Raw genomic sequence first — 55,310 nt, 5'->3', positions numbered from 1 at the left:
GCGTGCAGGCGGCGCAGGCGGCCGACCGCTTCCGCTTGCGTCGTGGCGCCGAAGCGGTCGAGCACCCGGATCCACCCCTCCGCCGGCACGTCGCCGGCCTCCAGGCACAGCATCCAGGGCCGCCGCGCCGGCCCGGCCGCCGCCGCCCACGGGTTGCGCCCGCACGCCACCAGGGCCGCCCCGGTGCTCTCCGCCATGGTGGCGACCTCCGGGTCGTCCGGATGCACCGCCGCGATCACCGCATCGCCCACCACGCCCGCCGCCACGCCGGCCACCAGGGCCGCGAGGGTGTCGGCGAGCGCGTCGATGCGCTCCGGGTCGATCGCACCGGGGAGATGGATGGCAGCCGTGAACATGGTTGCGCCATAGCGGATGGGAAGCGTCCCGTCCTGCCTCGATGGTTGGCATTTTCACGGGCTCTCATGGGCCCTTGTGATTGTTCATGTTTTGTTCCAGTCTCGGCCGCGATCATGCGGAGGCCGGAATGGAAGCGGGATGCGGGCGGGGAGAGGGGCGGCGCCTCGCCGGATCGACCCCGGCGGCGGAGAGCCGCCGCGGACGCGGCGCCACCGCCAACCCGACCGGCCGGTTCGAGGCCGCCGACCGCGAGGCCTTCGCCGACGGCTGGGAGATCGAGGAGGATCTGCCGCCGCTGCGCACCGAGGTGACGCTGGAGCGGGCGCGCAAGCTCATCACCCGCAACGATTCGCCCGATATCGGCTTCGACCGCTCGATCAACCCGTATCGCGGCTGCGAGCATGGCTGCGTCTACTGCTTCGCCCGGCCGAACCACGCCTATGTCGGCCTCTCGCCGGGGCTCGACTTCGAGACCCGGCTCTTCGCCAAGCCCGACGCCGCCGCCCTGCTCGACCGGGAGCTCTCGGCCCGGGGATACACTCCGCGCACCATCGCCCTCGGCACCGCCACCGACCCCTACCAGCCGATCGAGCGGCGCCATCGCCTGACGCGGCAGGTGCTGGAGGTGCTGGCCCGCTTCCGCCACCCGGTCGGCCTCGTCACCAAGTCCGACCTCGTGCTGCGCGACCTCGACGTCCTGGTGCCGATGGCCCGCGACGGGTTGGTGAAGGTCGCGCTCTCGGTCACCACCCTCGACCCCGACCTCGCCCGCCGGATGGAGCCCCGCGCCCCGCGCCCCGAGAAGCGCCTCGCGGCGATCCGGGCGCTGGCCGAAGCCGGCGTGCCCGTGATGGTCCTGGTGGCGCCGCTGATCCCGGGCCTCAACGACCACGAGATCGAAGCCGTGCTCTCCCGCGCCCGCGAGGCCGGGGCGAGCGAGGCCGGCGGCGTCCTCCTGCGCCTGCCGCACGAACTCGCCGACCTCATGCGCGACTGGTTCGCCGAGCATTATCCCGATCGGGCCGGGCGGACCTTCTCGCTGCTCGCCCAAGCCCGGGGCGGCAAGGTCTACGATGCGACCTACGGCCGGCGCTTCACCGGGACGGGGCCCTACGCGGATCTCCTGGACCAGCGGATGCGCGTGGCGATGACGCGGCTGGGTTATCCGGCGGAGAGGGTGCGGTTGCGGACGGACCTGTTCGCGGCGCCGGTGCGGGTGGGTGGGCAATACACTCTGTTCTGAGGGGCGGACCGTGCCGGATGAACATGGATTCCCCCTCTTCCTCGCGAGCGGGGAGAGGAGAGATCCCGCGCCTTTTCGCGGAGCCGAGAATGGCCGGGACTGCCCTGTCACCCATCGACGAGGGCTCCCCGCATTTCCCCGACGGACATCCCTGCTACCCTGCCGCCATGACCGGCGCTCCCCCACCCACCCTCGACACCCCCCGTCTTCACCTCCGCCTCGTCGCCCACGAGGACGCGGCGGCGACCAGCGCCCTGATGAGTCCGGCAGTGAGCCGGTGGCTCGCCTCCTGGCCGCTGCCCTTCACCGTCGCGATGGCACGGGAGCGGATCGCGGCGGCGCGCGCCCTGGCCGAAGCCGGGCAGGCGCTCTCCCTCGCGGTGACCGCCCGGGGCGATGGCGAACTCCTCGGCTGGATCATGCTGCACCGGACCCGCGACGATCCACGGACGGCCAGCCTCGGCTACTGGCTCGGCGAAGCGCATCACCGTCGCGGATACCTGAGCGAGGCGGCCGCGGCCCTGCTGCCGGCCGCCTTCGCGTGGCTCGACCTCGACCGGATCGAGGCGAGCGCCCAGCCGGACAATGCCGGCTCCTTCGCCGTCATGCGGGCGCTCGGCATGACGTTCCGCCGCGAGGACACGGTGCACGCCCCCGCCCGTCGCCGCGACGAGCGCGTGCACGTCTACGGCATCGAGCGCGCCGGCCTCACTCCGCCGTCAGGCACAGCTCGAACGTGATGCAGGCGGCGTTGGCGCCGCGGCGCAGGACGCCTTCGTGGATGCCGCCGTCGACATCCACCACCGCGATGTCGAGATGCGCGACCAACCCACCGTCCGGCCCCGGCCGCACGGTCCCGTCGCGGATCAGCACCTCGCTCGCATCGGTCGGGATCACCCGCCCGTCGGCGAAGGCCGGGCGCACGATGCTGCCGATGCCGCGCACCCGCGCTGCCGCGAGGCCGTGCGCCCGGGCCGCCGCCTCGATCGCCGCGTGGATCTCCTCGTTCGGCTGGATCTTCAGCAGCAGGCAGGCCGGCGCGCCCGCCCCCGGGCCTGCCGGCGTGAACAGCGGGAAGTTCGTCTCGGCATCCGGCTCGACCCGCCAGGCGGCGTCTGCCGTTCCCCAGGCTTCCGCACGGACCGGCGCGGCGACGACCACCTCCACCGGCAGCAGGTGGCCGGCGCGGCGGCGTCCGTCGGCCTCGATCCAGGTGCCGTGGACGTGCAGGAAGGGCGCGCCGTCGCGCTCGCCGAAGGTGATGCTCGCCCGCTCCAGCCGGGTCTCGCCCCCGGGCCGGAAGGTCTCGCTGTAATAGGCGGCGTAACGCGGCTCGGCCGAGAGGGCCGGCATCACGTAGGCGAAGGGCGAGAAGCGCCCGCCCGAGAGATGGACCACGGCACCGCGCATCCCGGCCTCGGCGAGGGGGGCCGCGACGGCGTCGAGGAGCGTGCGCCCCGGCGCGAGGTCGAGGGTGCGGTGGATCAGGTCGCCGCCGGCGGCGAGCCAGCGTTCCACCCGCGGGGGGCCCGGCTGCGCCAGGGTGGCGAGGGGCGGCGTCCCGGTCCGCATCGGCGACGCGCTCACCCGCGTGCCCCCGATCCCTGCACCCTCTCGCCGAGGAGGCCGGCGGCTTCCAGCTCCTCCCGCACCATCTTCTTGGTGATCTTGCCGTAGCCGGATTTCGGCAGCGACTCGCGCAGGATGACCCGGCGGGGTAGCTTGTAGCGGGCGACCTTGTCGAACAGGAACGTCATCACGTCCTCCTCGGACAGAGCCATGCCCTCACGCGGCACGCAGACCGCGATGCCGATCTCGCCCCAGGTCGGGTCGGGCACGCCGAGCACCGCGGTCTCGGCCACCGCCGGATGCGCCAGGATCTTCTCCTCGATCTCGCGCGGGTAGATGTTCGAGCCGCCGGAGATGTACATGTCGGAGGCGCGGCCGGTGATATAGAGAAAGCGCTCGGCGTCGAGGGTGCCGAGGTCGCCGGTGCGGAACCAGCCGTCCCGGAACGCGTCGGCATTGGCCTTCGGGTTCTCCCAGTAGCCGGCGAAGACCGCCGGGCCGCAGACGCAGATCTCGCCGGTCTCGCCCGGCCCGACCTCGCGGCCCTCCGGGTCCTGGATCTGCACCTGCATGCCCGTCCGCTCGAAGCCGCAGGTGCCGATCTTCACCTGAGGTCCGTCCTCCGCCTCGTGGAGGGCGGGGGGCAGCACCGTGATGTTGCCGGTGACCTCGCCGAGGCCGAAATACTGGACGATCACCTTGCCCAGCGTGCGCAACGCCCGCTTCTGGTCCTCCCGGTACATCGGCGCGCCGGCATAGATGATATGGCGCAGGGACGAATGGTCGTTGGCGTCGACCGCCGGATGCTCGACCATCATCTTCAGGATGGTCGGCACCGTGAACATGTTGGTGATGCGGTGGCGCGCGACCAGCCCCCAGACTTCCGCCGCGTCGAACCGCTCGGACGCCGGCAGGACCGAGGTCACGGCGCGGGCGACCTGCGCCACCGCGTGCACCCCGGCCCCGTGCGAGAGCGGCGCCACCACCAGCGAGGCGTCGGTCTCCGCGCTCGTGCCCGGCATCAGGTCGCAGAGATGGTTGGTGATGACGAAGGCCATCTGGCCGTGGGTCAGCACCGCGGCCTTCGGCTTGCCGGTGGTGCCGGAGGTGTAGAAGAACCAGCACGGATCGTCGTGCTCGACCGCGACGTTCGCGGCCGGCTTGCCCTCGCCCTCGGCGAGCAGGTCCTCGTAGGCCTCGCCCTCGGCCGGGCCCTCGCCGATGACGACGACGTGGCGCAGGGACGGGCAGGCGGCGCGCACGGCGGCGACGTGGTCGGGGTAATCGGCGTGACACAGGAAGGCGGTCGCGCCCGACTGCCCGGCGAGATAGGCGACATCGTCGGGCATCAGCCGGAAGTTCGTCGGCACGAACACCGCGCCGAGCCGGAACGCCGCGTACATGATCTCCAGGATGGCGTTGCCGTTGCGGGCATGAACCAGCAGGCGGTCCCCTTTTCGCACCCCGCGCGCCGTGAGCGCATGCGCGAGCGCGGAGACGCGGGCGTCGAAGGCGGCCCAACTCCAGCGCCGCTCGCCCCAGAGAAGGGCCGGTCGGTCCGGATGGCGGGCGGCGGCCTGGGTGAGGGCATGGGCGAGGTTCATCACCCGGCGCGACATGGGCGTCATCGCGAGTGTCATCGGGCGCTCTTCCGGCTCTGGGTGCTCACGCGTCGTCCTCCCTGGCGGCGCCGGCCGTTCGGCCCGTGCGCGTCGGGGGGAGCTTACGACGGTCCGGGCGCCGAGCGGAAGCGCGGGATGCGCATGGACCGTGTCACGAGGCGCGCGACTTGAAGCTGAGGCGGTGGTGCCGTGTGAGGCCCTGCCCCGCCATCGCGGCCCGGTGCGCGGCGGTGCCGTAGCCGACATTGCGCTCCCAGGCATAGGCCGGGTGGCGCAAGGACAGCGCCCGCATCAGCCGGTCGCGCACCACCTTGGCGACGATCGAGCTGGCGGCGATCTGCGGCACCAGCCGGTCGCCGCCGACCAGCGCCCGGCAGGGCAGGGGCAGCCCGGGTGGCACGTCGCGCCCGTCCACCGCCACGTCCGCCGTGATGCCGAGCCGCCCGACCGCCCGGCGCATCGCGTCGAGGGTGGCGGCGCGCACGTTGATCCGGTCGATCAGGTCGCGCGAGGCGCCGGCGAGCGCGACGCGGGCGGCGGCCCGGATCCGCGGCGCCAGGCGCTCGCGGGTCGCGGCGTCGAGGCGCTTGCTGTCGTCGAGGGCCTCGAGCAGGTCCGGGGGCAGGGCGGCGGGATCGAAATGCACCGCCGCCACGATCACCGGGCCGCACAGGGCCCCGCGGCCGACCTCGTCGCAGCCGATGACGACGGGATAGCGGGCGGCGTGGCGGGCTTCGAACGGGCGCATCGGGCGGGTCTGCCCCGATTCCGGTCCCGAAATCCATCCCCTGCAATCGGTGAAGTTTCCTTCCGGGTCCCGCGGCGCGATGATCGCCCCTGAAGGCCGAGCCGGACCTGCCGGATCGGGAGAGGGGCCCTCGTGCGACGATGATGCGCCGGGCCGTGGCACGCGGCGTGCCGCTCCCGCTCGTCCGGGCCCGCCCGGCTCAGGCTTCAGCCGCAGGAGGTACGCCGCCCATGAAGGTCGCCCTCGCCGTTGCCGCCCTCTCCTTCGTCCAGCCCATCCATTCCTGGTACCCCTACGAATGCTGCTCGGATCAGGATTGCGAGCCGATCTCCGACGCCGTCGAGGTGCCGGGCGGCTACCGGACGCACGGGATCTTCGTGCCGCTGGACAAGGTGCGGCCGAGCCAGGACGGGCGCTACCACTGGTGTCACCGCGGCGGCATCGTATTCTGCTTCTTCGCGCCGCTGGCGGGCTGATGGCCGCCTGCAAGGCCCCTTGATAGCCCCTTGGCGGATGGCGCCCGGGCTGGCACCAGGAGCGGCCGGGCGCGTTCCGAAACACCGAGCCCGCCACCAGAGGAGGATGCATGACCACGCCGCCGCGGCAGAACCCTTTCCTGGCGCTCGCCCTCCCGGTCGCGCTTCTGGCCGGGGCCCTGGTGATCGGTTTCTCGACGCTCGACCACATCCGGGTCGCCCGGACCCGGGCGCTCGCGGCGCAGATGTGGATGCAGCCGTAACCACCGGTTCAAAAAAGGACCGCGCTCCACGGGGAGGCGGCCCTGAAGTGGTTTGGGTCTCGAAACCTCGGAGGTGGCCCGGACCGCCGGCCTCCCGGAGGCTGGGGGGCTGGGTACCGGAGCGACCGGCGGGACGGGCCATGAGGTCGGTCCCTTCATGCGCGCGCATCAAGGCCGGCGCGCGGCGCGATTGTGGCATTTTGTGGGCGAGCCCGCCCTTTCCCGTGAGTTTCCGTTTCGTGTCGAGACGATAACCGGGCGCTGTCGCTCCGGCGCAACCCTTGCGAGGCCGTATTCCGGATCCCATCATGGTCCGACCGGCCCTTCGCCGGCTCACTGCGCCGCCGTGGCGCGAATCACCCCGACAATCAGGGTGACCCCGCAGGGCCACCCCCGACGGACAGGAGGAGCGATGAGCGAGGGAGAGACGACCGAGAGCTGGAGCGCCGGCACCGGGGCCCACGTGGTGCCCTTCCCGCGCGCCGCACCGCAGGTGTCATTCCATCGCGACGAGCTGCGCGTCATCCTGAACCTCTACGGCCGCATGGTCGCGGACGGCGAGTGGCGGGACTACACGATCGACTTCACCCGCGAGAAGGCCGTGTTCTCCATCCACCGCCGTACCTCCGAGCGGCCGCTCTACCGCATCGAGAAGGATCCCCGCCTCGCCCGCCGCCAGGGCGCCTACGCGGTGATCGCCGAGACCGGCCGCATCCTGAAGCGCGGGCACGATCTCGCGCAGGTGCTGCGGGTGCTGGAAAAGCCGCTCCGGGTGGTGTGAGAGCGGCGTTCGCGGGAGCGCCGCTTCCGAACCCTCCCCTGCGGGGGAGGGTGCCCGGCGGAGTCGGGCGGGCGCGGGACGACGTGTCCGGAAACGGCTCGCGCCCGATGACGGCGCCGCGTCCGCGGGAAGGGTTCGGGCGTGGCGCAAACCTCCCCTTAACGCTCCCGCCCATCCCCCCGTCCTTCACGCCCCGGCAAGCATCTTTGCCAACCGGAACGACAGGTTTCCCGGCGGATTATCGCTTGGCTGAAAAGGTCACGCTCGAGGACCGCAGGGATGCACAAGCAGAGTGGATGGGCCGCGGCGGCGTTCGTCGCGGCGATGCTGGCGGCCGGACCGGCCGCTGCGCGGGAGCTGGTCGCGTTCGACGCGGCGGCGGCGGAGGCCGGCACGGTGGTGGTGCGCACCGCCGAGCGGCGGCTGTACTTCGTGAACGGCGACGGGACGGCGATCCGCTATCCCGTGGCGGTCGGCAAGGCCGGCAAGCAATGGACGGGCTATGCCCGCATCGACGGCAAGTACCTGCGGCCGGCCTGGTCGCCGCCCGACGAGGTGAAGCGGGACAATCCCCGCCTGCCGGACGTGATCGCCGGCGGCTCGCCGAGCAACCCGATGGGCATCGCGGCGCTGACCCTCGACCGGGGCGAGTACGCGATCCACGGCACCAACCGGCCGGGCTCGATCGGCACCTTCGCGTCCTATGGGTGCATCCGGATGTACAACCAGGACGTGGCCGATCTCTACGGCCGCGTCCAGGTCGGGACCACCGTGGTGGTGACGCGCTGACGAGGCCGTCGGGCTCGACCCCCGGTCTCACCACACGACCAAACCCTCCGCGTCGTTCCGCAGCCGCGAGAGCGGAGCCCGGAACGACGCGGAGGATCACGGATCCGGCCGTCGAGGCAGTGCGTCGAGGAACGTTCCTCAGCGCAACGTCGCCGCGATCGCCCGCTGGATCCCGCGGATGTCGGCCCCGCGCTTCAGCGTACGGGTGATCGGGTCGGGCCGGCCCGAGACCCAGATCGACAATTCCGAATCAAGGTCGAAGCTGCCGGCATTCTCGATCGAGAACGAGGTGATCGCCCGGTAGGGCACGGTCAGGTACGACACCTTGCGGCCGGTCACGCCCTGCTTGTCGACCAGGATCATCCGCCGGTCGGTGAAGACCATCAGGTCGCGGATCACCCGGAACGCCACCTGCACGGTCTCGCCCGGAACCAGCATCCCGTCGAGTTCCTGGGCCACCGCCTCCGGTGCCGCGTCGCTGCCATGGCCGAGCAGGCCGTCGAGCAACCCCATCGAACGCCTCCTCAGAAGTCGGTCGCCAGACCCTTCACTTCCCAATCGTCGTAGCGCACCGGCTCGAGACCGCCGCGCCCGTTGATCTCGCGCTCGTGCCGGATCTCCTCGGCCCGGGCGTCGATCTCCGCCCGGCGCGCCTCGGCCTCGGCGAGGGCGCGCTGCGCCGCCGGCGTCAGGGCCTTACGGGCCGGAGTCTCATGGGCCGGAGTCTCATGGGCAGGGGGCTCATGGTGAGGGGCCTCGCTCTCGCTCATCGATCGACTCTCGCTGCCTCGTCCGTCGCGGCGCTTGCATCTCGGGCGGCCGGATGCCACCCCGGCGCAGGGGCCGCCGATCCCTTCGAGGTGGAGGGCGCGGGCGGCAGCGTCAAGGTCGGGCCCGGTGGCGGGCCCATCATCCGCGCAAGGGGCGCGGGGGAGCGGGGATGGACGGACAGAACACCGAGGCCGCCGGATTGCCGGCACGGCGTCTCGCCTGGGGGACCGTGGCGGACCTGCTCGGCAAGAACCGCGGCACGGCGCTCGAGGACGCGATGGAGCCGGCGTTCCAGCGGGCCGTGCTGCCGCCGCAGGATGCGGCCCTCGCCCGCGCCATCGCCACCACGACGTTCCGGCATCTCGGGGTGATCCGCCACGCCCTGCACCAGCGCCTCGCCCAGGGCCTGCCGGAGGACCGTCCGGGCCTCGTCGCGCTGCTCGCCACCGGGGCGGCGCAGATCCTCTACCTCAACGTCCAGGATCACGCCGCCGTCGATCTCGCGGTGCGGCTGGCGAAATCCGAGCCCGGGCTGCAGCACCTCGCCGGCCTCGCCAACGCGGTCCTGCGCCGGGTCGCCCGCGAGCGCGACGACATCCTCCGCGAGGGCGAGGCCGAGCCCCTGCGCCTCAACACGCCGGACTGGCTGGCGCGGCGCTGGATCGCCGCCTACGGCGAGGAGACGGCCCGGGCCATCGCGGCCGCCAATGCCCGGGGCGCCGGGCTCGACCTCACCCTGCGCCCCGGCGCGGCGATTCCCGGCGGCCTCGACGGCCGGCGCCTGCCGGGCGGCCTGAGCCTGCGCCTCGACGATGCCCGCACGCCGGTGCCCGAGCTGCCGGGCTTCGCGGAGGGCACCTGGTGGGTGCAGGACGCCGCCGCCGCCTTCCCGGCCCATCTCCTCGGGGCGCGGCCCGGCGAGCGGGTGGTCGACCTCTGCGCGGCGCCCGGCGGCAAGACCGCCCAGCTCGCCGCCGCGGGCGCCGCGGTGCTGGCGGTCGACCGCTCCGCCCCGCGCCTGCGCCGGCTCGAGGCCAACCTCGCCCGGCTCGGGCTCAACGCCGCGGTGCAGGCGCTCGACGCGCTCGCCCTGCCCGAGGACGAGCCCTTCGACGCCGTGCTGCTCGACGCGCCGTGCAGCGCCACCGGCACGGTCCGGCGCCACCCGGACGTGCCGTGGGCGAAGGGCGAGGGGGACCTGACCCGCCTCGTCGGGCTCCAGCGCCGGCTCCTCGACAAGGCGGCGCGGCTCACCCGCCCGGGCGGGCGCCTCGTCTACTGCACCTGCTCGCTGGAGCCGGAGGAGGGCGAGGGCCAGGCCGAGGCTTTCCTGAAGCGCCACCCGGACTTCGCCCGTCGCCCGATCGCCCCCGACGAGGTCGGCGACGCCGCCCTCGTCACGGCCGCGGGAGACCTGCGCACCCTGCCGTCGCACTGGTCCGACGAGGGCCGCGGCGGCCTCGACGGGTTCTACGCCGTGCGGCTGGAGCGGCGCGAGGCGTGAGGCACGATGCGTGAGCGAGACGCGGAACCTGTTCACGGGCCGGACGGACGGTTTGACCCCGTGATGATCCTTGACCATTCCTTGACGCGGGCGGCCGCCCTCTGACGATGGCGACGAGTGGCGATGGGCGGCCGGGCAGGAGGTGGCGTGGGGTGGGGGCCTGACCGCTGGCGGTTCTACCGGCTCCTCGGGCGCGAGGCGGGGCGCATGGCACGGGGGGCCGCCGTCCGCGCGACCTCGCGCCCCTCGGCGCTGGCGCGCCTGCGCCCGACCGGCCTGGTGATCGCGCCGCAGGACCTGCGCACCAGCGACGCCACCGTCGCGGCCGACATCTATGCCGGCCTGTTCGTGTTCGCCGGCCGGGCGCTCGCCACCGGCGGGCGCTCGCCGTTCGACTTCGCGCCGCCCTCGCCCCAATGGGGCGAGGACCTCTACGGTTTCGGCTGGCTGCGCCACCTGCGCGCCGCCGAGAGCGCGTTGTCGCGCGCCAACGCCCGCGCCTTGGTGCAGGATTTCATGGCCGGCCGCGGCGATCAGGCGCTGGCCCAGCGTCCGGCGGTGGTCGCGCGGCGGCTGATCTCGCTGCTGTGCCAGTCGCCGCTGGTGCTGGAGGGCGCCGATCACGCCTTCTACCAGGCCTTCCTGCGCCAGGTCGGGCGCTGCACCCGGGCTCTCGACCGGGCGCTGCGCCGCGGCGTCCCGCCCCGCGACCGCCTCGTCGCCGCGGTGGCGCTCGCCTATGCCGGCCTGTGCTGCGAGGGGTTCGATCCGGTGCTGCGCCGGGGCACGCGGCTCCTCCACCGCGAGCTGACCCGCCAGATCCTGCCCGATGGCGGCCATCGCAGCCGCGATCCGGGCTTCGCCAAGGACCTGCTCCTCGACCTCCTGCCCTTGCGCCAGAGCTTCCTGAGCCGCGACATCGCCCCCCCGGAGGCCCTGCTCAACGCCATCGACCGGATGCTGCCGCTCCTGCGCCTGCTGCGCCACGGCGACGCCTCGCTCGGGCACCACAACGGCATGGGGGCGACCGCAGCCGACCAGCTCGCCACCCTGCTGATCTACGACGGGGCGTTGGCCAAGCCCCTGATGCACGCGCCGCATTCCGGCTACGCCCGGCTCGAGGGTGCGGGCGGCACCCTGGTGGTGGCCGATATCGGCGCGGCCCCGCCGCCGGCCTACTCGGCGCGGGCCGGGGCCGGCTGCCTGTCGTTCGAACTGTCCTGCGGGCCGCAGCGGCTGGTGGTGAATTGCGGCATGCCGGCCACCGGCGAGGAGATGCGGGCGCTCGCCCGCACCACCGCAGCGCATTCCACCGCCTGCCTCGCCGACACCTCCTCCTGCCGCTTCCTCGGCCTGTCGCAGCCCGGCCTGATCCACCCGCTCGCCGCCTGGCTGACGCGCCGGATGGGGCCGATCATCGTGCGGGGGCCCGCCGAGGTCGCGGTGGAGCGCGGCACCGACGCGGCAGGCGCCAGCGTCCTCGCCGCCCGCCACGACGGCTACGCCCCGACGCTGGGCTTCCGCCACGAGCGGCGCTGGCGCCTGCATCCGGACGGCGCCCTGCTCGAAGGGCATGACGGCTTCGTGCGCGACGAGGCCGGTCCCGGCACGCCGGTCGAGGCGGCGATCCGCTTCCACCTCCACCCGACCGTGCGGGCCAGCCGGGTCGGGCGCGGCGTGCGCCTCGCCGTGGCCGGCGCCCCCTGGCTGTTCGAGGCCGACGAGATCGATCCGGTGATCGAGGAGAGCGTGTACTTCGCCGCCTTCAACGGCGCCCGCCGCACCGAGCAGATCGTGCTCCACCTCACCGCCGGCGACGGCACCCGGGTGGCCTGGCGCTTCCGCCGGCTGGCCGAGTAGGCGCGGTCCGCCGGCGCCGGACGGAGACCCCGCCGGCGCCTGACCGAAAATTTTGCTCGACCGTCCCCCATTCGTGGGTTGTGCCGCGTCGAATGAACATTCTGTGGGCAAACAGCCGTGCTATACCGCGATTCCCCAGTCGGGGCAGGGCGGGAACCACGGGATGAAGCTGGACGCGCCGACCCTGGTGACCGTGACCGTCTTCGTGACGCTGGTCATGGGGGCGCTGTACCTCCTGTCCTGGAGCCAGACGCGGCGGACCCGGGCGCTGGGCTTCCTCGGCACCGCCCAGATCACCGGCGCGGCGGCCGTCACGCTGTTCGGCCTGCGCGGCGTCGCGCCGGATTGGCTGTCGATCGGAGTCGCCAACGCGGCGATGCTCGCGGCCTTCGGGCTGATCTGGGGCGGCGCCTGCTCGTTCGAGGCCCGGCGCGTCTCGGGCCCGGCGATCGCCGCCGGCCCGCTCGTCTGGCTTGCCGCCTGCCTGGTGCCGTCCTTCGCCGCCTCGCTCGGGGCGCGGGTGATCCTGGCCTCCGCGATAGCCGGCCTGTACTGCGCGCTCGCCGCCCGCACCCTCTGGCACCATCGCGGCGAGCGTCTGCCGTCGCGGGCCCCGGCGGCGATCCTGCTCGCCAGCGAGGCCTTGCTGATCTGGGCGCGGATCCCCGCCACCCTGGTCCTGCCGGTTCCGCCCGTCGGCACGCCGACCCAGACCTTCTGGGTCGCGGTCCTGTGCTTCGTCGCGCTGCTCTACTCGGTGGCGGTCTCGGTGCTGTTCATGGCGCTCGCCAAGGAGCGGCTCGAGGCCGAGCAGCGCCGCGTCGCCGAGACCGACCCGCTCACCGGCATCGCCAACCGCCGGGCGCTCGCGGGGCAAGCGCGCCGGATCCTGGCGGAGGGGCCGGCCGCCCTGCTGCTGTTCGATCTCGACCACTTCAAGCGGGTCAACGATACGTTCGGCCACGCCGTCGGCGACGCGGTGCTGGTCGGCTTCTGCGCCGCGGCCGGCCAGGTCCTGCCGGCGGGCACCGTGTTCGGGCGCCTCGGCGGCGAGGAATTCGCCTGCCTCCTCCCGGGCGCCGGCCCGGCCGAGGCAGTCGCCGCCGCCGAGACCGTGCGCCACGCCGTCGCGGCGATGCGCCCGGACCTGGTGCCGGGCCTCGCGGTCACGGTGAGCATCGGGATCGCCCGGGGCTCGGCCGAGTTCGAGACCCTGCTCGGCCTCGCCGACCGGGCGCTCTACCAGGCCAAGGCGCAGGGGCGCGACCGGGTGGTGTTCGCCGGGCCGGGATTGCGGCAGGTGGCGTGATACGACGTCCGGAGGATTCCAGCCGGAAATCGTATCGCACGCCCGCGCGGCGCCCGAGCGAAGCCGGTTTTCCCGTCGCGAAGCGATCCGTCGGAACTCGTACGAGTTTCGACGTGGAAGCGCAGGCGCCGGTCGGACAGGCTCTGAGGCTGCCTCCGGCCGTGCCGCGTCAGTAGCGCTCGGGCACGAAGCGCCGGTCGCGCAGGGTGTCGTCGTAGGCGTGCTTCCTGTCCCGCTTGGGCAGCGTCACCGGCTCCGCCTCGAGCCGCTTGTACGGGATGAGGTGCAGGAGGTGGGCGATGCAGTTGAGCCGCGCCCGCCGCTTGTCGTCCGAAGGCACCACGTACCAGGGCAGGTCGTCGCTGTCGGTGGCCGCCAGCATCGCGTCGCGGGCGCGCGAATACTCGTACCAGCGCCGGTAGGATTCGAGGTCCATCGGGCTCAGCTTCCACTGCCGCAGGGGATCGTCGATGCGCGCCTCGAAGCGCCGCTTCTGCTCAGGCCGGCCCACTTCCAGCCAGAACTTCACGAGCTGGATGCCGCCGCCGGTGATGAAGCGCTCGACCTGCGGGCACAGGGAGAGGAAGCGCCTTTGCTCGGCCTCGCCGCAGAAGCCCATCACGGTCTCGACCCCAGCGCGGTTGTACCAAGAGCGGTCGAAGATCACGACCTCGCCGCCGGCCGGGAAATGCGCGAGGTAGCGCTGCAGGAAGAGCTGGCTCTTCTCCCGGTCGGAGGGCGCGGGGAGCGCCACGACCCGGAACACCCGGGGGCTGACCCGCTCGGTGATCGCCTTGATGGTTCCGCCCTTGCCGGCCGCGTCGCGGCCCTCGAAGACGACGATGATGCGTGCGCCTGTCGCCCGCACCCAGGCCTGCAGGTGGCAGAGTTCGACCTGGAGCTTGCGCAACTCGCGCTCGTAGACCTTGCGCTTGAGCCGGTCGCCCGCGGCGGTCGCGGTCGGGGGGTCGTCGGGTCGGTCTGCCAGCAGGCCTGAGCCGGTCTCGTCCATGGCGCGTCCTCCTCTATTCCGCGGGCAGGTGCTCCGGGGCGCTCTTCGGGGCACTCTTGGGCTCCCTCGGCGGCGCCGGCTCCTGTGTCTGGCCGCCGAGGATGCGCCAGGCCCGCTCGCGCAGGCTCTGGAACACGACGTAGAGCGGCGGGATCACGAAGATGCCGAGGAAGGAAGCGGCGATCATGCCGCCGAAGACCGGCGTGCCGACGTTCTTGCGGGCGAGCTGCGAGGCGCCGGTGGCGACGACGAGCGGCAGCAGGCCCAGGATGAAGGCGAAGGACGTCATCATCACCGGCCGGAACCGCAGCCGCGCCCCCTCGGTGGCGGCCTCGCGCAGGGGCACGCCGTGCTCCCGCTGCTCCTTGGCGAACTCGACGATGAGGATGCCGTTCTTGGCCGCGAGCCCGATCAGCACCACCATGCCGATCTGGGCGTAGAGGTCGAGGGTGAGCCCGCCCCAGACCATCGCCGCGTAGGCCCCGACGATGCCGACCGTCACCGACAGCAGCACCGGCACGGGAATCGTCCAGCTCTCGTAGAGCCCGACCAGGAACAGGAAGGCGAACAGCACCGCGAAGGCGAGGATGATCGCGGTCTTGCCCTCTGCGCGCTTCTCCTGGAAGGCCGTATCGGTCCATTCGCCGCCGAAGCCCGCCGGCAGGGTCCGGGCGGCGACCGCCTCCATGGCGGAAAGCGCCTGGCCCGAGGAGACGCCCGGCGCCGGCCCGCCCTGCACCGTCACCGCGCGCAGGTTGTTGTAGCGGATGAGCGCGGGCGGTCCGACCACGATCCGCACCTCGGCCAGCGAGCGCAGCGGCACCATCCCGCCGTCCCGGTTGCGCACGTTGATGCGGTAGATGTCGTCGATCTTCTGGCGGTCGGCCGCCTCGGCCTGGACCTGGACCTGCCAGGTTCGGCCGAACAGGTTGATGTCGTTGACGTAGTAGCCGCCGAGCGAGGCCTGCAGCGCCTGGAACACGCTGTCGAGCGAGACGCCAAGGATCTGGACCTTGTTGCGGTCGATGTCGAGGAAGACGGACGGATTCGTCGCCGAGAAGGTGGTGAACACGCGGCTGAGCTTCGGTTCCTGGTTGGCCGCGACGATCAGCCCGCGCAGGACCTGGGCGAGTTCCCTCGGCTCGCCGCCGCGCAGGTCCTCCAGCACGTAGGCGAAGCCGCCGCCGGTCCCGAGCCCGATGATCGGCGGGGGGCTGAGCGGCACGACGAGGCCGCCCGGGATCTCGCGGAAGCGCTGGCCGAGCCGGGCGATCAGCGCAGCGGCACCGTCGCCGGCGCCTTTGCGCTCCTCGAAGCCCTTCAGCGTCACCACCATGAAGGCGGCGCTGCTCTGCGAGTAGTTGTCGATGAAGTTGAGGCCGACCACGGTCGTGACGTCGGCCACCGCATGCTCCTCGCGCAGGATCGCCTCGGCCTTCGCCGCGACGGCGGCGGTGCGGGCCACCGCGGCGCCCTCGGGGAGCTGCACCACGACGAAGAAGGCGCCCTGGTCGTCCTCCGGCAGGAACCCCGTCGGGGTGATCCGCGCCAGCTGCACCGTGCCCCAGGCCGCCGCGAGGGTGACCACGAGGCCGAGGACCGACAGCCGCACGATGCGGGCGACCGCCGCGCCGTAGCCGTCGCGCACGGCGTCGATGGAGCGCATGACGACACCCATGATGCCGCGCCGTGGCCCGTGATGGGGCCGCAGCAGCACGCCGCACAGCGCCGGCGAGAGCGTGAGCGCGTTGATCGCCGAGAGCAGCATCGAGACCGCGACCGCGACGGCGAACTGGCGGAAGAGCTCGCCCGAGATGCCCGGGACGAAGGCGACCGGCACGAAGACCGAGAGCAGCACCAGGGTGATGGCGACGATCGGCGCGGTGATCTCCGCCATGGCGCGCTTCGTCGCCTCGCGCGGGGACAGCTCCGGGTGCTCCTCCATCACCCGCTCGACGTTCTCGACCACCACGATGGCGTCGTCGACCACGATGCCGATGGCGAGCACCAGGGCGAGCAGCGAGACCGAGTTCGCCGAATAGCCGATCGCCTTGAGGGCGATGAAGGTGCCGATCAGGCTCACCGGCACGGCGATGGTCGGGATCAGGGTCGCCCGCAGGCTGCCGAGGAACAGGAACACCACGATCACGACGAGCACGAAGGCCTCGACCAGGGTCTTCTGCACCTCGTGCACCGTCTCGGTGATGAAGGCGGTGGGATCGTAGGTGACCTTCCATTCGAGGCCCTCGGGAAAGGCCTTGGCCAGGGCGGCGACCCGCGCCGTGACCTCCTTGAGCGTCGCGATCGCGTTGGCGCCGGGCGACTGGTAGATCGCGATCACGGTGGCCGGGCTGCCGTTGAGCCGGGTCTCGCGGTCGAGGCTCGCCGCGCCGAGCTCGATCCGGGCGACGTCGCCGAGGCGCAGGAGCGAGCCGTCCGGGTTGGTGCGCAGGACGATGTTGCGGAACTGCTCGGGCGAGGTCAGCCGCCCTTGCGTCTGGATGCTGAGCTGGAGCTGCTGCTCGTCCGAGATCGGCCGGGCGCCGATGCGGCCGACCGGCGCCTGGACGTTCTGGGCCTTGATGGCGCCGATGACGTCGCCGGCGGTCAGGTTGAGGCCGGTGAGCTGGTCGCTGCGCAGCCAGGCCCGCATCGCGTAGTCCTGCGGCCCCCACAGGGTCGCGTCGCCCACCCCCGGCGTGCTCCGGATCCGGTCGAGGAGGTTGATGGTGACGTAGTTCGAGATGAACAACGGGTCCTGGATCGCCTTCGGCGAATAGACCGCCAGCACGCCGAGCAGCGCCGAGGACTTCTTCTTGACCGTGACGCCCTGCTTGCGCACGTCCTCGGGCAGCTTGGCGAGCGCGATCTGGACCCGGTTGTTGACGTTGACGGCGTTGATGTCGGGATCGGTGCCGAGTTCGAACGAGGCGGTGAGCGTGTAGCTGCCGTCGTTGCCGCTCACGCTCTTCATGTAGATCATCTTGTCGACGCCGACGACCTGCGACTCGATCGGCTGCGCCACGGTCGATTCGACCACGTCGGCGGCGGCGCCCGGATAGGTCGTCGTCACCGAGACCTGGGGCGGCACGATGTCCGGGTACTGCGCCACCGGGATCGCCAGCAGGGCCAGCCCGCCGGCGATCGCCGTGACGATGGCGATCACCACCGCCAGGCGCGGCCGGTCGACGAAGATCGCGGACAGCATCGGATCGGGTCCTTCCGGTTGCGTTCGTCCAGTTACATTCTTCCGGTGACCGGCCCGGCCGGCACCGACAGCACCGGGATGCCGGGGCGCACGCGCTGCAGCCCCTCGACGATGACGCGCTCGCCGCCCGAGAGGCCGGCCTCGATCACCGCCTCGCCGCCGCTGCCGCCCGAGGCCACGCTGACGCGCCGGACCACCGCGCGGCCGTCCTCGACCACGAAGACGTAGACGCCGCCCTGGTCGGCGATGAGCGCGCCCTGGGGCACCACGACCTTCTCCTCCGGCGCTCCGGTCTGGAGCGCGACCTGGACGAGCTGTCCGTCCCGCAAGGCGCCGGCCGGGTTCGGGAGGCTGGCGCGCACCGGCACCGTGTCGGTGGTGCGATCGACGCTGATGTCGACGAAGTTGATGCGCCCGACCTGATCGTAGGTCGTGCCGTCCTGGAAGCGGATCCGCACGGCGATCCGGCTCCGCTCCGGCAGGGGACCGCCCTGCCGGATCCGCAGGAACTCGCGCTGGCTCACCGGGAAGGTGACGTAGATCGGGTCCTGGCTGACGATGGTCGTCAGCACGCCGCTATCGGGGCCGACCACGTTGCCCTTCGTCACGCTGGTCCGGCCGATCCGGCCGGCGATCGGGGCGGCGATCTTCGTGTAGCCGAGGTTGATCCGCGCGGTCCGCAAGGTGGCGTCGTCACCCGTCACGGCGCCCTTCGCCTGATCGAGGGCGGCGCGGGCCTGGTCGCGGGCGACCACCGTGCCGGAATTGCGGTCGAGGAGGTCCTGGGCCCGCTGGAGCTGGATCACCGCCAGGGTCTCGGCCGCGCGGCTGCGCTCCAGCGCGCCCTCGGCCTGCTTCACCGCGGCCTCGAACAGGTCGGGCTCGATCCGGTAGAGCGGCGTCCCCTCCTTCACGACCTCGCCCTCCTTGAACAGGACGGCATCGAGGTAGCCGACGACCCGGGCCCGGACCTCGACGCGGGCCGGCGCCTCGATCCGGCCGACGAAGTCGAGGGGCTTGTCGATGGCCTTGTGCAGGGCGGCGACGGTGCCGACGGTCAGCGCGGCGGGGTCGGGCTCGCCGCGGGCGGCGGGCGCGGCCGCGAGGGCGAGCGCGAGACCGAGAAGGAGACCGGGAGCCTGATGCATGATCGCCCTCGCCGCAGGGCCGCCCTCGTGCGCGGGGACGGCGGACGGGGACGGCGGATCAGTGTGGCAGGTCGCGCCGGACGAGCTTGATCGGACGGGACGGCCGGGCGCCGGCGACCACCGCGGAACGAGGCCTCGCCGGACGCTTCCAAGGGATCTCTCGAGAGATCTGACGCCGAGATTCTAGCGCCGGCCTCTCATGCCGCCGTAGCCCCGCCCCCCGTAATGGGCGGCCCGGTGGCCGTAGCCGCCGCGGGCTACGACGGCCCGACCGCCATATGCGCGACCGCCGTAGACGCGGCCCGCATAGGCGCGGCCGCCATAGCCCCCCCGGCCGTAGGCGCCGCGATAGGCGTAGCCGCCCCTGTAATAGCCCGGCGCGCCGTAATAGCCGCCGTAATTCCGCCGGCAGTAGCCGTAGACGGTCCGGTGGAAGCCCGGGCCGCACCCTTGGGCGGCCTGCGCCGGCGCGGCACCGAAGCCGAGCAGTGCCCCGAAGAGGATCGCCGCCATCGCGGTCGGGATGGATGCCTTCATGACCGTGCCTCCCTATCTTGGTCGTGCGGCGAATTTACTGCGTTCTCGCCGATCATCCTTGACCGAGATCAAGCCTCCGTCTCTCCGACGGCAGCGCTGCATCGCTCCCGGACAGCAATCCGCGCCGTGTCCATGCGCAATCAGAAGCGGGCATCAGTATCTTGGGCGCATCCTATTGCTCGATTGCAGCATGCGTCATATTGATTTAACAGGAGACGTGTCGAAAAACTGAGATTACACGTTGATATGACGGTTAAACGCCGTCTCTCGATATTCCTCCGTCGACGGAGGCCGGAGCCGGCAGGCTTCGGGTCGGCGCAGCATCGATCGGACCATGGTCGACGACGGATCGTACGAGATCAGGATCACGACGGGGGAAGCGGGGGCGATCCTGCGCGCCGCGACCGAGCGCGCGGCGGCGGCGAAGGCCGAGACCCTGATCCGCCGGGCGCATTCCCGCGGCGCGGCCATCGTGGTCGCGGTGACCGGCAGCGACGGGCAGGCCGTGCGCCGCCTCGAACTCTACCTCGCGGACGTCGTCTCCGATGTGGAGCGGTCCTGAGAACCCTCCTCTTGCCTCCCTCCTCTTGCCTCATCGTGCGGACATCCGGCCTTGCCGCTCCGGGCAGCGCCGGTAGGCGATGCCGGTCGGATCCTGGTCGCTGTAGTACCGCGTCAACGTCCCGTCCTTCGCGGGCGCCATGATGACCGCGACGTCGTTGGAGGCGACGGCGTTCGCGCAGTCCAGCGCGAGATGGTCGCGGCCCTCGACGGTCCGGATCGAGCGGACTCGGCACGAGGCCATCGGCGTCCTGATGCGTTGGCCGGAGACGATGAAGGCGGGAGCGAAGAGGTCGACCGGCTTGCGAAACGACAGCCCACGCCCGGCAGCTGAAAACACCTCTGCGCAGTCGCGCCCGGCCAGCACCCAGGCGCCCTGGTAGCCCGTGAGGCCGGCCGGCGCCGCCACCGCCATGGATCCCAAGAAGGCGGATCCCAAGAAGGCGGATCCCGAGAAAACGGTTCTCAAGAGGGCGGCCCTCAATCCGAGACCCGCGGCACGGATCCTGTTCCTGAAACAGGGCTTCGGCGCAGTCTCGATGCGGCTGGTGGGTTCCATCTGCCCTCGGGCCCCCTCATCCCATCCCTTGTTCCGTGTCCTTCATCCCGTGCGGCGGCTGCGCCTGTCTGTACGGTCCGGATGAAGCGCGCGGACTTGTACCGACGGACCCGCCGGTCTCGGGCTTGCCCGAGAGCGTATCGATGCGTCGGCACCTTGCGCGGTTGTCGTATGACGGGCTCCCGGGCTTGCGCGCCGCGGTGCTACCGGCAGTCCGGAGCGTGCGTCCGACTTGGACGCTGCGCGCCCGCTCGAGCAACCGGGATCGCGAAAACCTCAAATCGTCGAGCGATCGCCGATTGCTTGACGCATCGGCGATGTCCTAATACCAGTAAGATCTTCGATAATACACGCGGGAATATCCCCACCCGTAGCTCGGGCGCCAATAGGCGCGCCTGTAGCCGTAACGGTAAGCGGGGTACGAGTGATATCCGGGCCAGCCGTACCCCCGCCAGTAAACCCGGCGATAGGGACGACCATATCCGGGATAGGCGTAATAGGCCGGATAGTAGGCCGGATACCCATACCAATATGGGTCGATCGGAGCGGTCGCCGCCGCCGCGAGACCCAGGGCCCCGCCGACGATGGCCCCCGCCGCCAAGGCTCCGCCCCAGGCGGGTCCCCAGCCGTACCACTGGGCGGAGTGCGCGATCGACGTGCCGGCGATCTGCTCGCCGGACACGACCGGGAGCGGTCCAGCGCCGGCCGGCACGATGGATCCCAGCGCGATGGCCGACCCGAGCGTCCCGGCGACGACCAATCTTCGCATCTCGAAAATCATGATCCGCCTCCCGGTTTTCGATGACTCCGTCATGTTGTATTCATTAACGACGATTTTTTATGTCCATCAATCATAATTAACATTTAAATTCGGACCAAAATATTTTAAATTTTATTGCCTTTTCACGTAAAAATTGGTCATGCCATCGATTTTCTCTCAAGGACCAATCGAAGCAAAGCACATCTCGTGGGTAGAGGCTTGATCGAACAGGACATTTTGCGCGATGACTCTTCCGTGGCCTGCGCGAGCTTGCCGGATCGCGCCATATGTTCCCGCAGTCCAAATCAGCCCGGCCGGATCAAGCGAGCCACGCCTGCGCGACACCGGGCCCGATCGCCGGGCTCCCTCGCGCTGGCGCCCGACCACGGCTGTCGTTCGGCCGGTCCCGCGGCATCGGGGGCCGCATCGGGACTCCATGGGCCGTGTCCCTTCGGATCAAGTCCGGCCCGCGTTCCCAGGCCACGATGAGGCGTCCGCGCCGGTCCCCGGCCGCCCGCCGAGGGCGTTGTGGCGGCCGCACGCGCCGCGATCGCGGTGCTCGCAGGCCTCGCCGGAGGCCGGGTGGCAGCCGTGCCGCCTCGGGGAGGCGGCGGGCGCGCCCGAGGGGCCGGGAGCGAGGTGATGATGAAGGACCCGACGCCCGATCCCGGCGATCCCGACCCGGCAGAGCCGGAGCGCGCCGTTCCGACCGCGCTGCCGAGGCGAGGATGGGGCCGGGCGGTCGCCGTCGTCGGGGTGCTGCTCGCCGCCGCCGCCGGGTTCGCGCTCGCGCATGCCTGGTCCCCCCACGCCGATCTGCGCATTACCACCGGCCCGCCCGGCAGCACGGCCTACCGCTTCATCACGGCCTTCGCGTCGGTCTCCAAGGTGCAGCATCCCCGCGTCAACCTGCAGCTCGTGCAGGTGGACGGCCTCGCGGGGAGCGCCAAGGCGCTGGAGGAGCGCCGGACCGATCTCGCCATCCTGCGCAGCGACGCGACCCCGCCCGCCAATGCCCAGACCATCGTGATCCTGCGCCGGGACGTCGTCGCCTTCATCCTGCCGCCGCACAGCTCCGTCGACGCGATCGCAAATCTCGCCGGCCGCACGGTCGGCATCCCCGCCGGCCCGCTCCAGGCCGACAACGCCCGGATCCTCGACACCGTGCTGGGCTACTTCAACGTGCCGGCGAAGGAGGTCGGCAGGATGGTCCTGCCGGTCGACGGCCTCGCCGAGGCCGCCAGGCAGAAGAAGCTCGCCGCCATCCTGGCGGTCGGCCCGATCGCCCCGGGCGAGGTCGTCGACATGGTCGCGGCGGTCGCGCGTGCCACCCGCGGGACGCCGAAGCTCCTCGCCCTCGACGAGGCGGAGGCCATCGGCAAGCGCTTCCCGGGCTTCGAGTCGATCGACGTGCCCGCCGGGGCGTTCCGGGCGAGACCCGCCACGCCGGGCGACACCACCACCACGCTCGCGGTCACCTACCGCTTCGCCGCGTCGGAACTGATGCCCAACGTGGTCGCGGCCGCGATCGCGCGCTCGATCCTGACCACGAAGGCCAAGCTCATGGCCGTCACCCCGCTCGCCGCCCAGATCGAGGCGCCCGATCCCGACGACAAGAGCCCGGTCCTGCCGCTCCACCCGGGGGTCGCGGCCTATCTGAGCAACGGCGACGAGAGCTTCTTCGACCAGGCCCAGCAGTATTTCTACGTCGGAGGCCTGGTCGTCAGCCTCGCCGGCTCGCTGTTCGCGGCGGCGTCGAGCTACTGGACGAGGCGACGGTCGGAGCAGGATTGGCGGCCGATCCAGCGGCTGGTCGTGATCGCCGACGAGGCGCCGCGGGCCGCGGCGCCCGAACTGGCGGCATTGGAAAACGAGTATCGGGATCTCGTCTCGCGCGTCCTGGGCCAGTCCCCGGGCGGCACGGATACCGATCGATTGTCGGCCTTCTCGACGGCTCTCGCGCATGCCCGGCACGCCCTGGACGGCCGACGCGCCGCCCTCGGCCCCGACGCCGCCCGGCCCGTGCCACCCCTGATCCGGCCCGAGGAGGCTGCGCTCGACGCCGCCCCGGCCCAGGACTCGTCCCAAGCGCGGCGGCAGTGCCCCGTCCCGACGTCCTCTGCCTCGGGATGAGGTGGGAGGAGGAGGCGCCGTGACATCGAGATCGTCGATGGAACATCTTGCGCGAAGGGCTCTCACGTCGGCGTCGAGGGGGCGTCCGGCCCGGGCGCCGCATCTTCCCGCCGCCCGGCGGGCTCCATGAGGAGCGCGCGCAGCCTCGCACCGCCGGTCGCGCGGTCGATCTCCCGGTAGGTGAAGTAGGGGATCAGGGCCACGAACATCACCCAGGCGAAGGTGGCGAGGCCGTTCGGACCGCCCGCCATCTCCGGCAGGACGGTGCGCGGCGGCTTGCCGTGCCAGGCCCCGACCAGCACTTCCTCCAGCACGTAGGCGGCCACCAGCACCGCCATGAACAGGAGCGAGCGGTACAGGATCGCGTAGACGAGCGGCCCCTCCTCGAGGCGCCGCCCCACGGTGAGGGAGCCAAGCTTCGCCGCCTCGGCGACGAGCATGAACTTGGCCAGCACGAGGGCATTGATCAGGCCGAGCGCATAGAAATGATAGCTCGGGAAATGCGGCACGTCCTGGTCGACCCTGGCGTAGATGTTGACGCTGAACAGGATCAGGGTGCCGAAGATGACGATGAGATAGGCGGCGAAGCTCAGGTATCGCCCGGCCTCGCGGGCGGCCCGCCGCGCCAGGGATGGCGCCGGCGCGCCCGCTCGGGAGCCGGCCCGGTCGCGCGGGTCGAGAGCGGCCTGTCGAGGGGGTGCAGCGGGCATGGCTCGTTCTCCGACAATCCCGTCGCCAGCCGGAGGACCGGTCGGTTCATGCGCATGATCGAAGGCCCCGGGCCGGCGTCGCGGCCCGGGGTTTTGCCGGTCGGGCTCAGGCGGCGAGCTTGACCGCGTGCTTGCTCTCGATGGTGCGGCGGATCAGGCGGCCGGTCCGCTCGATGAAGGCCAGCTTGTCGGCGAGGCAGCTTTCGAGCAGGACGCCGACGCCGAAATGCCCGCTCACGTCGGCCATGGCGACCAGGGCCCGGTACTCGGCGATGCGCAGGTGCATCAGGTGGTTGGCCTTGACCAGGATGAACAGCGCCTTGGCCGCCGGAGTCTGGATCTCGGCCAGCTCGCGCCGGAAGTCTTCGAGGAAGACCTCCTGCAGCCGGCCGTTGGCGGTGATCGGCTTCTCGCCGATGAGCTCGAAGCAGCGGTCGAGCGACTTGATGTTCTTGTCCTGGATGAAGGCGCGCGACTGAAGCGCTTCCTGGATGGCCGGATCCTGTGCGACCTGGCTCAGCTCCTCGTAGGCCTTCGTCGCGCGCTCGGCGTGGTGCCGGGCATCGCTCAGCATCCGTACGAAGAGTTCCCTTGGTGTCTTGACCGGCATGACAACCTCCACAGACGACCTCCACGGTGGCCCGGCCTTCTTCCTGGCCGGACGCCACTGGGAGGCTAGGTCGCTTCACGGGCATCCGCTTGATCGGAGGCGACACCTCCGCCCGGCCGAGAATCGGGTCCCGCACTCCGGACATCCGTCGCGGCCGCCTTGAGGCGGATCAAGGCGGGGCGCCGTGGCACCCACAGAGTGCGCGCGCCGGCCGTGGAGGGCCGGGCGGAGCCGGCCGATGAGGGAAGACCTGCGCTCACCGGGAGAAGGGGGGAACACCGCGCCGGTCCTCGCCGGGCCGTTCCCGTCCGAGGCTCGCGGTCCGGGCCGATCGTGCGACCGGCCCCCCTTCTGGACCTGCACGCCGGAGGCGCTGTGCGACCGCCTCGCCTGCGGGCCGGACGGCCTGTCCGCCGCGGAGGCGGCGCGCCGCCTCGCGCGCCATGGGCCGAACCGCGAGGCGAGGGTCCGGAGCGAGGGCGCCGCGCGGGCGGTCCTGCGCCGGTCGAGCGAGCCCCTCGCCCTCATCCTGATCGCCGCCGGCCTCGTGACGATCCTCACCGGCGACTGGGCCGGCGGGGCGGTCATCATCGCGATCCTGACGCTCTCGATCGGCCTCGACACGATCCAGGAGGGCCAGGCCCTGCGCGCGGCCGAGGCCCTGCGGCGGAGCGTGGCGCTCACGGCAGAGGTCCGGCGGGACGGCGCCTTCCGCGTCGTCCCGGTCGAGGAGCTGGTTCCCGGGGACGTGGTCCGGGTGCGGGCGGGCGACATCGTGCCGGCGGACGCCCTGGTGCTCGCGAGTTCCGGCTTCACCGCGGCGGAGGCCGCGCTCACCGGCGAGCCCTACCCGGTCGAGAAGAGGCCCGGGACCGTCGCGACGGCGAACCCGGCGGACGCCGCGAACGCGCTGTTTCGCGGGGCCGTGGCGCAGAGCGGCGAGGCGGTCGCCCTCGTGGCCGCCACCGGCCGCGACACGGTGTTCGGCGCGGCGGCCGCGTCGCTGGCGGAGGACGCGGCCCCGTCGCCGTTCCAGCGCGACCTGCGCGACCTCGGCCTGCTGATCGCGCGCCTGACCCTCGTCCTGGTCCTCGGCGTCCTCGTCATGCGCGTCGCGTTCGGGCGTCCGGTCGTCGAGTCCCTGCTCTTCGCCGTGGCGCTCGCGGTCGGCCTCACGCCCGAATTGCTGCCGATGATCACCACCGTGACCCTCGCCCGGGGGGCGCTCAGGATGGCCCGGCGCAAGGTCATCGTGAAGCGCCTCGCCGCCATCCACGATCTCGGCGAGATGACGGTCCTGTGCACCGACAAGACCGGAACCCTGACCTCGGCCGAGATCACCCTCACGCAAAGCCTCGATCCGGCGGGCGCGGTCGCGGCGCGGCCGGCGCGGCTCGGCGCCGTGGCGGCGGCGCTCGGCGGCGACAGGGGACCGCTCGACGCGGCCCTGGCGGCGGCTAGCCCAGAGGCGGCGGCGGGCTGGCGGCTGGAGCGCCAGCGCCCCTTCGACTACGCGCAGCGCACCGGCGCGGTCCTGGCGGACGGGCCGGAGGGCCTCACCCTGATCGTCAAGGGCGCCCCCGAGGCCGTGGTCGCCTGCTGTACCGCCCGGCGGGACGGGGCGGGGGTCTCCCCCTTGGGCGCACCGGAGCGCGAGGCGGCCCTGGCGCGCGTCCGCGCGCTCGCCGGCGAGGGACTGCGCGGCATCGCCGTCGCGTCGCGGCCGGCCGCGGGACCGGCCGAGGCCGGCGAGACGGATCTGGTCCTCGAGGGAATCTGCGCCTTCGCCGATCCGCCCAAGGCCGGCGCCGCCGCCGCGCTCGCCGCCCTCACGGCGGCGGGAGTGCGCGTCAAGATCCTGTCGGGCGACGACGCGATCGTGGTGCGCCGCCTCGCCGGGCTCGTGGGCCTCTCCGTCGGCCGGGTCCTATCGGGGCCGGAGGTCGCGGAGATGGACGACGACGCGCTGGCCGCGCAGGTGCGCCGGATCGACGCCTATGGCCGGCTCAGCCCCGACCAGAAGGTCCGGGTCGTGAAGGCGCTCCAGGCGGGCGGCGAGGTGGTCGGGTTCCTGGGCGACGGGATCAACGACGCGCCCGGCCTGCGGCACGCCGATATCGGCCTGTCGGTCTCCGGCGCGAGCGGCGTCGCGCAGGCGGCTGCCGACATGATCCTGCTCGCCCCGGACCTCGCGGTCGCGGCGGCCGGCGTCGCCGAGGGGCGGCGCACCTCGGCCAACATCCTCAAGTACATCCGCATGGGGGCGAGCTCGAATTTCGGCAACATGCTGTCGATGGCGCTCGCAGCCTCGGTTCTGCCGTTCCTGCCGATGCTGCCGATGCAGATCCTGCTCAACAACCTGATCTACGACCTGTCGGAACTGGGCATCCCGTTCGACCGCGTGCGGCCGGAGGCGACGGCGCGGCCCCAGGCCTGGGACCGGCGGGCGCTGCTGCGCTTCGCCGCCGTGATGGGGCCGCTCTCCTCGCTGTTCGACTTCCTCACCTTCGGCGTGCTGCTCCTCGGGTTCGGGGCGGGGCCGGAGGTCTTCCGCACCGCCTGGTTCCTGGAATCGATGGCGACGCAGATCCTGGTGATCGTCGTCATCCGCACCGAGGCGCGGCCCTGGCACGACCGGCCGGGCCCCGCCCTCGCGGTCTCGTCCCTGACGGCCCTGGCGGTGGCGGTGGCGCTGCCGTTCACGCCCCTCGGGGGCTGGCTCGGCTTCGCGGCGCCGTCGCCCGCGATCCTGGTCGCCGTCGCGGCGATCACGGCTCTCTACCTCGCGGCGGCCGAGACGGTGAAGCCTTGGGCGGTGAAGCCTTTGGAGGTGAAGCCTTCGGACGTGAGACCGTGGGCGGTGACGCCCCGGGCGCCCGCGGCGCCGCGGGACCGCACGGAATCGGAGGGAGGACGGCGGTGAGCACGCGCGCCGGAACCCCGATCGAGCCTCCCGCCGAGCCCGGCGCCGACGTCCCGGCCTTCCTCGTGCGCCTCCTGGCCGGGGAGGGATCCGTCGACCGGATCGACACGCACGCCTCGACCGTCCTGCTGGGCGGCGACCGGGTCCTGAAGCTCAAGCGGGCGGTGCGCTTCCCCTATCTCGACTTCTCGACCCCCGAGCGCCGGCTCGCCGCCTGCGCGGCCGAACTCGCCGTCAACCGCCGCACGGCGCCCCGCCTCTATCGCGGCGTGCACCGGATCACCCGCACGCCGGAGGGCGGCCTCGCCCTCGACGGGGGCGGGCCCCTCGTCGATGCCGTGGTGGCGATGCGGCGCTTCCCGGCCGAGAACCTGTTCGACCGCATGGTCGCCGACGGGCGTCTCACGCCGGCGCTGGTGGCCGACCTCGCCCGGCGCCTCGCGGCCTTCCACGCCGCGGCGGCGGTGAGCCGCCGGGAGGGCGGCGCGGCGGCGATGGCCGACCTCATCGCCCTCAACGACCGCAGCCTGCGGGCAAGCGGCCTCGTCGGCGAGCGGGAGGTGGACGCGCTGACGGGCCTCTTCCGGGCGCGGCTCGCCCGCCATGCCGACCGGCTCGACGCGCGGCGCCGGGAGGGGAGGGTCCGGCGCTGCCACGGCGACCTGACGCTGCGCAACATCTGCCTGTTCGAAGGCGTGCCGACGCCGTTCGACGCCCTCGAGTTCGACGAGCGCCTCGCCACGATCGACGTTCTCTACGACCTCGCCTTCGTGCTGATGGACCTGTGGCACCGCGGCCGGCCCGATCTCGCGAACCTGCTGTTCAACCGCTACCTCGACGAGACCGGCGATGCGCCCGATGCCGGGCTGATGCCGTTCCTGATGGCCGTGCGCGCCGTGATTCGCGCCCACGTGACGGCGAGCGAGATCGCGACGGGCCGGCGCACCGTGCAGGAGGCGGTGGCGCTCCGCCGCGAGGCGCTGGCCCGCCTCGCCCTCGCGCGCGACCTGCTCGTCGAGCGGCCCGCCCGCCTGGTGGCGATCGGGGGCCTGAGCGGGGCCGGCAAGTCGACGCTCGCGGCCGCCCTGGCGCCCCGGCTCGGCTCGAGCCCGGGCGCCCGGATCGTCAGCAGCGACCGCACCCGCAAGCGCCTGCACGGGGTCGTGCCCCTGACGCGCCTGCCGCCGGGCGCCTACGCGGCCGCGGTCTCGGAACAGGTCTACGCGGCGATGCGGGACGAGGCGGCGCAGACCCTGGCGGGCGGAGCGTCGGTGGTGCTCGACGCGGTGTTCGCCCGGCCGGCCGAGCGGGAGGCCGCCGGGAGCCTCGCGACCGCTTGCGGCGTGACGTTCCGGGGCCTCTGGCTGGAAGCGCCGCTCGCCACCCTGACCGAGCGCGTGGTCGCCCGGCGGGGCGACCCGTCCGACGCCACGGCCGCCATCCTGGCCGCCCAGGCGCGGCGGGATTGCGGGACGATCACCTGGCACCGTCTTGATGCCGGGCTGGCGCCGGAGACCCTGGCGGGCGAGGCGTTGCGGGCCGAAACCCCGGCTGCGGATGTCAGGGCCGGCGGGCGGCACCCCGCGGCAGCTTCGCTCCCCGGTCACGCATCGGCGTGAAGCGAAGCCCGGCCGGCTCGACGCCCGATCCGCCGCAGCCGGTGGAAGCCGCAGCCTGACCCGGCCCATGCGCGCCTCAAGACGGCGCGCGAGATCGAGGGGAACCGGATCGCTGCCCCCGGGCGAGAGTCAGCCCGCTCCCGGTGCATCGTATTGATCTTGATCAATGCTTCTCAGATTCGTCGGACCAGCCTCAGGTCCGGCGTTCGTGTCGCCGATCATGATGGCTTCGCATGGGGCAGGCGATCCGTCGTCTGCAAGGTGCTCTCATGCCGTCTTCCGGCAGCGACCCGTCCAGTCCGCACGTTCCGCCCGCGAGGCGATGCTATACCCTTGTCATTCTGAGCAGGGCCGGAAATCTTCTTGACATACAAACGATATTTGCATTGAACAACGATGAGGCGATCATTCTGAGCAGGGCTATAACCGGGGACAACGCCTTCGAGCTGTGGCTGGGGTTCCGGCGCGTCACGTATTTCACGGGCACGATACACTGAACGCCGTCGAAGACGGGAGGGCCCGACATCCGCTTCCTTGCCCGTGGCGGGCGGGCCGCCGTCAGGGCACGATGTGCCCGCGCAGCCGCCGGGAACCGGCCGCGGCCGTCGGCCCGAGAGAGTTCGACCCGCGAGTGCGATCCGGGCGCGTCCCGGCGATCCCGGCTTCAGCCCCGGCTCCCGACCTCGGCGAGGCACCGCACCACGGCCCTGGCGATCGGCCATTCCTCGTTCGCCGGCACGACGTAGACCCCGACCCGCGCCCCGACCCGGCTGATGCAGCTCTCGTTGCCCTCGTTGCGGGCCGGATCGAGGGCGACCCCGAACGCCGCGAGGCCGGCCGCGATCGCCGCACGCATCCGCGGCGCATGCTCGCCGATGCCCGCCGTGAACACCAGCGCATCGAGCCCGCCGAGGGCGGCCACGAGGGAGCCGGCCTCCCGCACCGCCCGGTAGGCGAAGAGGTCGAGGGCCTCCGCCGCCCGCGGATCGTCGGAATCCTGCAGCACCCGCACGTCGCCGCTGAGGCCCGAAACGCCGAGCAGTCCCGAGCGCGCGTTGAGGAGGTCCGCCACCGCGCCGGGCGACAATCCCCGCTCGCGGATCAGGTGGAGCACGAGGCCGGGATCGACGGATCCCGAGCGGGTGCCCATCATCAGCCCGTCGAGTGCCGTCAGCCCCATCGTCGAGGCGATGCTGCGCCGGTTGCGCAGGGCGCAGAGGCTGGCGCCATGGCCGAGATGCGCGACGATCACCCGGCCCTCCGCCCGTGCTCCCGCCACCTCCGGCAGGGCCGCGGCGACGTGCTCGTAGGACAGGCCGTGGAAGCCGTAGCGCAGCAGCCCCTCGTCGCTGAGCGCCCGCGGAATCGGGAAGAGCTGGGCGAGGCGCGGCTGCGTACGGTGGAAGGCGGTGTCGAAGCAGGCGATCTGGGGCAGGCCGGGCCAGGCCTCCGCCACCGCCCGGATGGCCGCGAGGTTGAGGGGCTGGTGGCCCGGGGCGAGCGGCACCAGCCGGTCGAGGCGGATCAGGGTCTCGTCGTCGATCCGCACCGGCGCCCAGAAGTCCCGCCCGCCATGCACGACCCGGTGCCCCGCCGCCTGCACGACGAGGCCCGGCACGCATCGGAGCGCGTCGAGAAGCCAGCCGACGGCCCCGGGATGGTCGCAGGCGGGCGGCGGGGCGCCGGGGAGCGTCAGGGGGCCGGAGGTCTCGAGCCTGACGGTGCCGCCGAGACCCGATACCCCGCCGCGGCACAGGGGGGCGAGCGTCCCCGCGACGTAGAGGGCGAATTTCAGGCTCGAGGAGCCGGCATTGATCGCCAGGATCGCATCGGTCATGCGGGATTCTCCGTCGGCGCCTCGTCCGCTTGGACTCTTGTCTTGTTGCGGGGTTTCATCGCAAGACCGGCAACCGCCTTCGCGAAATCCGCTTGGAGTATTGCCCGATCACGCTGCAATCAGGAAATACTCCAGGTCTTCTGACTTTGCCCCATTTTCTGCGACGAACCGGTGTCCACGTCGTCGGAAACTGCTCTAGCCCGACTCGGGTCCGGGCCGGTTGATCCAGATCAGGTCACGCCCGCCCGGAACGTCCCGGCCGCGCCCGGACCCGAGGTCGCCCGGGCGATCAGGCCGTACTTCGTGCGCGTCACGCTCACGTCCCGGAACCAGCTGACGAGGTCGCCCCACGGGTCGTTCATGTGGGCGAGCCCCGACACGAAGGCCACCACGGTTCCGATCTCCGCCTCGCCCGCCGCGACCGCGTAGCCGCCGACCGCCAGGATGCCGGCGACGCCGAGGTGGTAGGACAGGTTCATCAGGAAGTTCATCGAGAACTTGAACCCGAAGATGCCCATGTTGAGCCGAAACACCCCGCCGAGGCGGTCCAGCTCCGCCGGCGTCGGCTCCGGCAGCGCCGCCGGCCGCTCCACCAGCCCGCCGCTGATCCGCCGCAGGAGCCCGACCCGGGCGGCGACGCGACGGTTGATCGCCCGCTGCATCAGCGGCACGAAGACGAGCTGGGGCGAGAAGACCGCGAGCGTGACCAGCGCCATCAGCGGGTTGAGGAAGGCCAGGTAGGCGAGGGTGGAGACGAGCACGCCCGCCTGCAGCAGCGGCTCCGACAGGCAGACCCCCACGAAGCTGCCGACGGGCTCGGCCTCGTCCAGCACCATCGCGATCTCGACCCCCCGCTCCGGGCCGGAGGCGGCGTGGACATCCGCCATGATGGCGGCGCGCAGGCGCCTGACGGCGCGCTCGCCGACGAAGCCGCGGCCGAGATTGAGCGCGAGCTTGAGCCCGCCGAGTCCTGCGGCGGCCAGCACGTAGAGCAGGGCGAGACCGAGGAGCGGACGCGGATCGGCGCCGCGCACGGCAAGTCCCACGGCGCGGCGCTGAAGCTCGATCGGCGCGAGGCCGGCCAGGAACACCGCGATGGCGAGGAGTGCCAGCCCGGCCTGCGCCAGCGCGCTCTCGCGCCAGATGAAGGCGAGGAGGGAGGGAGCCGTACGGGGTGGGGCCTGCGGCCGGGCCCGGGACGGGGCGGCCGTGTCCGTGTGCAGGCTCGTCGGCATGCCGTCGCCCCCGGGGCGAGGACGAGCCCCCGGCGAGAGCCGCCCCCGCGGGGGCTCGCTAACCCGCCCGGCCGGCCGGCGCCTTGAGGCGGATCAAGGCCCGCTTGCGCTGGATCAAGGCGATGGCCGCCGGCCGGGCGGATCCTCGGCGGGCCTCATCAGCGGGAGAACAGCCGTGATCAAGGATCTGACGATCGTCGTCGACGGGGTGGGCCGGCGCGCCGCGCCGTACGGGATCAGGCTCGCGGCGATGCTCGACGCGACCGTCTCCGCCGTGAGCGTCCTGCCGCTCGTGCCGTTCCAGACCTTCGCGCAGTCCGAGATCCGCTACGACCTGGTCGTGGCCGCCGAGCAGGATGCGCGCGAGCAGGCCGCCGCGGCGGTCGAGACCGTGGCCGCCGCGGCCCGGGATGCGGGACTGTCCTGCGAGACGAGCGCGATCTGCACCTCGGCCCCGCTCGCGCCGCAGCGCCTCGCCGGCTTCGTGCACCTGAGCGACCTCGCGGTGATCGAGCAGGCCGACGAGACCGCGCCGAAGCCCGCCGACGCCTACTTGGACACCCTGCTGTTCCAGGGCGCGCGGCCGGTGCTGATGGTGCCCTACATCCAGGAGGCGCCGCCCCGGCTCGCCTGCGCGGTCGCGGCCTGGGACGGCAGCGCGCCCGCGGCGCGGGCGCTGGGCGACGCGCTGCCGCTCCTGCGCCGCGCCGCCCGCGTCGAGCTCGTCAGCGTGACCGACGAGCCGGTGCCGGAGGCGACGCGCGGGCGGGCGATCCGCCACCTCGCCCGGCACGGGATCGACGCCACCTTCCAGGTCGTCCCGGGCGGGGTGGCGCCGGGCGAGGCGCTGCTCTCGCACGTCGCCGATCGCGGCGCCGACCTCCTGGTGATGGGCGCCTACGGCCATTCGCGCCTGCGCGAGGCGATCCTCGGCGGGACCAGCCGGACGATCCTCGCCTCGATGACCGTCCCGGTGCTGATGTCCCGCTGACGGGGCGCCCTTGATGCACCTCAACGCGGGCGCATCCCGGTGGTGGCCTCCTGACGACCCTGCCGGCCGCCCCGGGCCGGCCTCGAACAGGGAGATCGCCATGAACCTCAAATCCCTCCTCGCCTTCGGAAACCGGAGCGACGACGCGGCGGAGCGGTCCCTGCCGGTCGCGTTCCCGTTCCAGCGCGAGATCGACCGGATGCTGGGCGAGGTCTGGTCGGGCAATATCCTGTCGGGCCTGCCGGGCTTCCTCCAGGCCGGGCCGTTCCCGCGGATGGACGTGATCGAGCGGGGCGACCATATCGAGGTGACGGCCGAGCTGCCGGGCCTCGAACGCGGCGACGTCCACGTCGAGCTGGCCGACGACCTGCTCCTGATCCGCGGCGAGAAGCGCCAGGAGAAGGAGGAGACCGACGGCGCCCGCAAGGTGACGGAGCGCAGCTACGGCGCCTTCTCGCGCACCATCGAGCTGCCGCCCGGCACGCAGCCGGACGAGATCGAAGCCCGGATGGACAAGGGTGTCCTGACCCTGAAGCTGCCCAAGCCCAAGACCGCCGCCGTCACCCCGAAGGCGATCGAGATCAAGGCGGCGTGAGGCCGAGACGCGGCGGCGGCGCTCACGGCACGAGCACCGCCGCCCCCTCGATCCCGGCCCGGTGCGCGGCGATGGCCGCCTCGGCCTCGGCGAGGCGGAAGACGCGGGTCCGGGTGACGATCCCCGCCCGCGGCGCCAGGGCGAAGAAGCTCCGCGCATCCTCCCGCGTCAGGTTCGCCACCGACAGGAGCCGCCGCTCGCCCCAGAGCAGTGCGTAGGGAAAGGCCGGGATGTCGCTCATGTGGATCCCGCCGCAGACCACGCTGCCGCCCTTGCGCACCGCGCGAAGCGCCGCCGGGACGAGGGCGCCGTCGGGCGCGAAGATCAGGGCGGCATCGAGCGGGACCGGCGGCGAAACACCCGAATCCCCGGCCCAGGCGGCGCCGAGGTCGCGGGCGAATTCTTGCGCCTCGCGGTCGCCCGGGCGGGTGAGGGCGTAGACCGCGCGGCCCTGGTGGCGGCAGATCTGGGCGACGATGTGCGCCGCCGCGCCGAAGCCGTAGAGCCCGATCGCGGGCGCCTCTCCCGCCATCCGCAGGGTCCGCCAGCCGATCAGACCGGCGCAGAGGAGCGGCGCGGTCGCCACCGGGTCGGCCGCCTCGCCCAGGGGGATCGTGAAGGCGGCCTCGGCGATCACGTGGGTGGAGAAGCCCCCGTCGCGGGTGTAGCCGGTGAAGCCGGCTGCGTCGCACAGGTTCTCGCGGCCCGCCGCGCAATAGCGGCAATGCCCGCAGGTGTGGCCGAGCCAGGGCAGGCCGACCCGGGCGCCGATCGCGGGCCCGGCCACGCCGGCGCCCGCGGCCTCGACCCGGCCGACGATCTCGTGGCCCGGTACGATCGGCAGGCGCAGGTCCGGCAGCTCGCCGTCGATGAGGTGGAGGTCGGTGCGGCACACCGCGCAGGCCTCGACCCGGAGGCGGACCTCTCCCGGGCCCGGCACCGGGTCGGGCCGGGTCTCGCGCACCAGCGGAAAGCCGATCCGGTGCAGGACCATCGCGTCCATCGTTTCGGCCTCCGGCGGTGCGCGGCCCGGCCTCCGGCGTCCCGCGGCTCAAGCCGGCGCGGATCGGACCGCCTTGCCGGACGCGGGCGCGGCGGCGTCCACCATGTCGCGGGAGAGGGTGTCCGCCTCGTGCTGGTAGTCGGTGAAGGTCTTCATCAGGAAGTCCGTCTGGAGCTTGATCGTCTCCACCGGCGAGCCGCAACGGCCGAGCGCCGCGACGTGCTCGGCCTGGGCCTGCAGGCGCCGGCTGCCGAAGCTCAGGATCTCGGCGGTGAGCCGCAGCGGCAGGTCGACGCCGAGGCTGCGCCAGAGCTTGGATTCGGTGGTCAGCAGCGCGGACATGTCGCCGAAGCCGGCGAAGCGGGATGTCTCGGAACCTGTCGTCCTGGAAGGCATGGTCGTCTCCTGCTCGCGTCCGAAGTGGCCGTCATCGATGGCCGGCATGGATGGCCGGCATGGATGGCCAGGATGAGCGGCCGTCATGCCGCGCGGGGTGGACGCATCGCCGCCGCGCGGAAGGCGTCAGGCGCGCCCGCCGCCATCCGGTCCGTCGTCCGGCAGCCGGTGGGCGCCGTCCGTCCGGGGATCGACGCAGGCCAGCCCGTCGCGGACCATCCGCACCCCGGGCACGGCCTCGGCCGCCGCCCGGACAGCGGCGCGCTGGCGCTCGCCGGTCAGGGTGCCGTGCAGGGTGACGTCGCCGTCCGCCACCGCGACGGTGATCCGGCCGGCGGGGAACAGGCCCGCCTCGGCGATGGCCGCCGCGACGGCGGCGCGGATCTCGGCATCGCTGCGGGAGGCCGTTCCGCGGGGTCTCCTCAGGGCCGCCTGCAGGGCGCGCAGGAGATCCGCCCGGGCGACGATCCCGGCGAGCCGCCCGTGCTCGACGACCGGCAGGCGCCGGATGCGGTGCCGCGCCAGGAGCGCGGCGGCCTCGGCGAGCGTTGCGTCGGGCGAGACGGCCACGAGCGTTCGGGTCATCACGTCGGAGACGCGACGTCCGTGCTCCTTCGCGTAGGCCTCCGCCATGCGGTCCGGATCGACGACGAACTGGATCCAGCCGGGCTGCGGCCGGGCGGTGCCGAGCTCGGGGCGCCGGAAGAGGTCGCCCTCGCTGACGATGCCGACGACGGCGCCCCCGTCGTCGAGGACGGGCAGGCCGCTGATCCGCCGTTCCAGCATCAGGGCGATGGCCGCCTCGATCGACGAGTCGGGCCGCACGGAAGCGACCTCGCAGGTCATCACGTCGCGCACGATCATCGCGGCCTCCCGGGATTGCGCCGCTCGGGTCCGGGGACGAACCCGCCGGCGGGCTCAGAGCATGATCGGGTCGGCGCCCCAATAGGCGACGAACGTGTGGTTGCGCACCGCGACGACGCCCGGGATCCCCTCCGCCGCGGTCACCAGCGCCCTCGCCTCGGCCTCGTTCGTCACGCTGCCCCAGAGATGGACGACGCCGTCGAGCACCGTGACGTTGCCCTCGGCCTTGTCGGTCCAGGGCTGGCGGGCGAGCTCGGCCAGCAGCATGTCGCGGATGCGCCGGTCGGTGAGGTCCCGGTCCGCGGTCGGGGCGGGCGCCGCCGGGACCAGGGTCGCGAGCGCCCGCACCAGGTCGCCGCGGGTCACGATCCCGATGAGCCGCTCGCTCCCGTCGGGACCGGCCTCGACGATCGGCACGCGGCGGATGCGCCGCTGCTCCATCAGCTCGACGATCTCGGTGAGCGGCGCGTCGGGGCCGGCGGTCACGACGGAGCGGGCCATCACGTCCCGCGCCAGCTGGCCGTGGGCGCTGCGGTAGCTGTTGGCCAGCGTCTCGATCGACGCGAAGGCGTCGAGCCAGCGGTTGCGCCGCCGCTCGGTGCCGAGCTCCGCGCGGTGGAGCAGGTCGGCCTCGCTCACGATCCCCACGAGGGTGCCGGTCCCGTCCGTGACCGGCACGGCACCGAATCGCTTCTCGACTAGCAGCCCGGCGATCGCGCCCAGCGGCGTCTCGGGCGTCACCGTGACGACGTCGCGGTGCATGATGTCGCGTGCCTGCATGGCATCCCCCCTCCGTTGGGCCAGGCGGGGATCCTGTGCGCCGCGGCGGCGCGCGACATTGATCCTGCTCAAAAGTCGGCTGCCTCCATCGCGCCGTCCCGCGCTTGATCCAGCGCAAGGCCCCGCAGCCGCCTTCGGTGCGTGTCTGGACTCCCGGGCGAGGGAGGCGAGGACGGCGATGCGGCAGTCACCCGCGAAGGGACATGCGGTCGGCAAGGATCCGGTCGGCAAGGATCCGTTTGGCAAGGATCCGTTTGGCAAGGATCCGGTCGACAAGGATCCGGTCCGCAGGGTTCTGCCCGGATGGATGGTGGACCTGCGCGGTGGTCTCGTGGCGCTGCCGCTCCTCGGGCTGTGCGCCGGTCTCGTGGCCCGGTCCCTCGGCCATGCCGACGCCGCCGCCCTGGCCTGGAGCCTCGCCACCCTGGCCGTCCTCGCATTCCTGCTGGTCCAGGTAGCGGCGAGCCTGGTGCGCGGCGATGTCGGGCTCGATCTCGTCGCCCTGTTGTCGATGGGCGGGGCGCTCGCCCTGTCGCAGCCGCTGGCCGGCGCCGTCATCGCGCTGATGTTTGCCGGCGGCCAGTCGCTGGAGGCCTACGCCGCCGGGCGTGCGAGCCGGGCGATGACGGCCCTGATCGCGCGCCAGCCCCGCACCGCCCTCCGTGAAGAGGGGAGCGGCGAGGACGCGCCCCGCATGCGCGAGGTTCCCCTGGCGGACCTGGCCCCGGGCGACCGCATCCTGGTGCGCGCCGGCGACGTGCTGCCGGTCGACGGGCGCGTCGCGGCGGGTCGCGCCGTCCTCGACCTGTCGAGCCTCACCGGCGAGTCGCTGCCCGCCGCCTTCGCGCCGAACGCCGCCGTGCTCAGCGGCAGCCTCAATGTCGGCCAGGCCTTTACCCTCGTGGCCGACCGCCGGGCGGAGGAGAGCACCTATGCGGGCATCGTGCGCCTCGTCGAGGCGGCGCGGGCCGCCAAGGCCCCGATGGCGCGGCTCGCCGACCGGTACGGGCTCGTCTTCCTCGTCGTCACGCTGCTCCTTGCCGGCGGGGCCTGGATCGCCGCGGGCGATCCCCTGCGGGCGCTGGCCGTGCTGGTGGTGGCCACGCCGTGCCCGCTGATCCTGGCGGTTCCGGTCGCGCTGGTCTCCGGCCTGTCGCGGGCGGCGCGGCGGGGCATCCTCGTCAAGGGCGGGGGCGCCCTGGAGGCCCTGGCCAAGGTGGAGATCCTGGTCGTCGACAAGACCGGCACCCTGACCCACGGCCGGGCGCGCCTGAGGGCGGTGACGGCGCTGCCGCCCTTCCGCGAGGCGGAGGCCCTGCGGCTGGCGGCCTCCCTCGATCAGGTCTCCGGCCACCCGATCGCCCGGGCCCTGGTCGAGGAGGCGAGGTCGCGCGGTTCGCGCCTCGCCTCGCCCTCGGCGGTGACCGAGGTGCCCGGCGACGGCGTGATCGGGCTCGTGGAGGGGCGGCGCGTCAGCGCGGGCGGGCCGCGCCTGATGCGCTCGCAAGCCATCGCCTTCCCGTCCTCGGGCTCCGCGGCGGACGGTCCGGCCGCGTCGGCCACGGTCCTGGTGGCGATCGACGGCCGGCCGGCCGCGATCCTGACCTTCGCCGATCCGCTGCGCCGCGACGGCGCCGCCATCCTGGCCGCCCTGCGGGCGTGCGGCATCGCCAGGGTGGTGCTCGCGACGGGGGACCGGCGCGAGGTCGCGGAGGCGCTCACGGCGGGGCTCCCGATCGACGCGATCGCGGCCGATCTCGACCCGGCGGACAAGACGCGGGTCGTCGTCGAGGAGCGGCTGCGCGGGCCGGTGATGATGGTCGGCGACGGGATCAACGACGCGCCCGCGCTCGCGGCGGCGGATCTCGGCGTCGCCCTCGGCGCCCGGGGCGCCGCCGCCGCGGCGGAGGCCGCCGACGTCGTCCTCCTCGTCGACAGTCTGGCGCCGCTGCCGGAGGCCATCCGCATCGCGAAGGCCGCCCGCGCCATCGCGCTCCAGAGCGTGCTCGTCGGGCTCGGGCTCTCGCTCGCCGGGATGGTCGCGGCGGCCCTCGGGGCGCTCACGCCGGTGCAGGGCGCGCTGCTCCAGGAGGCGATCGACGTCGCGGTGATCCTGAACGCGATGCGGGCCCTCTCGGGGCCCGAATCCGGGCCCAAGCCCGATCACGGATCGGGTGCGCGCGCCTGAAGGGCCTTGCACGCGCGCCTGCTCGAATGGCCAGGCCGTACGGACACCCGCTGCGCGGCCCCGGAACGGCGTGTGGGATCTCGACTCCGCGGGATCCGATCGGACAGGTTCTCATCCGAAATCCGCCCGATTGCTTCGCAATGCGGATTTCGGCCTCGCTCGGACGCCGCGCGGGCCGGTGATGCCATTCCCGGAAGTCGTCGTCCGGAAATGGCATCACTCGACGAAGTGCCAGCCGGATCTCAGGGCGCGCAGGTCGTCGACGTCGAACGGTTCGAGCTCTTCCGTCGTGACCGGCGGGATCGGGATCTCGTCCTCGGGCCGCGACCGCTTCGGTGCGGCGGCAGACCTGGGTTTCTGCCGGATGGCCTTGCGCCTGCGCGCTGTCCGGACCGAAGCCGTCCGGGTCGGTCGATGTCGGATCATGACGAGACTCCCTGGTCAATGGGCGAGGAACAGCGGGGCCGGCGCATCCAGCAGGAGCGAGCGGGTCACGCCGCCGAAGACGAATTCCCGCGTGCGGGAATGCCGGTAGGCCCCCATCACCATCAGGTCGGCCCGCACCAGCCCGGCATGGCTGCGCAGCGTGTCGGCGATGCTGCCGACCTGCGGCAGGTCGCTGACCGTGACGGCGACGCCGTGCCGCGCGAGGTGGCGGGCGAACTCGACGCCCGGCACCGTCGTGAGCAGCTCGTCCGCGTCGCCGACCGAGACGATCTCGACCCCGTCCGCGGCGCGCAGGAGCGGCATGGCGTCGTTGGCGGCGCGGGCCGCCTGCGGGCTGCCGTCCCACGCCACGAGGATCCGCCGCCCGGCGAAGGCCGGGCGCGTGGGCGGCACGGCGAGGACCGGGCGGCCGCTGCCCATCAGTGCCGCCTCGATCGTCTCGCGCGAGAGGATCTCGCTGCGCGGATCGAGGTCGAGGACCGTCAGGTCGTGCAGGCGCGCCTCGGCCGCCAGACGGTGGACCACCTCGGGATAGGGCAGGCGCGGGGTCTCGCGGGTGCAGATCAGGCCGGCCTGCGCCGCCGCGCCGGCCGCGTTCTCCGCGAAGGCCCGGGCCAGGGCGTCGAGACGGCGATCGACGGTCCCGATCCCCGGATCGGCGGTCCCCTGGAGCCAGGCATCGCTGTCGATCAGGCACCACGAGGACGACTGGATCGTCACGTGGGCGCCGGCCGCCTCCGCCAGCGAGAGCCCGTACCCGATGGCCGGGGAGACCGGGGTGCGCTCGTCCTCCACGATGGTGCCGATGAGGACGTCGCGGAGGGCGGCGAGCGGGGAGGGAGCGTGCATCGACATGGACCGTCTCCGGGCTGGGCTCGCCACCATGGTGCGCCCCGGGGGGACGCGCCGGCCTTGATCCAGCTCAAGCCGTCCCGCGGGCACGCGGCTTCCCGGCGCGCGGCTACTCGGCGATCATGGGACGGGGCTCGGCCCGGTACGCGTCGGAGACCTTCCGCGGGCGGGCGTCACCCGATTTGGTGCCCGGCATGATCTCGAAGCGCGGATCGAACGCGACCATGGTGGCGGCGAGCCGCGCCAGGACCCCGACATCGCCCCGGACCGTCGCGGTCCCGTCGGCGATCTGCGCCTCCAGGGTCTTCTCGCCGGTCATCGTCCGCTCGAGGTCCGCCCGGTCGATGGTCAGGGTCAGGTCGGGGGTCTCGGCCTGGAATCCCGCGATGTTGGTCAGCGTCGCGTTCTCCATCTCGATCACGAACCGCTCGCCGTTGTCCGGCGTGACGAGGTTGATGGTGAAACGCAGGCCCTCCGCCTTGCGGCTGTCCATGCGGATGCCGAGGAAGTTCAGGAACAGCTCGGTCGTCATCGCCCGCACCACGTCGGGACTGCTCGAACTCGCCGTCTCGCCCTCGGGGATGCCGGAGCGCAGCTCGTAGGCCCCGGCGAGGAAGCTGTTGCGCAGGCCGGGATTCTCCTGCTGGTAGCCGATCTGCTCGAAGATGTCGGCGAGCAGCTCCTTGGCGGCCCGGTTCCGAGGCTCGGCCTGGACCAGTCTGTTCACGATCTCCTGGGCCAGGAGATACCGTCCCTCGTCGTGCAGGCGCCGGCCGCGGGCGAGGATCGCCTCCGCTCCCCCCATCATCTCGACGTAGAGCGGTGCGCTCTCGGACGCCGGCAGCGGGATCAGCGTCGCCGGGTTGCAGTCCCAGAAGCCGAGATAGCGCTGGATCACGCCGCGGCTGTTGTGCTCCGGCGAGCCGTGATAGCCGCGGCAATGCCAGGTCTGCTGCAGGCTCCTCGGCAGTTCGTAGACCGTGTGGATCTCGTTGATCGTCACGCCCTGGTTGGCGAGGTGGAGCACCTGGTTGTTCATGTGGGCGTAGAGGTCGCGCTGCGCCCGCAGCACCTCCTGGATCCGCGCGTTGCCCCAGCGCGGCCAGTGATGGGAGGCGACCATCACCTCGGCCTCGCCGCCGAAGCGGTAGAGCGCCTCGTTGATGTATTTCGACCAGTTGAGCGGGTCGCGCACCGGCGCGCCGCGCAGGGTATAGATGTTGTGCAGCGACGCGATGACGTTCTCCGCCATCCAGAGCGCCTTCATGTCCGGCAGGTAGGTGTTCATCTCGCGCGGCGCTTCGGTGTCCGGCGTGTTCTGGAAGACCATCCGGACGCCGTCGACCTCGAACTCCTCGATGGCTTGCGCGACGTGGCGCGTCGGGGCGATCAGCCCGCTCGCCCCGGCCGAGACGCGCTGGCCGAGCCCCTGCCCGACATAGCCGCGCGGGCCCGACGGCAGGAGCAGCCCGTACTGGTAGAACAGGCGCCGGTTCATGGCGTTGCCGGCATAGACGTTCTCGGCCACGGTGTGGGCCATGAAGCCGGCGGGCGCGATCACCGGCACGCGGCCGGACCGCACGTCCTCCTCCGCGACGAGGCCGCGCACGCCGCCCCAATGGTCGCCGTGGGTGTGGGAGTAGATCACCGCCGAGACCGGCCGCCCCTCGCCGACATGCTCCTGGAACAGCGCCCAGGCCGCCCGCGCGGTCTCCCGGCTGACGAGCGGATCGAACACGATCCACCCGGTCCGGCCCCGCACGAGGGTGAGGTCCGAGAGGTCGAAGCCGCGCACTTGGTAGAGGCCCGGAATCACCTCGTAGAGCCCGTAATTGTTGTTGAGCCGCGAGATCCTGAGCAGGGAGGGATGGATGCTGTCGAACCCGTCCTCTTCGTCGAGGAACCGGAACTGCCGCATGTCCCAGGCCAGATGGCCGGCATCGGCCGGAATGGTCATGGCGGTCATCGGGGCGATCAGGCCCTTGCGCTGCTCCGCGAAGTCCCGGTCGTCGGCGAAGGGGAGGGCGGTCCTCGCGCGGCGCAGCACGTCGCGCGTGAACGCGGAGGGTGGCTTGCTCTGCGGCGGCCCGCCCTGCGGGACGACGTGATCGCTGAAGGCGGGAGCACCCGCGTCGCCCTGCGCCCGGGCGGCGCCGTCGCCCCAGACGGCGCTGCCGGCGAGGGAGAAGGCGGCCCCCGCGCCCGGAAGGGCCTGGATGAACGCGCGTCTCGTCGACATCGGCTCACTCCGCTCCGTGTCGCGCGAGCCGGGAGACCGGCGGCGCCGAGTCAGTCATCGCCAGGATCGAACATTCCCAATCGATCATCCCCGGGAGCGGATCACCGCCACGTGCAGACCCGGCGTCCTCGCCGCCACCAGCACACGCGCCGGCGCCGGCGCGGGACGACGACGACGGCCTGAGCCTGCTGGACGAGCGGCTCGCTGTCCGGCGCGCCGACGGGTGCCGCGCTCGGAAGGGCGGCTTGCGCGGTTCTCGTCGCGACGGCGAGGCCGGCGGCCGCCAGCGCGGCTGACGTGAAGCCCGCCGAGACGCCCGCGAGCACGGCACGACGCGACGGCGATTCCCGGTTCATCGATCCCGTCATCGATCCCATGGCCTTCACTCCCAGTTCGGACTGCATCGTCGGGTCCGGCGCCGCGGTCGCCCGCGATGCCGGAATGTCGCCCATCCCGGGCCGCATCACCGCGAGACGGCCGGCGGCGTCTGCGCCTCGCCGAACAGGCCGACCCCGAGCCAGGACAGGCCGGTGCCCAGGAGATCGCAGGAGACGAACAGCCCGATCGCCCACAGCCCGGAATACGGCCATCTCGCGATGATGGCGGCGCCCAGCAGCACCGAGAGCACGGCGAAGAGGATCACGGCGGCCCGTGACGTCCGCACCTCGTGGGCGAAGGCCCAGACCCCGCGCGCCACGCCCGAGGCGATCAGGGTCGCCCCGAGGACCAGCGTGAGGGCGAGCGAGGCCTCGAGAGGCCGGAAGACCGCGGCGAGCCCGCCGACGAGATAGATCAGGCCGGCCAGGAACCGCCCGATGCGGGAGGTCAGGGCTTCGGCATCCTCGGGCCGCCCGAGCGCTTCGACGATCTCGACGATGCCGGCGACGGTCAACAGGATGCCGAACCACAGCGTACTGGCGAGCGTGAGCGTCGTGACCATGAACAGTCCCGCGGCGCCGAGGAGCAGCAGGGCGCAGCCGACCGCGATGAACCATCCGCGGTCACGCCCCGCGCCGAGAGGCGGGCGATCGAAGATTGCCGAACCGCTCATCTGTCGCCTCCATCGTCAGTGTCGACCGCATGAGAAGGTCGATACAGTGAGAATGGTCGGGATTCTGTGCTCGATATTGACGAGGCGGCGTTGATGTGGATCAAAATGAGATCTCCACCGGGCGCAGTACGATCCTGGGCCGAGGAGGCTTTGCGAGACGGGACATCCCCTGCCGTGTTCGATCGCCGCCGCTCGCGCCCGATTGGTCTCCCGGCCTCGGCTTGCCTGGTCCTGATCCTCATGGAGGCCCAGCTCCGCGCCGCGGAAGCCCAGATCCACGCGGCGCCCGTGCGCCCCGACTGGTCCGAGGCGGTGGTCGAGCCGGTGGACCGCGCCGTGGCGGCGTTCTCCGACGGAATGCTGACGCGGCTCGGCCGGATCGCGGTGGCCGGCACCGATCTCGACCTCGTCCGGTCCAGTCTCGCCGCCGCCGGCTGGTCGCCGCTGCAGTTCCTGGCCGCGGCCGCGGCCGTGATGGTCGCGGGTCTCGCGGCGGACCGGCTGACGGCCCATGCCCTCGGCCGCGCGGGCGGGAGGAGCGGGAGAGGGATCGTGCGCCGCCTTCTCTCGGCGGCCGCCGCTTTGGGAGCCGGCCTCGCCGCCGCCGCCCTCGTCTCCGGCGRGGCGGAGGCCGCCCGCCGCTCCCTCCGCACCTGGGCGCTCGTCGTCCCGCTCACCGGGCTCGCCGCCTCCCTGATCCGGTCCGCGATCCTGGAGACCTCCTCCGCCCCGCGCCGCAAGCGTCTCGTTCCGCTCGTGCGCGGCCTGGCGACCGCCGTGGCCTGGGCGCTCGGCGGCATCGCGCTCCTCCGGACCCTCGCGCTCTGGGATGCGGGAAGCGGGTTGCGCGACCTCGTCGGGACGGCGTTCGTCGCGGTGCCGACCGCCGGCCTGATCGCAGCCGCCTATGCGCGGTCCGGCCGGCCGCTTGCCGCCGCGCTCGCCGGCCCGCGTCCGCGCGGCGGCGCACGGCGCGTCCTCGCCCGATGCTGGCCGGTGATCGCCGTCGCGGTCGTCGTCGTGACGGTCGCGGCGTCGCAGCTGGCGACGACGCTCGGGCGTCCCCTCCCGCCGCTCGCGACCCTGGTCACGCTGGTCCTCGTGCTGACCTGGCCGCATCTCGACCAACGGATCGCGGCCTGGGCCGAGCGCGGATTCCGCGCCGAGTCCGTTCCGGCGGCGGCCGTCGCGGCCCGCCGCACGGCCCGGATGGCGCTGGCCGCGGTGATCGGTACGGCGCTCGCCGCGCTATGGGGGGCGCCTGCCGCCCTCGGTCTCGGCATCCAGGTCGGGACCCTGGCCCGGACCATGGCCGAGATCGCCGCCGTCGCGCTCGCCACCGCCTATCTGTGGAACGTGATCGGCGTCGCGGCCGGCCGGCTCCTCGCCGCGGAGCGGGGAGGGCGGACGGAATTCGGCGGCGACGAGGCCGAGGAGGCGCCGCGGACGCGTCTCGGCACGATCCTTCCGCTCCTCGCCGGGGCCGCGAAGGCCGGGCTCGCGGCGCTCGCGGTCCTGTCGGTCCTCCTGGCGCTCGGGATCAACGTCTGGCCCCTGGTCACCGGCCTGTCGGTGTTCGGCCTGGCGCTCGGCTTCGGCTCGCAATCGCTGGTCAAGGACGTGGTGTCGGGCCTGTTCTTCCTCGCCGACGACGCGTTCCGCCTCGGCGAGTACATCGAGACCGCCGGCGCCAAGGGCAGCGTGGAGAAGATCTCGATCCGCTCGGTCTCGCTGCGCCACCCCCGGGGGGCGCTCGCCACGATCCCCTACGGCCAGATCGGCAAGGTGCAGAACTACAGCCGCGACTGGGTCATCGAGAAGCTGGCCTTCCGGGTCGCCTTCGACACCGACGTCGAGAGGGTGCGCCGGCTGTTCAAGCAGATCGGGAAGGACCTCGAGGCCGATCCGGAGCTGCGCCCCGATCTTCTGGAGCCGTTCAAGAGCCAGGGCATCGCGGCGGTCGAGGACGGGACGCTCGTCATCCGGGGCAAGTTCAAGGCGCGCGCCGGGCGCCAGTTCGGAATCCGGAAGGCCGTGCTGGCGGCGGTGCAGCGGGCGTTCCACGACAACGGCATCGTCGCCGTCGCCCATCCGACCCTGATGCCGGGGGCGCACAAGCCCGGATAGCGGGGCGTCCGTCGGCCCTCCTCCCCGACTGGTCCGAGATCGCGGCGAGGTTCCACAGGGGAGGGCTCCTGTCGCGCCACCGACGGCTATGGCCGGCGGCACCGATATGCGCGACGTCGAGACCGGCGCCGGAGCGGTCGCGCCTCGGCGCTGCCGAACCCGGTCAGGGACCCGTACCGACGCGGCGGAGCGTGACGACCCGGGCGACGACCGTCACCGCGATCGCGCTCCCATCCGCGCCGACAGCCCGAGGCCGATGCTTTTGGCCAGATCGGACCGGGTTTTGGCATAGGATTCGCAGACCATCGGATAGTCGGGCGGCAATCCCCACTTGTTCCTGTACTCATCGGCAGTGAGGCCGCGGCCCTTGAGGTGGCGCTTCAACGCTTTGTATTTACGGCCGTCTTCCAAGCTGATGATGTAATCGTAGGTCACCGTCTTCTTGATCGGCACGGGAGGTTGCAGGCGAACGGGTTCCGATTCCGTGGGCGCGCCGAGCCTGCCGAGCGCGGCGTGCGTCGCGGTGATCAGCGCCGGCAGTTCCGCGGCGGGGAGGCTATTTCTCGTCACATAGGCCGAAACGATTCTGGCAGCCAGGCTAATCAGCTCGTCCTCTGAAGTGTCAATGGTCGTCATGGGGTATTACTATCCTGCGATCTCTCAGGCGAAACCATCCATTTAGTGAACGAATGCGCGAGAAATATCAAATGACATTATTAAAGGCCTGTGGAATACGCACGCCGGTGCATCGAGCGGAGTTCGGCGATCCCGTCATGAGGACCGTTGTCCACAGACTTGGATGCGGTCGGGCTCCGCGCGCTAAGAGACCCGGGCCGAGTTGTCCTGTGCAGCACGAACGCGGCACTGTTGAGAGGCAGAGAGATGCCACGTCGAGGCCCGACGACGGGGCGGCTTCGTCTCGCCCACTCGGAGAAGTGCGGACGGCTCGCAGCGGAGCAACGACGACTGACTTGTCCGCTGCGACGGAGGCGGCGTTCGCGCTGCGGGTCGGGCGCGCCAGTGCTGTCATGTCGCCTTGCTCGGGAGGCGTCGATCACGCCGGTGCCTCGACTATTCGGAAACGAACATCGGCATTCCCAAGGTCAGGGCGGCCGATTTATTCTCACTCGAAGGGTTTCATGGCATGACGACCACGCCGCGGCCGGTTCGCCGTGCGCTTCCGACAGCAGGATCGTGACGGTCAATATACTCTACATTAGTATTAGACGCCTTACGGGGGCTGGCGATCTCCCATGCAGCGGCTGCCGATCCGTGACACGGTATGGGACGGAGAGGCTGCCGGGATTCATGACCATCAAATGACAGCCACAAGCGGGACTCACGAAGCGATAATGCTGGATGAAACAGGCCTGGTTTCCCGCTTCCGGATTGCGCGATGATCGACCCGGTGACCACAATGCCCGTGGATCCAGGCGGCGCCGACCTTCTCAGCACCGACGAACTCCACCACACCCTGGACGAGGTCGGCGTCTGCATCTGGTCGCTGGATCTGTCGACGTATCGGATCACCGTGTCCTCGGCGTGCTCGCGCCTCTTCGGCGTTCCCTCCGAGCGGCTGACATCCTTCTCCGCGACGCAGGACCTGGTGCATCCCGACGATCGCCGCCCCCGGGCGGACGCCATCGCGCGCACGCTGCGGGAGGGCGGCGCCTACGAGATCGATTACCGCGTCGTGCATCCCGACGGGGACACGTGCTGGCTTCGCTCCCGGGGGCGGGTCCTGCTCGACGCGGACGGCCGGGCCTGCCGGCATCGCGGCATCGTCGTCAGCATCGACGGGCAGAAGCGGGTCGAGGAGGACCTGCGCGCCCGCGAGGCGCATCTGCGCTCGATCCTCGATACGGTGCCGGACGCGATGGTGGTGATCGACGAGGCCGGCCTGATCCACTCGTTCAGCAGTGCCGCGGAGCGCCTGTTCGGCTACGCGGCCGAGGAAGCGGTCGGCCAGAACGTCCGGATCCTGATGCCGGAACCGACGAGGGCCGAGCATGACGACTACCTCGCGCGCTACCGTCGCACGCGGGAGCGCCGCATCATCGGCACCACCCGGGTGGTGACGGGGCGCCGGCGCGACGGCTCGACCTTCCCGATGGAGCTCGCGATCGGGGAGATGCGCTCGGGCAGGCAGGTCTTCTTCACCGGCTTCATCAACGACCTGACCGAGTACCAGCGGATCCAGGCCCGCCTGCAGGAACTCCAGTCCGAGCTCGTCCACGTCTCGCGGCTGAGCGCGATGGGCGAAATGGCTTCGACGCTCGCCCATGAGTTGAACCAGCCGCTCGGCGCCATCGCCAACTACGCCAGGGGCTGCAGCCGCCTCCTCACCCATCCCGATCCCGCCACCGTCGCCACGGCGGTGGATGTCCTCGACAAGGTCGCCGAGCAGGCGCTGCGGGCCGGCCAGATCATCCGCCGCTTACGCGACCTCGTGGCGAGGGGCGAGACCGAGCGGCGCGCCGAGCCGGTCGCGCGGCTGATCGAGGATGCCTGCGCCCTGGCCATGGTCGGCGCCCGCGAGCAGGGCATCGTCCTGCACCTCGCCCTCGACCAACGGGCCGGCTCTGTCCTCGCCGACCGGGTCCAGATCCAGCAGGTGCTGATCAACCTGATCCGCAACGCCCGCGAGGCCATGGCGCAGAGCCCTCGCCGCGAACTCGGCATCGGCGCGCGGCGCCTCGCCCCCGACAGGGTCGAGATCGCCGTCTCCGATACCGGACCCGGGATCGCCGAGGATGTGGCCGGACGCCTGTTCCAGCCCTTCGTCACCACCAAGCCGAGCGGCATGGGCGTCGGGCTCTCGATCTGCCGGACCATCAGCGAAGCGCATGGGGGGCGGCTGGAGGTCGAGCGCAACGGGGCCGGCGGCGCCACCTTCCGGCTGACCCTGCCGGCGACGCAAGAGGAGCCGGGCCATTCGGAGCCGGGCCATGGACAACCGGGCCATGGGGAGCGGGGCCATGGGTAGCGGGGCCATGGGGCTTGAGCTGGTACACGTGGTGGACGACGATCCCGCCATGCGGGACTCGCTCGCTTTCCTGCTCGAGACCGCAGGCTTCGCCGTGCGCCTCTACGACAGCGGGACCGAACTGCTCGAGCGGCTCGCGACCGTGGTCTCGGGGTGCATCCTGACCGATATCCGCATGCCCGGCATCGACGGCCTCGACCTCATCCGGCGCCTGCGCGAGACCGGAAACACCCTGCCCGTCGTGGTGATGACCGGCCACGGCGACGTGGCGCTCGCCGTGGAGGCGATGAAGCGCGGGGCCTGCGACTTCATCGAGAAGCCGTTCGACGACGAGGTGCTCCTGCGCGCCCTGCGCTACGCCCTGTCGCCGGGACGCACGGCCACGGCCGCCGATCCGGCCGTGCAGGACTTCCTGCGGCGGGTCGAGACCCTCAGCGAGCGCGAGCGCCAGGTCCTCGACCGCCTGGTCGCCGGGGCGACGAGCAAGGAGATCGGCCGCGCGCTCGACATCAGCCCGCGCACCGTGGAGATCTACCGGGCGAAGCTGATGGGCAAGACGCAGGCGGCCACGCTCCAGGACCTGGTGCGCCGGGCGGTGCTGGCCGGCCTCGCCTGACCCGCTTGAGGCAGGTCAAGGCGGGCCGCACCCGGGCAGCCGAGCATCGGGGCTCGCCTTCGCGCCTCGATCCTGACGGTCGGCCCCATGACGAGCGATCCTCCCATCTACGTCGTCGACGACGATCCGGCGATCCTGCACTCGACACGCTTTCTGTTCGAGAGCGAAGGGCACCGCGTCGAGACCTTCACCAGCGGGCCCGAGCTTCTCTCGGCTTTCCCCGGGCCGTGCCCGCTCTGCGTGCTGCTCGATCATGTCATGCCGGGGATGGACGGTCTCGAAGTCTGCCGGCGCCTGCAGGACCTCGACGCCCGCATCCCCATCATCCTGATCACCGGCCATCCCAACCCGCGCATCCGCACCCGTGCGCGCGAGGTCGGGGTGCCGCTCGTCGACAAGCCGCTCGCCTTCGACAGCCTGGTGGGCCTCCTCGCGGCCGGCCGCATCGCACCGGAACTCCGTGGACGGGTGTGAGAGTCCGTTCGATTGGTCTCTACAGATATTCGATCCACCGTGTCATTCCGGGCTCCGCTACGCGGCCACGGCATGACGAGGAGGGCGTGACGACTGCCGATCAAGTCAAGCAGGCTCTGCGCGAAGCCGATTTCCGCATCGCTGGGCGATTCCAAGCAATCGCCCAGCGATCGGTCGGAAACCCTATGACGCGCCCCGGCGGGGCAGCCCGCCGCGGGTGTTCGCGGGCGCGGCGGCTCTTCGCGGAGCGGCCCAGAGCGAGCCCGGGAGGGCACGACCCGCTTTCCCCGTTCCGGCTGAAGGTCGAGCCTGATGCCCCTGGCGCCCCGCGCCTTGATCCAGCGCAAGCCGACCCGCCGGCATCCGCGTCGGCGCCGCGAGGAGGCCCTCTCTCTCGGACAGATCGAGACGGTATGGATCTGCTACTTGAGATTGAGTAAAATATTAGTGCCTTCATCTCAAAGTATCGATTTAGGAATATCTCCTGGTCGGTCGCAACGTTGCCGCCGTGAATGAGATCACCTGATGGAGATAGGCCGAGTTGCAGAATTTGATTCAGGTCAATGCGTGGATACGTTGAGACATACATCCTCTCGGCGCAACGTCGAGGCCCGGCATGCCACAGCACCTCATTCGCAAGCTCGATCACTGCGTCGGCCTCTCGGGCGACGACCAGGACACGCTGACGCGGCTCGTTCGCGATGTCGCCTGGTTCAGTGCCGATCGGGACATGATCGACGAGGGAGCCGCGGTCCGGCAGGTCAGCGTCATCCTGGAGGGACGGGCCTGCGGCTACAAGCAGCTCGAAGACGGTCGCCGGCAGATCGTCGCCTATCTGTTTCCCGGCGACCTGTGCAGCACACCCTTCGTCTTTCCGACGATCATCAACTACTCGGTACGGTCGCTGACGTCCGTCCGCGTGGCCCGGATCGAGGGGCAGGACATCCTGTCGGCGATGCAGAGATCCGCCGGAATCGCGCGGGCCTTCTGGCTCGACACGCTCGCCACCGCCGCGATCCAGCGGGAATGGACGGCGAATGTCGGCCTGCGCACCGCCCGGGAGCGCATCGCCCATCTGCTCTGCGAGATCATGACCCGTCTTCGGGCGGTCGGTTTGGCCGATCGGGACAGTTGCACCCTGCCGCTGACGCAGGAGGACATCGGCGAGACCGTCGGTCTCTCGACCGTTCACGTCAATCGCATCCTGCAGGACTTGCGCGCATCGGGCTTGATCACTCTGAAGCGCCAGCAGCTTACCATTCCCGACTTCGCCGCCTTGCGGAGCGCCGCTCATTTCGACGGCAGCTATCTGTGCCACCCGCGTCCGGACCTCGACCGGAAATATGCGCCCGTTCCGCAGCAATTCGCGACCGCGATGGCCAGTCCCGCCCTGTCGTGACAGAATTTTCGTATGGCTCTTCCGTCAGAATAACGATCAAGTAAAATTATTATTTTCCGATCTTGCTTGATGTGATCGAAATTATTCATACCGTCATCGTCATTCCGGAGCCGCGTCGCGGAATCCGGAACGACATGGTTGATTGGATATTTTTAGGGGCCAATCAAGCAGCCTCTCATGCGCTTTCCTGTCGATCCCACGGCGATCGGGACGCCATCGCTTGCGCGAGGCCTGCATGGCAAGACAGGTCGCCGCGTCGGGCCGCGCGCGACCGGTCCGGATCGCGGCGGCACGACGTGAGCGCTCGGTACGTCACGGTCCCCGGACACACGCCGCAACGGCCCGCGCCGCACCTACGTACTTGTCCTTAAGCGGATCCGCTTAAGCGACCGACCGGAATTTCGGCACGACGACGAACCGGACACTCTCGACCTCGTCCAATCGGATGAGGAGCGCAACCGATGTCGCGAGAGATGGTCCTGGCCCCTGCCTTACGCCCGATCGTGAGCCCGCGCGCGCCGGTCGTGGACCGCGACGGCGCCGGCCTCTTCGCCGGTTGCCCCGAGCTCATCGGCACGCCCGCCGCCTACGGCCGCGAGGAGGAGATCTTCGGCGAGGGCGAGGAGGCCGAGAGCGTGTACCGGGTGCTGCAGGGCGCGGTCCGCACCCACAAGGTGCTGAGCGACGGCCGGCGCCAGATCACCGGCTTCCACCTGCCCGGCGACCTGTTCGGCTTCGAGCCGGGCGAGACCCACCGGCACACGGCCGAGGCCCTGACGGGGACCCGGGCCCTGGTCTTCAAGCGCCGGCAGGTCGAGCGGCTCGCCACCCATCGCGCGGAGGTCGCCTGCCAGCTCTGGAGCTTCGCGACCCGCTCCCTGCGCCACGCCCAGGACCACATGCTGCTGCTCGGACGCCGCTCGGCGCTCGAGCGCGTCGCCGCCTTCATGCTCGACGTCGACGAGCGCCTCGGCGGCACCGGCCTCTTCGATCTGCCGATGACCCGCCGCGACATCGCCGACTATCTCGGGCTGACCATCGAGACCGTGTCGCGCACGATCTCCCAGCTGGAAGGCGAGGGGGCGCTCCTGCGCACCGGCGGGCGGCAGGTCAGCCTGCGCCGCGGCCGGATGCACCGGCTCGTCGAGGATTGAGGGGCCCATCCGGTCCGCCGACGCACGAGAGGAGAGGCCGTCATGACGACGTTCGACGAACGCGAGCAGGCCTTCGAGCGCCGGTTCGTGCACGAGGAGGACAGGCGCTTCCAGGAGCGCGCCCGTCGCAACCGGCTCCTGGCGCGCTGGGCCTGCGCGCGGATGGCGCTCGGTCCCGACGACACCGCGCGCTTCACCGACACCTTCGTCGGGGAGACCGTGCCCCTCGACGACGAAGCGCTCCTGGCGCGCCTCGCCCTGGAACTCGCGGCGGCGGGCCGCGACGCGCCCGCCTCCGTGCTGCGCCGGGAGATGCAGCGTTGCGCCGGGCTCGCCCGGGCGGAGAGCCGCGTCGGCCTTGCGCTGGATCAAGGCCCAGCCCCGCAGCCCACCCAAGATCTCGACGACATCGCGACGAGCACGGCTGCGTCACCGGACGCCATGCCAGAGGGAGCACGCCATGACCGACAAGGATCTGCGCCGCGACGTCCTCGATGAACTCGACTTCGATCCCAGCCTCGACGCGGCCGAGATCGGCGTCGCCGTCTCGGGGGGCGTCGTCACCCTGACCGGACACGTCGGCAGCTACGCCGAGCAGGTCGCGGCTGAGCGCGCGGTGCGCCGGGTGAAGGGCGTGCGCGCCATCGCCCAGGAGATCGAGGTCCGCTTCTCCCAGGCCAAGAAGGTCCTGGACGACCAGATCGCCGCGCGGGCGCTGGCGATCATCGACTGGTCGGTGCACCTGCCGAAGGACGCGATCCAGGTCCGCGTCGCCAAGGGCTGGATCACCCTGACCGGGGCCGTGCCCTGGCAATACCAGGTGGCCGGGGCGGAGGCCGCCGTGCGCAAGCTGTCCGGCGTCGTCGGGGTGACGAACCTCATCGAGGTCCGGCCGGAGGTGCGGCCGAGCGCGGTCCGGAGCAAGATCCTGGAAGCCTTCCGGCGGAACGCTCTGCTCGATGCGGACGCGATCACGATCCGGGTCGAGGGAGACCGGGTCACCCTGGAGGGCGCCGTCTCGTCGCTCGCCGAGCGCGACGCGGCCGAGCGGGCGGCCTGGTCGGTCCCGGGCGTGCGCGCCGTCGAGGACCGCACCGTCGCCCTGACCTGAGGAGACGACCATGACCCATGGAGTACCGACATCCGACGCGCGGGCGCATCACCGCGGCGTCACCTCCGGCCCGGGCGGATCGGCCGAGCTGCACCGCGTGACGCTGACGCTGGCGCGCTGCCACGACTATCCCGACGGCAGCGCCGGGCGCGGCTACGACCTCGTCGCCCCCCTCGGGCCGGACGGCCGCCTCGACGCCGCCCTCTGGCGCGAGGCCCGCGACCATTGCCGCGTGCGCCGCTTCTGGACCGGCGAGCCGGACCGCCACGGCCGCCTGGTCCACCGGGCCGGCGGGGAGGGCGGGGCGACCTGGCTCATCGATTACGACGACCGCACGATGGAGGACGACGAGCCCGGCTACCGCCTCGGGACGCATGCCTTCGTGGTGGGCGAGTACGTCTCGATCCGCGACGCCGGCAGCGGCGATTTCCAGACCTTCATGGTCGCGTATGTGAGCGAAGCGGCGCCGGACCGGGAGCCGTGACCGTCCGGCGCTCCGCGGTGCCGGACCCGCGAGCTTTCACGGCCCATCGTGCCCTGCGGCGAAGTCGATGCGGCCGCGACGGGTCCGGTGCTTCCGGCATCAAGCTCCCGGCATCGCCCGGGGCGACGCGTCAGCGTCGCGGCTCGGGGACGATGGTCCAGCCGTCCACGGTCTCGCCGACGCCGGCGCCGCCCTGAGCCTTCGCCCCGGATTCCGGGTCGCCAATCCCGCCATCCCCCTGCCCACCATTCCCTTGCATGATGTCGCCCTCGATCCGGCGCGGATCGGGCTCCGTCGAACCGTGCCGCTCCGGCCAGGCCCAGTTGCGGATCTCCGGCAGGTCGTCGCCGGTCCGGCAGACATGGGCGCGGTGGGCGGCAAGCGCGTCCCGCAGGGCCTGCTCGGCATGGTCGCCCCGGGTGCCGAGGCGCCGCGGGACGGTGCGCAACGCGGCTTGCGCGAGGTGATGGCGGTCGAGCCGGTTCAGCACGCACATGTCGAACGGCGTCGTCGTGGTGCCCTCCTCGACGAAGCCGTGCACGTGGACGCTGACGTGGTTGCGGCGCCGGTAGGTCAGCCGGTGGATGAGCCAGGGATAGCCGTGATAGGCGAAGATCACCGGCCGGTCGCGGGTGAACAGGCTGTCGAAGGTGGCATCGTCCAGCCCGTGCGGATGCATTTCGGGCGAGGCCAGCGTCATCAGGTCGACGACGTTGACGACGCGCAGCCGCAGGTCCGGCACGTGCCGGCGCAGCCACTCGACCGCCGCCAGGGTCTCCTGGGTCGGCACGTCGCCGGCGCAGGCCATCACCACGTCGGGCTCCAACTCGCCCTCGTTGGAAGCCCAGGCCCAGATCCCGGCGCCCGCCGCGCAATGCGCGGCCGCCGCCTCGAGGTCGAGCCATTGCAGGGCCGGCTGCTTGCCGGCCACCACCACGTTGATGCGGTCGTGGGTGCGCAGGCAATGGTCCATGACGCAGAGCAGCGTGTTGGCGTCCGGCGGCAGGTAGATGCGGGCGGTGTCGCCGCGCTTGTTGGCCAGGAAGTCGATGAAGCCCGGATCCTGGTGGCTGAAGCCGTTGTGGTCCTGGCGCCAGACGTGGGACGACAACAGGATGTTGAGCGAGGGCACCGGCCGGCGCCAGGGCAGGGCGCGGGATCCCTTGAGCCACTTGGCGTGCTGGTTCACCATCGAGTCGACCACGTGCACGAAGGCCTCGTAGGTCGCGAACAGGCCGTGGCGGCCGGTCAGCACGTAGCCCTCGAGCCAGCCCTCGCAGAGATGCTCGCTCAAGACCTCCATCACGCGGCCGTCGCGGGCCAGGTGGTCGTCGCCCGGCAGGATCGGGCCCTGCCAGGCGCGGTTCGTGACGGAAAACACCGCGTCGAGGCGGTTGGAGGCGGTCTCG

Annotated in this window: 52 protein-coding genes (2 of these 52 only partly in view); 25 read left to right on the top strand and 27 right to left on the bottom strand. The window is 72.0% G+C overall.

Features of this window, described 5'->3' with window-relative positions; genetic code table 11:
* Nucleotides 1–356, bottom strand: the 5' portion of a protein-coding gene (locus G4G93_RS14140) for a hypothetical protein (RefSeq protein WP_165085029.1). Its footprint begins 160 nt before the window's first position; the window shows 356 of its 516 coding nt (coding positions 1–356); its start codon is at nucleotides 354–356; its stop codon lies off the left edge, out of view.
* Nucleotides 357–484: 128 nt separating this feature from the next.
* On the opposite strand from G4G93_RS14140, the gene G4G93_RS14135 reads away from it, so the two are divergent.
* Both G4G93_RS14135 and G4G93_RS14130 read left to right on the top strand, forming a co-directional pair.
* Nucleotides 485–1,600 (top strand): PA0069 family radical SAM protein, encoded by a 1,116-nt coding sequence (locus G4G93_RS14135; protein WP_165085028.1) that lies wholly within the window; start codon nucleotides 485–487, stop codon nucleotides 1,598–1,600.
* A gap of 89 nt (nucleotides 1,601–1,689) precedes the next feature.
* Entirely contained in the window at nucleotides 1,690–2,340 is a 651-nt protein-coding gene (locus G4G93_RS14130) for a GNAT family N-acetyltransferase (RefSeq protein ID WP_165085027.1), read from the top strand.
* On the opposite strand, the gene G4G93_RS14125 is transcribed toward G4G93_RS14130, so the two are convergent.
* From G4G93_RS14125 to G4G93_RS14115, 3 genes are all read right to left on the bottom strand, one after another.
* Entirely contained in the window at nucleotides 2,309–3,187 is an 879-nt protein-coding gene (locus G4G93_RS14125; RefSeq protein ID WP_312891980.1) for a PCC domain-containing protein, read from the bottom strand. The two genes, G4G93_RS14130 and G4G93_RS14125, sit on opposite strands and share 32 nt — an antisense overlap.
* Nucleotides 3,184–4,797: an acyl-CoA synthetase gene (locus G4G93_RS14120; protein ID WP_246736778.1), complete on the bottom strand. Its 1,614-nt coding sequence runs from the start codon at nucleotides 4,795–4,797 to the stop codon at nucleotides 3,184–3,186. Before G4G93_RS14120 ends, G4G93_RS14125 begins: the two co-directional genes overlap by 4 nt.
* 145 nt (nucleotides 4,798–4,942) lie before the next feature.
* On the bottom strand, nucleotides 4,943–5,539 hold the full coding sequence (locus G4G93_RS14115; RefSeq protein WP_165085025.1) for a ribonuclease HII: 597 nt from the start codon (nucleotides 5,537–5,539) through the stop codon (nucleotides 4,943–4,945).
* A gap of 230 nt (nucleotides 5,540–5,769) precedes the next feature.
* On the opposite strand from G4G93_RS14115, the gene G4G93_RS14110 reads away from it, so the two are divergent.
* The 4 genes from G4G93_RS14110 (at nucleotide 5,770) to G4G93_RS14095 (ending at nucleotide 7,848) form a co-directional block, all read left to right on the top strand.
* Nucleotides 5,770–6,015, top strand: a complete 246-nt coding sequence (locus tag G4G93_RS14110; RefSeq protein WP_165085024.1) for a hypothetical protein — start codon at nucleotides 5,770–5,772, stop codon at nucleotides 6,013–6,015.
* Between the two features lie 110 nt (nucleotides 6,016–6,125).
* On the top strand, nucleotides 6,126–6,278 hold the full coding sequence (locus G4G93_RS14105; RefSeq protein WP_165084846.1) for a hypothetical protein: 153 nt from the start codon (nucleotides 6,126–6,128) through the stop codon (nucleotides 6,276–6,278).
* Between the two features lie 412 nt (nucleotides 6,279–6,690).
* Nucleotides 6,691–7,059, top strand: a complete 369-nt coding sequence (locus tag G4G93_RS14100) for a DUF2794 domain-containing protein (RefSeq protein ID WP_165085023.1) — start codon at nucleotides 6,691–6,693, stop codon at nucleotides 7,057–7,059.
* A 279-nt stretch (nucleotides 7,060–7,338) separates the two neighbouring features.
* Complete coding sequence (locus G4G93_RS14095; protein ID WP_165085022.1) at nucleotides 7,339–7,848, top strand: L,D-transpeptidase; 510 nt, start codon at nucleotides 7,339–7,341, stop codon at nucleotides 7,846–7,848.
* A gap of 138 nt (nucleotides 7,849–7,986) precedes the next feature.
* On the opposite strand, the gene G4G93_RS14090 is transcribed toward G4G93_RS14095, so the two are convergent.
* Nucleotides 7,987–8,361, bottom strand: coding sequence for a PH domain-containing protein (locus G4G93_RS14090; RefSeq protein ID WP_165085021.1), 375 nt, complete (start codon nucleotides 8,359–8,361; stop codon nucleotides 7,987–7,989).
* 11 nt (nucleotides 8,362–8,372) lie between these two features.
* On the bottom strand, nucleotides 8,373–8,618 hold the full coding sequence (locus G4G93_RS14085) for a DUF1674 domain-containing protein (protein WP_165085020.1): 246 nt from the start codon (nucleotides 8,616–8,618) through the stop codon (nucleotides 8,373–8,375).
* 170 nt (nucleotides 8,619–8,788) lie between these two features.
* On the opposite strand from G4G93_RS14085, the gene G4G93_RS14080 reads away from it, so the two are divergent.
* The 3 genes from G4G93_RS14080 (at nucleotide 8,789) to G4G93_RS14070 (ending at nucleotide 13,292) form a co-directional block, all read left to right on the top strand.
* Nucleotides 8,789–10,123, top strand: coding sequence for an RsmB/NOP family class I SAM-dependent RNA methyltransferase (locus tag G4G93_RS14080; RefSeq protein WP_165085019.1), 1,335 nt, complete (start codon nucleotides 8,789–8,791; stop codon nucleotides 10,121–10,123).
* 147 nt (nucleotides 10,124–10,270) lie between these two features.
* On the top strand, nucleotides 10,271–11,983 hold the full coding sequence (locus tag G4G93_RS14075) for a heparinase II/III family protein (protein ID WP_165085018.1): 1,713 nt from the start codon (nucleotides 10,271–10,273) through the stop codon (nucleotides 11,981–11,983).
* A 163-nt stretch (nucleotides 11,984–12,146) separates the two neighbouring features.
* Entirely contained in the window at nucleotides 12,147–13,292 is a 1,146-nt protein-coding gene (locus tag G4G93_RS14070) for a GGDEF domain-containing protein (protein WP_165085017.1), read from the top strand.
* Nucleotides 13,293–13,461: 169 nt separating this feature from the next.
* On the opposite strand, the gene ppk2 is transcribed toward G4G93_RS14070, so the two are convergent.
* The 4 genes from ppk2 to G4G93_RS14050 all read right to left on the bottom strand — a co-directional run bounded on the left by ppk2 (nucleotide 13,462) and on the right by G4G93_RS14050 (nucleotide 19,197).
* A complete protein-coding gene (ppk2, locus tag G4G93_RS14065) occupies nucleotides 13,462–14,304 on the bottom strand; it encodes a polyphosphate kinase 2 (RefSeq protein WP_165085016.1) in 843 nt (280 codons plus the stop codon).
* 13 nt (nucleotides 14,305–14,317) lie between these two features.
* Nucleotides 14,318–17,512: an efflux RND transporter permease subunit gene (locus G4G93_RS14060; RefSeq protein WP_165085015.1), complete on the bottom strand. Its 3,195-nt coding sequence runs from the start codon at nucleotides 17,510–17,512 to the stop codon at nucleotides 14,318–14,320.
* 32 nt (nucleotides 17,513–17,544) lie between these two features.
* A complete protein-coding gene (locus G4G93_RS14055) occupies nucleotides 17,545–18,660 on the bottom strand; it encodes an efflux RND transporter periplasmic adaptor subunit (protein WP_206289754.1) in 1,116 nt (371 codons plus the stop codon).
* A 183-nt stretch (nucleotides 18,661–18,843) separates the two neighbouring features.
* Entirely contained in the window at nucleotides 18,844–19,197 is a 354-nt protein-coding gene (locus G4G93_RS14050; RefSeq protein ID WP_165085014.1) for a GCG_CRPN prefix-to-repeats domain-containing protein, read from the bottom strand.
* 334 nt (nucleotides 19,198–19,531) lie between these two features.
* Between G4G93_RS14050 and G4G93_RS14045 the strand changes: the two genes are divergently transcribed.
* Complete coding sequence (locus G4G93_RS14045) at nucleotides 19,532–19,759, top strand: hypothetical protein (RefSeq protein WP_165085013.1); 228 nt, start codon at nucleotides 19,532–19,534, stop codon at nucleotides 19,757–19,759.
* Nucleotides 19,760–19,789: 30 nt separating this feature from the next.
* Here the strand turns inward: G4G93_RS14045 and G4G93_RS14040 are convergent, their stop codons facing one another.
* Nucleotides 19,790–20,317 (bottom strand): hypothetical protein, encoded by a 528-nt coding sequence (locus G4G93_RS14040; protein WP_312891979.1) that lies wholly within the window; start codon nucleotides 20,315–20,317, stop codon nucleotides 19,790–19,792.
* A 322-nt stretch (nucleotides 20,318–20,639) separates the two neighbouring features.
* Nucleotides 20,640–21,098: a hypothetical protein gene (locus G4G93_RS14035; RefSeq protein ID WP_246736759.1), complete on the bottom strand. Its 459-nt coding sequence runs from the start codon at nucleotides 21,096–21,098 to the stop codon at nucleotides 20,640–20,642.
* Between the two features lie 621 nt (nucleotides 21,099–21,719).
* On the opposite strand from G4G93_RS14035, the gene G4G93_RS14030 reads away from it, so the two are divergent.
* Entirely contained in the window at nucleotides 21,720–23,210 is a 1,491-nt protein-coding gene (locus G4G93_RS14030) for a TAXI family TRAP transporter solute-binding subunit (RefSeq protein ID WP_246736758.1), read from the top strand.
* A gap of 62 nt (nucleotides 23,211–23,272) precedes the next feature.
* Here the strand turns inward: G4G93_RS14030 and G4G93_RS14025 are convergent, their stop codons facing one another.
* Both G4G93_RS14025 and G4G93_RS14020 read right to left on the bottom strand, forming a co-directional pair.
* Nucleotides 23,273–23,920 (bottom strand): hypothetical protein, encoded by a 648-nt coding sequence (locus G4G93_RS14025; protein ID WP_165085012.1) that lies wholly within the window; start codon nucleotides 23,918–23,920, stop codon nucleotides 23,273–23,275.
* A gap of 106 nt (nucleotides 23,921–24,026) precedes the next feature.
* Nucleotides 24,027–24,530 carry a DUF892 family protein gene (locus G4G93_RS14020; protein WP_165085011.1) on the bottom strand — a complete coding sequence of 168 codons (504 nt, stop codon included), beginning with the start codon at nucleotides 24,528–24,530 and terminating at the stop codon, nucleotides 24,027–24,029.
* Between the two features lie 238 nt (nucleotides 24,531–24,768).
* On the opposite strand from G4G93_RS14020, the gene mgtA reads away from it, so the two are divergent.
* A complete protein-coding gene (gene mgtA, locus G4G93_RS14015) occupies nucleotides 24,769–27,453 on the top strand; it encodes a magnesium-translocating P-type ATPase (RefSeq protein WP_165085010.1) in 2,685 nt (894 codons plus the stop codon).
* The gene (locus G4G93_RS14010) at nucleotides 27,450–29,072 is read left to right on the top strand and encodes an AAA family ATPase (RefSeq protein WP_312891978.1); all 1,623 of its coding nucleotides are present in this window, start codon (nucleotides 27,450–27,452) and stop codon (nucleotides 29,070–29,072) included. The genes mgtA and G4G93_RS14010 overlap by 4 nt, the downstream gene beginning before the upstream one ends.
* 664 nt (nucleotides 29,073–29,736) lie before the next feature.
* Here G4G93_RS14010 and G4G93_RS14005 read toward each other — a convergent pair.
* Together G4G93_RS14005 and G4G93_RS14000 are read right to left on the bottom strand one after the other, a co-directional pair.
* Nucleotides 29,737–30,909: an acetate/propionate family kinase gene (locus tag G4G93_RS14005; RefSeq protein ID WP_165085009.1), complete on the bottom strand. Its 1,173-nt coding sequence runs from the start codon at nucleotides 30,907–30,909 to the stop codon at nucleotides 29,737–29,739.
* 230 nt (nucleotides 30,910–31,139) lie between these two features.
* The gene (locus G4G93_RS14000; RefSeq protein WP_246736757.1) at nucleotides 31,140–32,144 is read right to left on the bottom strand and encodes an ABC transporter ATP-binding protein; all 1,005 of its coding nucleotides are present in this window, start codon (nucleotides 32,142–32,144) and stop codon (nucleotides 31,140–31,142) included.
* A gap of 175 nt (nucleotides 32,145–32,319) precedes the next feature.
* Between G4G93_RS14000 and G4G93_RS13995 the strand changes: the two genes are divergently transcribed.
* The gene (locus G4G93_RS13995; protein ID WP_165085008.1) at nucleotides 32,320–33,135 is read left to right on the top strand and encodes a universal stress protein; all 816 of its coding nucleotides are present in this window, start codon (nucleotides 32,320–32,322) and stop codon (nucleotides 33,133–33,135) included.
* 100 nt (nucleotides 33,136–33,235) lie between these two features.
* The gene (locus G4G93_RS13990) at nucleotides 33,236–33,730 is read left to right on the top strand and encodes an Hsp20/alpha crystallin family protein (protein ID WP_165085007.1); all 495 of its coding nucleotides are present in this window, start codon (nucleotides 33,236–33,238) and stop codon (nucleotides 33,728–33,730) included.
* A gap of 22 nt (nucleotides 33,731–33,752) precedes the next feature.
* Here G4G93_RS13990 and G4G93_RS13985 read toward each other — a convergent pair whose 3' ends face one another.
* The 4 genes from G4G93_RS13985 to G4G93_RS13970 all read right to left on the bottom strand — a co-directional run bounded on the left by G4G93_RS13985 (nucleotide 33,753) and on the right by G4G93_RS13970 (nucleotide 36,773).
* Nucleotides 33,753–34,733, bottom strand: coding sequence for a zinc-dependent alcohol dehydrogenase family protein (locus G4G93_RS13985; protein WP_165085006.1), 981 nt, complete (start codon nucleotides 34,731–34,733; stop codon nucleotides 33,753–33,755).
* A 48-nt stretch (nucleotides 34,734–34,781) separates the two neighbouring features.
* Nucleotides 34,782–35,129 carry a phasin family protein gene (locus G4G93_RS13980; RefSeq protein WP_165085005.1) on the bottom strand — a complete coding sequence of 116 codons (348 nt, stop codon included), beginning with the start codon at nucleotides 35,127–35,129 and terminating at the stop codon, nucleotides 34,782–34,784.
* 126 nt (nucleotides 35,130–35,255) lie between these two features.
* On the bottom strand, nucleotides 35,256–35,993 hold the full coding sequence (locus G4G93_RS13975) for a CBS domain-containing protein (RefSeq protein WP_165085004.1): 738 nt from the start codon (nucleotides 35,991–35,993) through the stop codon (nucleotides 35,256–35,258).
* 54 nt (nucleotides 35,994–36,047) lie between these two features.
* Nucleotides 36,048–36,773 (bottom strand): CBS domain-containing protein, encoded by a 726-nt coding sequence (locus G4G93_RS13970; RefSeq protein WP_165085003.1) that lies wholly within the window; start codon nucleotides 36,771–36,773, stop codon nucleotides 36,048–36,050.
* A 307-nt stretch (nucleotides 36,774–37,080) separates the two neighbouring features.
* On the opposite strand from G4G93_RS13970, the gene G4G93_RS13965 reads away from it, so the two are divergent.
* On the top strand, nucleotides 37,081–38,961 hold the full coding sequence (locus tag G4G93_RS13965; RefSeq protein WP_165085086.1) for a heavy metal translocating P-type ATPase: 1,881 nt from the start codon (nucleotides 37,081–37,083) through the stop codon (nucleotides 38,959–38,961).
* Nucleotides 38,962–39,177: 216 nt separating this feature from the next.
* Here the strand turns inward: G4G93_RS13965 and G4G93_RS13960 are convergent, their stop codons facing one another.
* From G4G93_RS13960 to G4G93_RS13940, 5 genes are all read right to left on the bottom strand, one after another.
* Entirely contained in the window at nucleotides 39,178–39,387 is a 210-nt protein-coding gene (locus G4G93_RS13960) for a hypothetical protein (RefSeq protein WP_165085002.1), read from the bottom strand.
* Nucleotides 39,388–39,402: 15 nt separating this feature from the next.
* On the bottom strand, nucleotides 39,403–40,263 hold the full coding sequence (locus G4G93_RS13955; RefSeq protein ID WP_165085001.1) for a universal stress protein: 861 nt from the start codon (nucleotides 40,261–40,263) through the stop codon (nucleotides 39,403–39,405).
* Nucleotides 40,264–40,369: 106 nt separating this feature from the next.
* Nucleotides 40,370–42,499 carry an alkyl/aryl-sulfatase gene (locus G4G93_RS13950; protein WP_165085000.1) on the bottom strand — a complete coding sequence of 710 codons (2,130 nt, stop codon included), beginning with the start codon at nucleotides 42,497–42,499 and terminating at the stop codon, nucleotides 40,370–40,372.
* A 101-nt stretch (nucleotides 42,500–42,600) separates the two neighbouring features.
* On the bottom strand, nucleotides 42,601–42,951 hold the full coding sequence (locus G4G93_RS13945) for a hypothetical protein (protein ID WP_246736756.1): 351 nt from the start codon (nucleotides 42,949–42,951) through the stop codon (nucleotides 42,601–42,603).
* 11 nt (nucleotides 42,952–42,962) lie between these two features.
* Nucleotides 42,963–43,550 (bottom strand): HdeD family acid-resistance protein, encoded by a 588-nt coding sequence (locus tag G4G93_RS13940; RefSeq protein ID WP_165084999.1) that lies wholly within the window; start codon nucleotides 43,548–43,550, stop codon nucleotides 42,963–42,965.
* 174 nt (nucleotides 43,551–43,724) lie between these two features.
* Between G4G93_RS13940 and G4G93_RS36585 the strand changes: the two genes are divergently transcribed.
* Entirely contained in the window at nucleotides 43,725–45,677 is a 1,953-nt protein-coding gene (locus G4G93_RS36585) for a mechanosensitive ion channel family protein (RefSeq protein ID WP_165084998.1), read from the top strand.
* 213 nt (nucleotides 45,678–45,890) lie between these two features.
* On the opposite strand, the gene G4G93_RS13930 is transcribed toward G4G93_RS36585, so the two are convergent.
* Nucleotides 45,891–46,313: a MucR family transcriptional regulator gene (locus tag G4G93_RS13930; RefSeq protein ID WP_165084997.1), complete on the bottom strand. Its 423-nt coding sequence runs from the start codon at nucleotides 46,311–46,313 to the stop codon at nucleotides 45,891–45,893.
* A 781-nt stretch (nucleotides 46,314–47,094) separates the two neighbouring features.
* On the opposite strand from G4G93_RS13930, the gene G4G93_RS13925 reads away from it, so the two are divergent.
* The 8 genes from G4G93_RS13925 (at nucleotide 47,095) to G4G93_RS13890 (ending at nucleotide 53,901) form a co-directional block, all read left to right on the top strand.
* Nucleotides 47,095–48,663: a PAS domain S-box protein gene (locus G4G93_RS13925; protein WP_246736755.1), complete on the top strand. Its 1,569-nt coding sequence runs from the start codon at nucleotides 47,095–47,097 to the stop codon at nucleotides 48,661–48,663.
* Nucleotides 48,664–48,670: 7 nt separating this feature from the next.
* Nucleotides 48,671–49,279, top strand: coding sequence for a response regulator FixJ (gene fixJ, locus G4G93_RS13920; protein WP_165085084.1), 609 nt, complete (start codon nucleotides 48,671–48,673; stop codon nucleotides 49,277–49,279).
* A gap of 87 nt (nucleotides 49,280–49,366) precedes the next feature.
* A complete protein-coding gene (locus tag G4G93_RS13915) occupies nucleotides 49,367–49,753 on the top strand; it encodes a response regulator transcription factor (RefSeq protein WP_165084995.1) in 387 nt (128 codons plus the stop codon).
* 616 nt (nucleotides 49,754–50,369) lie between these two features.
* Nucleotides 50,370–51,152: a Crp/Fnr family transcriptional regulator gene (locus G4G93_RS13910; RefSeq protein ID WP_165084994.1), complete on the top strand. Its 783-nt coding sequence runs from the start codon at nucleotides 50,370–50,372 to the stop codon at nucleotides 51,150–51,152.
* Between the two features lie 461 nt (nucleotides 51,153–51,613).
* Entirely contained in the window at nucleotides 51,614–52,306 is a 693-nt protein-coding gene (locus tag G4G93_RS13905; protein ID WP_165084993.1) for a helix-turn-helix domain-containing protein, read from the top strand.
* A gap of 42 nt (nucleotides 52,307–52,348) precedes the next feature.
* A complete protein-coding gene (locus G4G93_RS13900; protein ID WP_165084992.1) occupies nucleotides 52,349–52,804 on the top strand; it encodes an ATPase inhibitor subunit zeta in 456 nt (151 codons plus the stop codon).
* Nucleotides 52,767–53,417 carry a BON domain-containing protein gene (locus G4G93_RS13895; RefSeq protein WP_165084991.1) on the top strand — a complete coding sequence of 217 codons (651 nt, stop codon included), beginning with the start codon at nucleotides 52,767–52,769 and terminating at the stop codon, nucleotides 53,415–53,417. The genes G4G93_RS13900 and G4G93_RS13895 overlap by 38 nt, the downstream gene beginning before the upstream one ends.
* A 10-nt stretch (nucleotides 53,418–53,427) precedes the next feature.
* Complete coding sequence (locus tag G4G93_RS13890) at nucleotides 53,428–53,901, top strand: hypothetical protein (protein WP_246736754.1); 474 nt, start codon at nucleotides 53,428–53,430, stop codon at nucleotides 53,899–53,901.
* 130 nt (nucleotides 53,902–54,031) lie between these two features.
* Here the strand turns inward: G4G93_RS13890 and G4G93_RS13885 are convergent, their stop codons facing one another.
* Nucleotides 54,032–55,310 carry the 3' portion of a phosphoketolase gene (locus G4G93_RS13885; protein ID WP_165084990.1) on the bottom strand. Its footprint extends 1,322 nt past the window's final position, so 1,279 of the gene's 2,601 nt are visible here — the last part of the coding sequence; its start codon lies off the right edge, out of view; its stop codon occupies nucleotides 54,032–54,034.

Origin of the sequence: Methylobacterium sp. DB0501, assembly GCF_011043735.1 — a bacterium.
Lineage (GTDB): Bacteria > Pseudomonadota > Alphaproteobacteria > Rhizobiales > Beijerinckiaceae > Methylobacterium > Methylobacterium alsaeris.
The sequence above is the reverse complement of the archived record's forward strand: the minus strand, read 5'-3'. Positions and strand labels throughout refer to the sequence as shown.

Excerpts from the sequence above, each read along its gene's own strand:
- G4G93_RS14130 (WP_165085027.1), top strand. The coding sequence starts at position 1,690 with ATGGCCGGGACTGCCCTGTCACCCATCGACGAGGGCTCCCCGCATTTC.
- G4G93_RS14090 (WP_165085021.1), bottom strand. The coding sequence starts at position 8,361 with ATGGGGTTGCTCGACGGCCTGCTCGGCCATGGCAGCGACGCGGCACCG.
- G4G93_RS14025 (WP_165085012.1), bottom strand. The coding sequence starts at position 23,920 with ATGCCCGCTGCACCCCCTCGACAGGCCGCTCTCGACCCGCGCGACCGG.
- G4G93_RS13940 (WP_165084999.1), bottom strand. The coding sequence starts at position 43,550 with ATGAGCGGTTCGGCAATCTTCGATCGCCCGCCTCTCGGCGCGGGGCGT.
- G4G93_RS14070 (WP_165085017.1), top strand. The coding sequence starts at position 12,147 with ATGAAGCTGGACGCGCCGACCCTGGTGACCGTGACCGTCTTCGTGACG.
- G4G93_RS13955 (WP_165085001.1), bottom strand. The coding sequence starts at position 40,263 with ATGTCGATGCACGCTCCCTCCCCGCTCGCCGCCCTCCGCGACGTCCTC.
- G4G93_RS14110 (WP_165085024.1), top strand. The coding sequence starts at position 5,770 with ATGAAGGTCGCCCTCGCCGTTGCCGCCCTCTCCTTCGTCCAGCCCATC.
- G4G93_RS13900 (WP_165084992.1), top strand. The coding sequence starts at position 52,349 with ATGACGACGTTCGACGAACGCGAGCAGGCCTTCGAGCGCCGGTTCGTG.
- G4G93_RS14005 (WP_165085009.1), bottom strand. The coding sequence starts at position 30,909 with ATGACCGATGCGATCCTGGCGATCAATGCCGGCTCCTCGAGCCTGAAA.
- G4G93_RS14085 (WP_165085020.1), bottom strand. The coding sequence starts at position 8,618 with ATGAGCGAGAGCGAGGCCCCTCACCATGAGCCCCCTGCCCATGAGACT.
- G4G93_RS13925 (WP_246736755.1), top strand. The coding sequence starts at position 47,095 with ATGCCCGTGGATCCAGGCGGCGCCGACCTTCTCAGCACCGACGAACTC.
- mgtA (WP_165085010.1), top strand. The coding sequence starts at position 24,769 with ATGAGGGAAGACCTGCGCTCACCGGGAGAAGGGGGGAACACCGCGCCG.
- G4G93_RS14020 (WP_165085011.1), bottom strand. The coding sequence starts at position 24,530 with ATGCCGGTCAAGACACCAAGGGAACTCTTCGTACGGATGCTGAGCGAT.
- G4G93_RS13960 (WP_165085002.1), bottom strand. The coding sequence starts at position 39,387 with ATGATCCGACATCGACCGACCCGGACGGCTTCGGTCCGGACAGCGCGC.
- G4G93_RS13945 (WP_246736756.1), bottom strand. The coding sequence starts at position 42,951 with ATGGGCGACATTCCGGCATCGCGGGCGACCGCGGCGCCGGACCCGACG.
- G4G93_RS14105 (WP_165084846.1), top strand. The coding sequence starts at position 6,126 with ATGACCACGCCGCCGCGGCAGAACCCTTTCCTGGCGCTCGCCCTCCCG.
- G4G93_RS14080 (WP_165085019.1), top strand. The coding sequence starts at position 8,789 with ATGGACGGACAGAACACCGAGGCCGCCGGATTGCCGGCACGGCGTCTC.
- G4G93_RS14045 (WP_165085013.1), top strand. The coding sequence starts at position 19,532 with ATGGTCGACGACGGATCGTACGAGATCAGGATCACGACGGGGGAAGCG.
- G4G93_RS14040 (WP_312891979.1), bottom strand. The coding sequence starts at position 20,317 with ATGGAACCCACCAGCCGCATCGAGACTGCGCCGAAGCCCTGTTTCAGG.
- G4G93_RS13895 (WP_165084991.1), top strand. The coding sequence starts at position 52,767 with ATGACCGACAAGGATCTGCGCCGCGACGTCCTCGATGAACTCGACTTC.
- G4G93_RS14050 (WP_165085014.1), bottom strand. The coding sequence starts at position 19,197 with ATGAAGGCATCCATCCCGACCGCGATGGCGGCGATCCTCTTCGGGGCA.
- ppk2 (WP_165085016.1), bottom strand. The coding sequence starts at position 14,304 with ATGGACGAGACCGGCTCAGGCCTGCTGGCAGACCGACCCGACGACCCC.
- G4G93_RS14035 (WP_246736759.1), bottom strand. The coding sequence starts at position 21,098 with ATGATTTTCGAGATGCGAAGATTGGTCGTCGCCGGGACGCTCGGGTCG.
- G4G93_RS13975 (WP_165085004.1), bottom strand. The coding sequence starts at position 35,993 with ATGATCGTGCGCGACGTGATGACCTGCGAGGTCGCTTCCGTGCGGCCC.
- G4G93_RS14135 (WP_165085028.1), top strand. The coding sequence starts at position 485 with ATGGAAGCGGGATGCGGGCGGGGAGAGGGGCGGCGCCTCGCCGGATCG.
- G4G93_RS13980 (WP_165085005.1), bottom strand. The coding sequence starts at position 35,129 with ATGCCTTCCAGGACGACAGGTTCCGAGACATCCCGCTTCGCCGGCTTC.
- G4G93_RS13965 (WP_165085086.1), top strand. The coding sequence starts at position 37,081 with ATGGTGGACCTGCGCGGTGGTCTCGTGGCGCTGCCGCTCCTCGGGCTG.
- G4G93_RS14095 (WP_165085022.1), top strand. The coding sequence starts at position 7,339 with ATGCACAAGCAGAGTGGATGGGCCGCGGCGGCGTTCGTCGCGGCGATG.
- G4G93_RS14100 (WP_165085023.1), top strand. The coding sequence starts at position 6,691 with ATGAGCGAGGGAGAGACGACCGAGAGCTGGAGCGCCGGCACCGGGGCC.
- G4G93_RS13990 (WP_165085007.1), top strand. The coding sequence starts at position 33,236 with ATGAACCTCAAATCCCTCCTCGCCTTCGGAAACCGGAGCGACGACGCG.
- G4G93_RS13985 (WP_165085006.1), bottom strand. The coding sequence starts at position 34,733 with ATGGACGCGATGGTCCTGCACCGGATCGGCTTTCCGCTGGTGCGCGAG.
- G4G93_RS13970 (WP_165085003.1), bottom strand. The coding sequence starts at position 36,773 with ATGCAGGCACGCGACATCATGCACCGCGACGTCGTCACGGTGACGCCC.
- G4G93_RS13910 (WP_165084994.1), top strand. The coding sequence starts at position 50,370 with ATGCCACAGCACCTCATTCGCAAGCTCGATCACTGCGTCGGCCTCTCG.
- G4G93_RS14000 (WP_246736757.1), bottom strand. The coding sequence starts at position 32,144 with ATGCCGACGAGCCTGCACACGGACACGGCCGCCCCGTCCCGGGCCCGG.
- G4G93_RS14060 (WP_165085015.1), bottom strand. The coding sequence starts at position 17,512 with ATGCTGTCCGCGATCTTCGTCGACCGGCCGCGCCTGGCGGTGGTGATC.
- G4G93_RS14030 (WP_246736758.1), top strand. The coding sequence starts at position 21,720 with ATGATGAAGGACCCGACGCCCGATCCCGGCGATCCCGACCCGGCAGAG.
- G4G93_RS14055 (WP_206289754.1), bottom strand. The coding sequence starts at position 18,660 with ATGCATCAGGCTCCCGGTCTCCTTCTCGGTCTCGCGCTCGCCCTCGCG.
- G4G93_RS13930 (WP_165084997.1), bottom strand. The coding sequence starts at position 46,313 with ATGACGACCATTGACACTTCAGAGGACGAGCTGATTAGCCTGGCTGCC.
- G4G93_RS13890 (WP_246736754.1), top strand. The coding sequence starts at position 53,428 with ATGACCCATGGAGTACCGACATCCGACGCGCGGGCGCATCACCGCGGC.
- G4G93_RS14120 (WP_246736778.1), bottom strand. The coding sequence starts at position 4,797 with ATGACGCCCATGTCGCGCCGGGTGATGAACCTCGCCCATGCCCTCACC.
- G4G93_RS14115 (WP_165085025.1), bottom strand. The coding sequence starts at position 5,539 with ATGCGCCCGTTCGAAGCCCGCCACGCCGCCCGCTATCCCGTCGTCATC.
- G4G93_RS13905 (WP_165084993.1), top strand. The coding sequence starts at position 51,614 with ATGTCGCGAGAGATGGTCCTGGCCCCTGCCTTACGCCCGATCGTGAGC.
- G4G93_RS13950 (WP_165085000.1), bottom strand. The coding sequence starts at position 42,499 with ATGTCGACGAGACGCGCGTTCATCCAGGCCCTTCCGGGCGCGGGGGCC.
- fixJ (WP_165085084.1), top strand. The coding sequence starts at position 48,671 with ATGGGGCTTGAGCTGGTACACGTGGTGGACGACGATCCCGCCATGCGG.
- G4G93_RS13915 (WP_165084995.1), top strand. The coding sequence starts at position 49,367 with ATGACGAGCGATCCTCCCATCTACGTCGTCGACGACGATCCGGCGATC.